Below are 41,156 nucleotides of genomic sequence, written 5' to 3'. Positions count from 1 at the left end.
AAAATCAAATAATTGATAAGTCGCATCGGGAGATTTCAATTTCTTTAAAAGAGGGAGACTAATATTAATTCCCCAATCACCCAGGATTGTATGTGCGGCTTCAAAAGAACTAGCTATGGCACCATATTTTGTAATATCTGACCAAACTAATGGGGTCAAACCTTCTGACATTCCTAACCATTTTAGCAAGGGACAGAATCCAACATTAGTAGATTTATTCTTCGCTTTCTTTTCTCTTTTTTGAACAACGTATGGTAATTTAAGATTTACTACAACATTACCTACTGTTAATATTTCCCTCTTCGTATAACCGTGTCTTTGTGTGTCGGTATGCCACCATCAAGAGAGTTTGATTAATTGCTGTTTGATGAGCCGACTCTGATTGAGAAAGCTTATGCAATAATATGGCGATACATTGACCCGCTAAAACTAAGGCAGCCTGTCTAATTTTTTCTTCTCTTTCTTTAACTATTTTTCCAGACCATTCCTCGATATTTTTCAAATCTAAAAGGTTAGTCACATCAAGATTGAAAATCTGATAATGAATCGGCAAAATTTAAATTTGCAGATATATTTTTTTCCATAAAGGTAGATACTTCCTATTTCAAAACTATTCCTGAAAGGAAATTTTACCTTTTTTTCTAGTAGCAACAATGTACAGAAACTTCGTTTTTGGTAGCAGGTTGTATCTTCTAAGCAATATTGCTGCAACTTTTGTATAAAATACTAAATATATACATAAGAGTTTATTAGCGATCGCTCTCCAGGTGGGGTCATCTCACAAAATCGCATTGCTCCCCTCAATTAGGTTTTCAAGGTTCTGTTCCTTGGCGTTCTCACCCTAAGTTATGTATTGGCTTAGGAACGAGTCACACATGCGTTTGCCCTGCCTAATGCACGAGTGTGGCCACGTCGGAACGATCAACTAAACGACCGTCTTCCATGTAAATAATCCGATCGGCGATATCCAGAATGCGGTTGTCGTGAGTGACTAACAAAATTGTACAGCCCTGTTCCTTTGCCAAACTTTGGAGAATTTCTACTATATCTCGTCCGGATTGTTTGTCTAATGCGGCCGTTGGTTCATCTGCAAGGATCAGTTTAGGTTGTCCAACTAAAGCCCGTGCGATCGCTACGCGTTGTTTTTGTCCACCAGACAAATCGCTAGGATAGTACTGAATGCGTTGCTCTAGCCCAACTGATGTCAGAATGTGTTTGATCCGAGTATCGGCTTCTTCTGCTGTAATATCGTGCATTTCTAAAGCCATTTCCACATTTTGATAGGCACTCAAAAAGCCTAATAGGTTATGTGCTTGAAAGATGTAACCTATATGGCGACGAAGCAGAGTCATCTGTTCTTTGTCAGCGTTCAGCAATTCATGTCCCAGAACTTTGAGACTCCCTTCTTGGGCGGAACGCAGACTACCCATTAATGTCAGCAATGTAGTTTTTCCAGAACCCGATGGGCCTGTCAAAATTACGATTTCACCGCGCTCAATTTGCAAATTGACATCAAATAATACCTGTTTGCGAAGAGAACCATGACCAAAGTAGTGATTAAGATTAGAAATTGAAATGGCTGATTCTGGGAAAGAATGTTCGCTTAAAACTGTCTTAAGTGAAAGTAATTCGGTCATTATCAACTCCTAAAAAATATCAGCAGGATCTGCTGTCTGTAACTTACGCACTGCTATGCCGGCAGAAAACGAACACATGATTGTTGTCAAAATGAGAACGAATACTACCCGTCCTATATTCATTGCCATTGGTAACAGGGTCGCAATATAAGTAATTTGATAAATTGTTAAAGCAATAAAGATGCCAGGAATAAAGCCTAATATTGCTAGAATGAGTGACTCTTGAAATACAACAACTAGTAAGTATTTATCGTTAAATCCTATAGCCTTGAGGGTAGCGTATTCTGGTAAATGCTCAGTGACATCGCTGTAGAGAATTTGATAAACAATGACGGCTCCAACGATAAAGGCAATGACCACTCCTAAATCAAAGGTATAGCCGATTGGTGTACTGGCATTCCAGAAAGCAACTTCAGCTTTGGCGTAATCTTCTCTGGTTAAAACTTTGACATCATCGGGTAAGCGCGATCGCAAATCTACCAAAACTTTTTGGACATCAGCACCAGGCTTAAGCTTAATTAACCCGATATCAATTAATCCTGATTGGCGGGATCTCGCCATGCGTAAGAAGTTGATATCGCTAGTTACTAAATAAGAATTTATACCAAAGGTGGGACTAAGTTTAAATAATCCCCGAACGCGAATTTGCCGTTGATTTATCTCGGTGGAAATTTGCTCACCTGCTTGAAAGTTTTGTCCAATCGGCCCAAACTCATGACGGGAACTTTCATTAAACAGAGCTGTATCCGGTGTTCTCAGTTGTTTACGGTAGGCTTCTACACCGGGTAAGTTCATTACCTGATGTTCTGGATTAATACCGATCGCAAAAATATTCCAGGTTTCTTTGTTGTAAGGATTGCGCCACTGAATAAAATCAAGATAAATTGGACTTACCGATTGCACTCCATCTACTCCTAGTGACTGATATAATCGTCTTTCCGTAAAGCGATCTAGGGAAATGAGCGAGCGATAGCGGCCACTCAGCATCACGATTTCGCCATTCAAACTATGGTGAAATTCTACTGCACTGCTAAACAACGCTCCTCTAAAACCCAATTGCAGAAACATCAGCACATTGGCAAAACTAATCCCCGCAATGGCAACCATCAAGCGCGATGGCTCTTTCCGCAACTGCAACCACGATAGAAAAAGTGGTTTTTTCTTTTTCTTGGCTTTATTAGATTCAGGCCGATCGTGGATAATTGTCGTCATCATGCCCCCTTTAAGATTGGACATTAATTTCCATTTGAACGCTTAAATTCGTTAAACCAGAAACCTTGCGGCTAGATTTTGGATCTAAATGTATTTTCACTTCCACAACTCGCGCATCAAATTGCGCTGCTGGATCGGTGTTTAACACATCCTTTTTACCGACTTCTAGCCCAACTTCAAACACCTTGCCGTATAACACATCTGCAAAGGCATTGTTCTTACTGGTGATCGTTGCAGATTGACCAACCCGGACTTGGCTAATATCTAGTTCATAGATTTCTGCTACCGCAACCATTTTTTGAGTCTGTCCCAGGCTAATGATGCCTTTATTACCTACTAGTTCTCCTGGTCGGGTGTGAATTTTCAAAACTTGCCCATTTTGGGGCGATCGCACAACTGCCAAATCCAGTTCTGCCTTGGCTCTAGCTACCCCAGCCTCTGCTTGGGCTACTTGCGCTCGCGCTACTTCTACATCCACCGGACGCACTTCAGCAATTTGGTTTAGTGTCGCCTTCGCTTCTGTAATCTGCTTTCGCCGTGACAGAATAATCTTGTTCAAAGCAGCACGGGCTTCGTTTAAGCTATCCCTAACAGTATCTGCCTTTAATTGCTTAGTATCACGCAAGGAAGCAGAGACAGCCCCCTCTATGTAAAGTTGCTGATAGCGTCGAGCTTCCAGTTCCCCATTCTCTAATTCTGCTTTCACACGAGCGATCGTCGCTTCTTGCGCTGCTGTTTCCGTGACCAACTCCGCTTGTAGCCGATCCACTACCTGTTCCTGCGCTTGAATTTGCCCCGACTTTGCACCAGCTTCAACCTGCTTTAAAAGAGTTTGAGCAACCACAACTTGCTGTTGTGCTTCTTGCAGGGCTGCTTGACGACGGGTATATGTATCTAGGATGGCAATTATCTGCCCCTTACGAATTAATTGACCGTGATTCACTTTCAGGGTATCTACTCTCGCACCATCAATGGATGTAGGCGCAAAAACATTCACAACTTCACCATCTGGCTCCAATCGTCCTAGAGCTGAAACTGTTCTGATAGTAGGTTTAGTAGCCGATACTATTTGCTGAGATGGACGACTTGTAATTTTGTGATAAACAACTACAGCCGCTATCACCATAACAAAGCCAGCAATGATAACGGTAATCCGACGCGGATGGCGCAACTTTATCCCTATTTCAGGAGCCACCATAATTAATAACCAGCGATTGAATTAAAGTTTTTGTATTCAAGTATTTGAATACAAAAACATGATAAACTTAAATTGTTGATTACGTCAAGTCTTTTTTATGGCTCTCAAGCACGCGATTCTAGCTTTTCTTTCCCGCCAACCTCTGAGTGGCTATGAAGTTGCCAAAGAATTTGATGAAGGCTTTGGGAGTTGTTTTTGGAAGGTTAGCCAACAGCAAGTCTATGCCGAACTAGGCAAACTGGAGCAACAGAACAATGTTACCTATGAAGCGATTCCGCAACCGGGACGGCTGGATAAGAAAATCTACTCCATAACCACACAAGGGCAGAAAGAACTAACTAACTGGTTAATGAAACCTACTGAACCAACCACAATCCGCGAAGACTTGGGTGTAATAGGACTTGCTGGGCATCTTATTGATCCAGAAGTGATTGTGCAAGAAATTGAACGACGGCGACAACTCCATTTTGAAAAAGGGCATCAGATACAAAAACTTGACGAACAGTTTGTCCAGAACTTAGAATCTTTGTCACCGAAGGATCTCTATATGCATCTGATTATTCGCCGTGCAATTCGCTATCAACAAGATTGGGTGGCATGGTGTGACGAAGCCCTTCAGTTAATTACTGGTCTTTCAAAGTAGAAGTAATTCGGCAGGGGGTAGTAGTAAATATGTAGTGATAATAAATTTAGGCACTCCGGTAAAAATTATAATAATGAATAAAATACCAAATAGCGCCAATATGGTTTTCTAGCTCTTTAGAGAAGGATAAAGTCTTTTGAACCAAAGGATAAATTCTTTAGTGCATTACATATTTACCATTACCATTGTAAAAAAAAATGACTCATTAACCAAGATACTATGGCCTTTGTAAGTTTTAGCAACACAAAGTTTGAAAACAGATAATTTAGCTTACGCTTTAATATTGGTTGCAACTAAGCGAGTTTTTAAAACAGATGCACTAGCTCTGTTAATAATAAATTTAAAACTCACAACTTTTTCAGGTTGAGCAGTGACTTCACGGATATAATCATACGCAGATTGAGAAGCACAAATCAGGTCAGCATGATTTAATAAATTAAAATCCAGTTGAATATTTTCAAGACCTAATGGCTGCAAAGACAAGTGAGAAATTCCACATTTTTCTAGCATCTGCTTCATATTTTTGCCCTCACCCAATTTTTGACCAATAACTAATACCTGCTTGCCAGGAGTTAAAGTTGAAATCCGTGTTAAAACCTGCAAATCTGGCTCAAAATTTACTCCTATTACTTTCTGTTTTGAAGCAGTTAGTTCAATCATATTCCATGCATACTGTGTATTTGTAATCACTAAATCGCAGGTATGCAATTCTCTCAAAGCTACTGCTTGACGAGTTTGCAAATCTTCTAAATATATTAATGATACAGAATTACTGATTTCTGCTTGGACAGACTGCAAATATAAATCAGCCTCAGATTGAAGAGATTCTACAAATCCTAGCTTCAAGGGAACAACTTGTTTACGCTCATTTGAACTTACAGCCACAGCATAAGCAGTCAATCCAAAATCAAATGGGCTTAACTCCATCTGATCTGCTATCAAAAAAGCTTGTTCTAGTACTTGATAGAGAGAGTCACGACCAATAGACTTTTGCACTAATTCACTTTCAGCCACAAAAGTTCCTCTGCCTCGTTTAGCTACTAGATACCCAGTTTCAATGAGTTCAGAATATACTAAGGCAATAGTGTTGTGATTGATGTTTAAGTATTCTGCTAGTTGAATAACTGTTGGCAAGCTATCTCCGGGTTTTAGATATTGTGTCTCAACCAACAGCTTAATCTGTCCAGAAACCTGAGAGGTAATTGGGAAAGGAGCATGGGTATCAATAGTAATAGGTAGTACTTTTGAAAGAGACATTAAACTAAATCAAATTACAAACTATAGCTATTCAACTTCAATTTAATTTTACCTTAATCTGATCTAATTTTACTGAAGCAACTTTTTCGTAAATACATTTATTTTTTTCCCTTCTTGGTAAATAACTTCAATTTCATTCACGCTTCCTACTAATTCCAATAGAGCATTATGAATGCATAATATCCACCTTCTGCGTCGTTTCAAATAAGAAAACAGTTGATAACTGGGACAATCAATCCTGAGAAAACTATTTTGATCCCATAAGTATAAATTAATACTACATGTTTTAAGGTTTTCTCTTGTTGAATTGTCTAAGTAAGCTAATATCTGCTGATTAAATGGAGATGATAAACTGCTAGTTCGTTCTAACTTTAGCAGTGCTAACTCTAACTCATCTTTTGCATTGTGCTTACTTACAATTTGCTGAATATGTATTTTAGGATCAAGTAGTTCTACTATCACACCTTGCCTCCTGATGTCTTGTTTTTAGCACTATTTTTTGAAGAAAAGGTAAATAAGCACTAGAAAATATAACTACGTTAGGACTTATCTAACTTAGGCTGATCTTAAATTTGGCATTATAAAACTTTTGTAATTGCTCAACTCCCTTTACAGAAGGTAAAGATAGAGGTTAGCTGAAGGAATGGAAAAATCTGACCTTAAGCAACTATTGAACAAGGCGAAACAACCCTTGATAGTGGAGCTGTGGAAAGAAATCGAAAATTTCACAAGTCTTTGAGCTAGATATATATTAGGATTTACGCACGAGTAACGGAAAACGTAGACGCATTAGCGTTCGCGCAGCGTCTCGTAGAGAAGCGGTAGCGACGTTCGCGTAGCGTCTCTAAGAGTTGGAGCGTTAGCGGCTTGCCACAGGCTATCACAGAGGGCGCAGAGGTCACGGAGGAATGAGAGTTTAGAGGGTTTTTGCGTAAGTCCTACTATATATCAGAAGGAGCGATCGCTAATTTATTTGAGACAGTCAAAACTCGTTTAGATAACCTCAAAATTAATTTGTTCAGACAAAACAGGTGCGTTTAGTTAACGGTCAAAATCAAATTGATACAGGTGACACTGTTTTTGCGGCAACTATGAAAAAGTTAGAGAATACCTACCTGCTTTGTACCGATTTTTGCAACATAACCAGGCTTTCTAGGTAAGGAGCGCAAGAAGATGATGTGAAGATACATCGCAAAGGGAGCCAGCAAGCCGGGAAGGAACGTAAATGGAAAAATGCCAATTCCTAAATTGGGAATTTCCGTTTTGATGATGCCAGTGAACGTCAGCAAAGACCTGATTATGACGTTCGTAAGCAATACGATTCCCATGATACTCCATAATCTCACGACAGAATCATTGATCCGTCTACTTGTATAAAGCCAAGCAACAAGAGGAGCAGACAGTCCAACGAAAATGTCAAAGTTTGATCCCTCGAATGTTAGCATTAGTGGAACAAGTCTGTTCTGGTAGAGTTCGTACAAGGCGATCTCAACGAACACTCTGAAACCTTGCAAGCCAATAAGCAACCATGCTGGAATCTTAGATGCAAACTCTTTAACACCCGGATATCGCACCAAGAATATAGCCAATAGAACCACCGGAATGAGCAGGAGTACAGGCCCAGGCGGGATTATCGAGGCGATGATTCCTTTGTACCCAAGAGTTCCCGCGTAAAGAAGCCAGGATATAAAGATTGCAATCAACGTTATTCGTACACGACCTTCGAGATAACGGGAAAAGATTCCAATGATGACGATTGCGATTAATCCGGAAAGGAGCAGGAAAAGATTAGAGAGCAATTCTATGCTCATACGCGTGCTTCGTAGATGTCATTTATGCCTTGAAAGCCAAACTTAGCAGCTCCACCCTTTAAACTATGCTCATTGCCCCAAACTTCGGAGTCGGTAGCAAATGTTGGATAAGCGGGCAATGGATACCGTTGTTCTTGCTCGTAGCGATCTAGATCGTAACCAGGTGTGAAGCCGATACGCATGAAATCAACTAAAGCACGAAGCTTATTTTCCATACTCATACGGGCTTTTGGCAAAGCGGCATAACGGCGGGCGATGGTTTCAAAATCCTCCGGCTGTTGGCCTGTGACATCATAAACGTCGTTTGTTGGAGCACCCATTTCAAAAGCCCCACGCTTGTGATCTTCAATGTAGTAGCGGAAGCCGCTCAGTTCAAAAGCACTCACACCTTCGGCTCGCGCAGCCTTTAAAAACATCGACATCGGCATGTCTATGGGAACAACCTTCCGCTTTAGCACTCGGCTCAAGATTTTAGTCATATCCTTCACCGAAAGGAGTGCAGGCCCGGTTGGACGATAAGTTTTACCGGCATGCTTTGCAGGATCGATCAATGCAGAAACAGCGACGCGTGCTATATCCTCATTTGAAGGCGGCGCATTGCGGCTGTTACCGGTCAGGTTAGGTAATATACCAAAATGAGCAGCAAAATTGATTAGGCGCAAATAGTTATCAGCAAAGTATCCTGGATTGACAATGGTGTGGGTTACACCTGGAATCATAGAGAACAGCTGGTCAATGAGCCAGTGTTGCCGTGTTAACAATGAAGGATGCGAGGGGCTTGCGAGCCATTGACTAAGGCCAACAATGGCTTCTAGTCTTGCCTTCTGAGCGGAAACTACAAAGGCGGCCGCGCTTTGGATCATATACGAGTTAAAAGGTGGACAGTAATAAGCACGAGAGGTTCCCTGCATGGCTCTAAAGAGCTGTTCTGGATCGAACAAATCTGCGGCGACCACCTCTACCCCATCTTTTTTCAATCTTTCGCTGCGCGCATCCAGTGTGCGGACAACGGCACGCACTGGCCAACCTAGCTTAACAAGCTCGGAAACAACAGCGCTTCCTGTTTTCCCAGTAGCGCCAGTTACAAGAATAATCGGTTTAGTCATAAGTTAGTTCCACATGAGATAAGTGATCTGACAGAAACATTTACACATTAGGTTCTAGACTGGATAAGCATTTCAGGTCTAATTTTGTGTAATTAGTTTTGCCTCATTGGTTATATGATGCTCATCATACTATAAAAATATTATGAAAGCAAGAAGAAATAACATAAAGCTGAATATCACTGACGAAAGCTGCATCGAGCAACCAGTCTAGCTGTGAAAACTGAACGAGGCTGTTGCAGGTAGCAACGCATTTGCAACGCCCAAATCTTTTTGGAACCACATAACCTTCCAATACTTTTCGGTTAAGGGGCAAAGGGTAAGGGGGAAAGGTTGGAATTCACCTTTCCCCCTTACCCTTTAACCTTTTCCCAGACCAAAAGAGAGATTGTTAGGCTTATCTGAAAAGTATTGCATAACCTTCTTGCCTGATCATCTAGCTATTTTTGGAACACAATTGTATTATATGATGACCATCATTTACTCATAGTGAACCTATGCGCTATAAAGACGAACACAAAATAGAAACCCATCAGAGGATCGTTGAATCCGCGTCGAAAGAATTTCGGACTCATGGATTTGAGAAAGTCGGAATTGCCAAGCTTATGGGCGCGTTAGACCTAACGCATGGTGGATTTTATGCACACTTTGCCGACAAGGAGGAGCTGATTGCGGAGTCGTTTGCGTTGGCACTGGATCAAAGTTTGGATGCCATGCTAGTTGCCCTGGAAGCAGGCGGTTTCCCAGCCCTGCTTGACTTTTATTTGAGCGAGAATCACTTAGATCACCCAGCATTGGGATGTCCCCTTCCTGCACTCTCCGCCGAAGTAGCGCGACGCTCCCCATCAACGCGAAAAGCTTTCACAGAAAAATTGTCTGAGGTCTTCGATGCTATTGCCGAAAATCTGTTTGAGACAACCTATTCGCAGAAACGAGCAAAGGTCAGCTTCATGTTCGCGGCCATGGCTGGAGCGGTGTCACTTGCACGAGCGAGTACAGATCCAAGCCTAAGCAAGACTATCCTTGAATCCACCCGCGAGTACCTGCTGAATCTTGTTAAGGAAGAACTCAGCTAACATCTGCGCTTAATACTGGTGAATTTAAGGCAATCTTACACAAGAATAAAGCAGTTAGAAGGAACAAGTTAGGAGTATAAATTAAAACTTAAGTTGTGGGTTTAAAGCCCACTTCAAAGAAATATTTATTTCGAGAAACGTAGTCCGATGAAATAATTACGTCCTTATGTGTCAACTCACGTTTTTAAACGTGGGTGTTTTTTCCATATTTCTTCTTGCTTCTGACTTCGTAAATTGCGAGAAATCCGGCATAAATATAATTCACTGGGCTTTTGAAAATTTCGTGAGTATTGTGATGGTAAAGCTTTGTTTAAAATTTGAAAAAATAATACATTCATATCTAATTAAATTCACTGTGTTCTTCTCTTTTTATGTTGCTTTCAAAGCTGTAACCAATTTTCTTAGAATTATTGATAAGTTACAAATTTTACCAGCTTATACTGTTTTAATGGTATTTTAATACCTTTATATTAGTATAAACAAATGAAAAGCACGAATTCATGTTTAGTATGAAGCAAATAACACTAGGTCTAAGGTATCTCAAAAGCTTATTTTGTAGTGCAGACTAGCTAAACTAATATGATTCCATCTACATACTATAGTCATAGCCAACGTAAAGGCTTTGATTGTTTTTGGAGGTGTCACTTCATAGATTCGCAAAAATATCGCTGTAAAAATATTTTTGAAATTTGCATAATTTACTGTTCAAACTCAGATAGATATGCATAGTAAGTAAGTCTGCAAAATAGAACCAAACTATGTAAATAAAGATGTAGCAAGGTTAAAACCCTGTTCCATCCTGCCTTCTGTTTTATCTGAACGAAAAATATCTACGTCCCAGAGTGACAGAAGCTGTTCATGAGCGATCGCCCACTATGGATGAAAGAAACCATTATGTTTTCTTAGAAGAGGGTTAATTAATTTAAGTTGACCAAAAAAAATCAATCTATGTGACAAAATGTAAAATCAGCAAATAGCTTATAAATCAGTAATCACTGAGTTTTTAGAAAACTAAACACAAGTAGATAGGTACAATCAAATTAATATATGTTTAGTTTTGTAAAAACTCTGAAAGAAGGAATTAGTCAAGTATGTGCCGAATTTACATTTTGTTATATACTCGTAAATTTTCTCGCCCACTTACTTGCATGAATTTTATCGTGCCGACCTACTTTGATCTGAAATCCTTATCTACTCTAAAATCTCATGTGTCAATATTTTTATAGTTTCTTGACCAACTTCTCTAAATACTGAAAACTCAGTCCTAGAAAAATGTTGAGCTTATTTGCATTAATCCTGGCTGAAAATAACTGTCGTTGTACCCATAGTACCCAAATTGAAGCTTGGAGGATTTAGAATTGTAGGTCGCTACAGTTAGGGATTGAAAAAATAAATATTAGGAGATAGAATGATTAATATTTTCATAATTGATGAATATCAGGAAACCAAAAATATTTTAATCAAATCCTTGGTGGCAGGAGGATTTGATGTTACTAGCATAGAAAATGGTTTTATTAGTATTAAATTAGTACATGACAAATTTCCTACTACTGTAAGTAGTAAATTAAATATCCAAAACTCAATATTTCCATCTATTCCTCGACTGCATAAAGTCTTTGAATTCATTGAATTAAATTATCATCAAAAGATTAGTCTCAAAGAAGTAGCTCAAGCAGTCGGTTATTCCTCAGCTTACTTAACCGACTTAGTGCGGCATATGACTACAAAAACGGTCAATGATTGGATTGTCGAGCGTCGGATAGTGCAAGCAAGCATCTTACTTTTAGAAACTAACGACTCCGTTGAAAAAATTGCTTTAAAAGTAGGATATCAAAACATAAATCATTTCTATTGTCAGTTTCGCTATTACTATAAGAATACTCCTTGTGCTTGGAGGAAAATGCAGCTTTCTAAAGTTTAGAGGGTGTATCCCAGTTTTTATTTAGAACAATGAAGATATCTGCTCTAAATGATTCAGGCGCTTCTGTTCTATACCACTTAATTTATCAGATTACGGTGGACTTTTTTGACGAATGCTCTCCTACACCCCTAAACGGTTACAAAAAATATGATCAATACCTAAAAATAATTAATTATTACTTCTGTAAAATTCTAAAAATAGTTAATTATCAATCTAATTAGAAAATAATAGTATTGGTATTAATAAAGAACGGAAGGGGTAGCAAAAAAGCTAAACCAACATTGAATAAATAAGGTAACAAGGAATGCATTTAATTAATGTCATATCTACTTTAAAGCTTAAGATGGTTTTCGCTTCAGCAGGCTAGTACCGCAAGGCGGAAGTCAAAAGTCAAAAGTCAAAAGTATTATGGAATAAGCTTTTTAGGGCTTTTCAATGGTCTGCTTATTTACGCCGCGTTGTACTAGTTAATATTTTCCGAACAAATTTAAAGCAACTACAGATATGCACAGCACAGCATCTCACCCTAGTGGAATTGCAGTCGTTGGAATGGGTTGTTGGTATCCTGGCGCAAATGATTTACAACAACTTTGGGAAAACATAGTAGCCAAGCGACAACAGTTTCGGCGATCGCCAGATCAGCGCTTACCTCTTGGCGACTATTACGATCCAGATCCAGCAGCGCCAGACAAAACCTACGGTAACCGTATGGCCGTTATCGATGGTTTTGAGTTTGACTGGGTTAAGTGGCGCATTCCTAAAACTGTAGTAGATTCCGCAGACATTGCTCAATGGTTAGCTTTGGAAGTTGCAATCAAAGCCGCAGAGAATGCCGGATACAAACGTACAACCATTCCGACTGAGCGGACTGGTGTGTTGCTTGGCAACACCCTGACAGGAGAATTTTCTCGCTCTACTAATATGCGAATGCGCTGGCCCTATGTCCGGCGGGCCTTAATTGCCACAGCGCAAGCACAAAAACTTCCCACACAAGTTATAAACTCCCTAGTAGAGACAATGGAGGTTTATTACAAGTCTGTATTCTCGCCAATTACAGAAGACACACTTGCAGGTAATCTTTCCAATACGATCGCAGGCAGAGTTTGCAACTTTTTTAACTTTCACGGTGGCGGTTACACAGTTGATGGAGCTTGTTCTTCTTCCTTAATTGCTGTGGCTAATGCTGCTACTGCTTTAACGAATGGCGACTTAGACCTCGCTTTTGCTGGTGGTGTAGATATTAGTCTAGACACCTTTGAACTGATTGGGTTTGCCAAGACTGGTGCTTTGACTAGTACAGATATGAAAGTTTATGACCGCCGAGCCAGTGGCTTCATCCCTGGTGAAGGATGCGGTTTTGTAGTTCTCAAGCGCTTAGAAGAAGCGCGTGCGGATGGCAACTATATCTATGCAGTATTAAATGGCTGGGGCATATCATCTGATGGCAAAGGTGGCATTACAGCACCTAACCGTGAAGGACAAGCTGGGGCTTTGCGCCGTGCTTACGAAAGAGCTGGTTACAGTCCACATACCCTCGATTTTATTGAAGGACACGGAACTGGGACAGTAGTAGGCGATCGCACAGAATTAGAAGGGATTGCCTTAGCCATGAATGCTTATGGCGAACCAAATCCCCGCTCCTGCGGGATCACTTCCTTTAAATCCTTAGTTGGTCACACCAAAGCCGCAGCCGGCATCGGCGCTTTCATTAAATCAGTTATGGCTGTCAACCGTCGAGTTGTACCACCAGTAGCTGATTGTCAAGAACCTAATGCCGTATTTGAGGGTTCTGCCCGTTCTCTTTATCCCATTTTGCAAGGAGAAGTCCGTCCTCAAACAAATATTCTCCGGGCTGGTGTGTCTGCTATGGGATTTGGGGGTATTAATTGCCATGTGACCCTTGAATCTGGCGATGCTCCAGCCGAGAGATTGCAACCATCTATTGAAGAACGGTCTTTACTAGTTTCTCACCAGGATACAGAGATTTTTGTACTGGGTGCTGAATCTATTCCGGCTTTAATCGATCAAACCAAGACTTTGAGCAGTCAAGTAGAAGGTTTGAGTATTGCTGAATTGGTTGACCTGGCTGCATACCTGACCCGCAACCTCAAACCCCAACTACCTATTCGGGCAGCTGTCATCGCTGGTAAGCCTGAAGAGCTAGTTAAACATCTCAGTCTCCTAGAAAAATTATTGCGTGAAACGCCCCCTGCTCAAGGAGAATTTGCTGTTAGCCCGCAAAAAGAAGTGTGGGTGGGGAATAAAGTCCGGCAAAATCGAGTTGGTTTTCTGTTCCCCGGACAGGGTTCGCAGAAATTGAATATGGCTCGTTTGCTTGTAGAGCGCTATTCCTGGGCTAGAGAACTCGTAGAGCAAGCAGATAGCTGGTTGCGTGCAGCTGGCTTTTCGGGTGTGCAAGACTCTATATTTTTGCCCTTAGACCGTGCCGTCAATCAAGAACAAGTTGAAGAGTGGTCAACAGCACTAGCGCAAACACAAATTGCCCAACCAGCAATTTCTCTGACCTCGTTGCTTTGGCTACGCTATCTCAAACATCTGGGAATCGAACCTGTTGCTGTGGGTGGTCATAGCTTGGGAGAACTAATTGCTTTTTACGGAGCCGGAGCCTTTGACGAAAAATCCCTTCTTTCTATAGCTGCAATTCGCGGACAGGCAATGTCTGCAACTGTGGAAGGTGAAACTGAAGGTGCAATGGCAAGTCTCGCTTGCTCTCAAGAGGTAGCAGAGAATATTCTTCAGCAAGTCAGTGGCTACGTCGTCCTGGCTAATATCAACACTCCGCAGCAGATGGTGATCTCCGGTGAATTGGCCAGTGTTGAGCAAGCGATCGCCCTAGCTCAAGCAGCAGAAATTCGCACCCGTCGGCTGTCAGTTTCTAATGCTTTCCATTCTCAATTAGTTGCAACCGCAGCTGAACATCTGAGACAGCAAGAACTCATCCCGGATCGATTAGAAAAAATTAACGTACCTCTATTTTCCAGTGTAGACGGTCAGCAAATCGAGCCAGGGCTACCGTTGCGTGACCACTTTGCCAATCAGATCCTGGCACAGGTGGATTTTATTTCGCTGGTGAAGACACTCTCACAAAACTGCGATTTACTCGTGGAAGTCGGGCCAGGGAAAGTCCTTTCTGGTCTAGTAAGTGATATTACTGGTTCCAATGGCATATCTTGCCTACCTGTTGAGTCAAAGCCTGGAGTGCAGCGAGATTTAAATGTCATGCTCGCTGCCATATTTGTCCGTGGTAGTGAAATTAAATGGGAAGCTCTTTACGAAAATCGTCTGATTCGTCCTTTTGTACCAGCATCAGAACGAGTGTTCATTGAAAATCCCCTAGAGCGAACATTCCAAATATCTACAGAGCAAATACCTCCTGCTTCGGCAGTGTCTTATGCTGCCCTGCATCCAATGCCTAATGAACAAAACCAAGTTCCTTGGGAAATGTTATCAAATTACATTTCTCAACGGGGAAGGTTTTTGACAGAGGTCATCCGAGCAGACTTGCAAAGTTTGCCCCATTCTCCCAACGGCACCAACGGTAACGGCTCTGCTACTTCCAATGGCTCCAATGGTTCCTCAAAGAATGGTTTTTCTACTCCCGGTAATGGCTCCAATGGCTCCTCAAAGAATGGTTTTTCTACCCCCAGCAATGGCACTTCTAACTTAGTAAACGGTTCCTCAAAGTCAATTTCTCACATCTCTCAACCAGAAATACCTCAGATTGCTCCCACACCTAGTCTTTCTACTAATGGCAAGAGAAACGTTAGTGTTGAAAGCTTTCTTGTGGACTTTATTGTTAAACAAACAGGTTTTCCTCAAGAGAGCGTCACACCAGAAATTAGACTGCTAGATGACCTCAACCTCGATTCGATTAAAGCCGGGGAAGTGATTGCTGCTGCCACACAAGAATTTGGTGTTGCAGGCAAGATTGACCCAGCATCTATGGCCAATGCCACAATCCAAGAGATTGCTGAGGCGATTGGGCTTGTGATGCCGGAAATACCTCAGATTGCTCCCACACCTAGTCTTTCTACTAATGGCAAGGGAAACGTTAGTGTTGAAAGCTTTCTTGTGAACTTTATTGTCAAACAAACAGGTTTTCCTCAAGAGAGCATCACACCAGAAATTAGACTACTAGATGACCTCAACCTCGATTCGATTAAAGCCGGGGAAGTGATTGCTGCTGCCACACAAGAATTTGGTGTTGCAGGCAAAATTGATCCAGCATCTATGGCCAATGCCACAATCCAAGAGATTGCTGAGGCGATTCAGGTTGTCATACCCCAAAGCAGTAATGGAGTTAAAGCCAATAGCAACGGCTCTCATCCAGAGGCTCGCAGCCAGACTCAACTATCAGTACAGATACCAGAGAGCGATCGCAAACCACGGGTGCGTGACTACATAGTTCAAACTGTTGCAGAGGCATCTACACCAGTTGCTTTTGGCAAGCATCCAGAGGAGAACTGGCAAACTGCCAACACCATCATTCTGTGTGAAACCAATGAAGCTCCAATAGCGGAAGCATTGTCTAAGAAACTGCGTAACCAAGGTGCTAAAGCTCAAACCTTATCTTTTACCGCAGCCCAAGCTCAGGGAGTCATTAATAGCAAAGATTTCACTCACTTTCTCGTTGTACTTCCCCAGCAACCGAGTTATGAGTCATCGCTAGATGCCCATTTACTCAGTATGATTAAGCGAGTACACAGCATTGCGACTCCACCCCCAGCCTCGCAAACAGCCCGCACCCATACAACAGTAGCGTACATTCAATTTGGTGGCGGGCATTTCGGTACACAGCCACCGCTTCCAGAGATCGATCAATGCTGTGCAATTGGTTTTGCATCTAGTTTGCATCTAGAACGCCCCGATCTCAAGGTAAGAGTCATTGATTTTTCTGCCAAGCTCAGTTTGACCAAGATCGCCAAATGCGTGATACAAGAACTTGCTACTCCTCATTTGTATCTAGCTGCGGGCTACGATGACAATCTGACTCGTTATGTTCCTCGGCCGCAAGTACAAGAACCAGTCGAGTATGAAGACCGAGGAATTACCTGGTCTTCTAAAGATGTCATCCTTGTCACTGGTGGAGCCAAGGGTATCACTGCGGAGTGTGCCTTAGCTTTGGCGAAGAAGACAGGGGTACGCATGGCCCTTGTTGGTCGTTCACCACTTCCAGACAAACATACTGTTGGTTCTGGAAATGCAGAAGTGATGCGGACTCTCGAACGCTTCAGTGCTGAAGGATTAACCTGTCTTTGCTACAGTTGTGATGTTTCCGACCCCGAATCTTTAAGGGCTGTCCTCCGGCAAATTCGTCAAGACTTGGGCGAAATTACTGGAGTCATTCATGGGGCTGCCCTAAATTGGCCGAGACTGATTGAACAAGTGTCTGTAGAAGCAGCATTTGATGAAACCAAGCCCAAGCTGAAAGGTATTCTCAATTTGTATCAGGAATTTGCCAATACACCACTGAAGTTGTTTGCTGGTTTCTCGTCAGTCATCGGTATTACCGGAATGCAGCGTAATGCTTGGTACGGTTTTTCTAATGAAGCTTTAGACCTGATTTTGCGCCGCTTCAAAGCTCAACATCCACAAACTGCTGTTGTTTCGATGGCATTTAGTGTTTGGGAAGAAGTCGGTATGGGAGCGCGGATGGGAAGCGTTCGCAGTCTGAATAAAATGGGAATCAAAGCGATTCCCAAAGATGCAGGTGTAGCCCGGTTCTTGCATCTGATTGAGAACGAGCCAGCCGATCTGCGAGTGGTAGTTGCTGCTCCGATGCAAGCTCTTTCTGCCTTTGAGACAGGTGGTTTTGATACTTGGTTCGCTGAACGGTGTTTACCGCCTCAAGAGTCAAAATTCTTAGAACGGGTGCTGTTGTGCGAACCTGGTGTGGAGATGGTTGCACGGGCACACCTGAGTCTAGAACGAGATTCTTATCTTCTAGATCACCTATATAAAGGTTCTTACCTGTTTCCCACAGTTTTCGGCTTAGAGGCTATGGCTCAAGCAGTTGCTTATGTGATGAGTAAGAATGCTTTGCCAACTCTTGACATTGCAGATATTCGCCTAGAGCGTCCAATTGTTGTCGATCCAGAAAAAGGGCTGGACATCGAAATTCATGCCGAGGTACTGGAGCGAGAGTCTAAAAATGATCCCCAGCAGGTATGCGTAACTATCAAAACAGAAAAAACTGGGTTCAATATTAACCATTTTTCTGCTATCTTTGTTCTCAGTAGCGCAAAAACTCCTGCTATCGAGTCGGTTGAACTTCCATCTACACCACTGGATATTCGACCTCAAGAGGATCTTTACAATTGGCTGCTGTTCCAAGGGCCGCGTTTCCAACGCTTACAACAAATTTACACGCTCAATTCTGACAAATGTGTATTTCGCACTCAGAGAAACTTTACTTCCTCTTCTAAGCAAGCAGGTAACTTAGACAGGTCAGAAGGGCCTTTCTTGCTCGGAGATCCTTACTACAGAGACTCGTTGCTCCAAGCTGGACAACTGTTGATCCCACAGGACAATTGCCTTCCTGTACTGATTGAGCGGATCGAAATCTACCAGCCAGACGATCAACAGAGTAATTCGTGTATTGGAATCACCGTACCTCAAGGTCAATCAGGTAAACAATTCCGCAATAATGTGCTTGTCGTAACTGAAGATGGGCAAGTTGTCGAAAGGCTGAGTGGATACGAGGCGCGGCTACTAGAACACCGTGCAGATTATCCGACAGTTGCAGAACTAGCCGATCCCCACCGCAGAGATGAAGTGCTGCTACACAAAAAAATTAGCGATCGCGCAGGTTTCTTTAAAGTTAGCACCCCAGAAGTTTCTTTAGCTTATCTGCCTGAAATGGGCATTTTATCACCCGTTGAACGTCATCTCCAAGAGTTGCCTTTGTTCTATCAGGCTCTCGGTAAACTACTTAACGGTAATGCTAACCTTGTTCCCCAGGTTGAAATTAACTGGACTGCATCTGGAAAACCGGTGGTTGATGGAGTAACTCAGAAGGGAGTGGAAGTTTCTCTTTCTCACGATCAACGTGTTTGTCTCTGTGTGGCGGGATGGGGATCTCAAGGTTGCGATATTGAACCTGTAAGCCATCGTACCCAGCAAGAGTGGAATGCATTGCTAAGTGATGCACGACAGCCATTAATGCAACAGTTGCTGCTGCGATCGGATGACTCAGGGGATTTCGCTGGTATACGGATTTGGACGGCTGTAGAAGCTCTGCGGAAAGCGACTGAGGCCAAGGACATCAGCTTCAGAATCGCTCATATCGAAGGAGACAGCGTACTGTTCCGTGATATGTCCACTGGTAGTCAACTCAAAGTCCTGACTTTCCCAGTACAGTTGACGCGAGGTTCACAAAGAATGGTTGCATTAGTTGTAAAAGATGCTCAACCTGAACAAGTAGCCATGATTCATACTTTTCACCCAGTCCCTAGTCCCCAGTCCCTTGCCATAACTTAAAGTTCATCAATTTTCACCAACAGTTATTTGACTAACCGCAACTTTTAACTACGAAAAAGCCAATGTTGACGAACAATATTCAATCTCAAACTTACGATGTTGTGATTATGGGTGCTGGAATGGCTGGAATCTGCCAAGCCCGACACCTACTGCTGAATATTCCCGACATTAAGATTGCTTTAGTCGATCCTCGTTCTGAAGAACGGGCTGACAAGGATATGAAGGTTGGTGAATCAACCGTCGAAATCTCCACTCTGATGATTTGTAAGGAGTTGGGACTTTATGATTATATGATTGAAAATCATCCACCCAAGTTTGGCTTGAATTTTCATTGGCCCAAAGACCCTGCTCAAACCGAAAACACAGATGACTATTATCATCTCTGGGCTACTCGCCAGCCGCCTCTAGCTTCTATTCTGATTCATCGCGCCAAATTTGAGCGGGATGTCCTGAAAATGAATCAGGAAATGGGGGTTGAATTTTACAACGGTCGAGTTGTAGATGTTGACTTTACCTCTGGCGATGAGCTAAATACTGTACAAGTCAAACTGGGCGATCGCCAGTTGGAACTAAAGACCAAACATGTCATTGATGCAGCTGGTCGCAAGTTCATCATCGGTCGCAAGACAGATAATTTGATTTTTGGTTCAGAAAACCTTTATGGAGTAAATAATGGTTCAGCATGGATGCGAGTCAGAAATGTCGATCGCACCATTTTCCATAGTGGTTATGACCCTGCAAATGCGACATGCAGCCATTATTATGCAACAAATCACTGGATGGGTCAGGGACATTGGGTCTGGATGATCCCGACGGATACCCAAAGCATGGAATTGTCTATTGGGCTAGTTCATCACCATGAGGTCATACCTGCTCAAAGCGTTAATACCAAAGAAAAGTTCTTTGCTTTTCTAGAGGCTAATCACAATGTTGTCTATCAATTACTCAAGAGCGGGGAGGAAGTTGATTTCCATTACCTACCAAGGCTAGCGCATAAGAGTAAGCAGATGTACTCCAGAGATAACTGGTATGTCATTGGTGATGCAGCAGCTATGTTTGATCCCTTTTACTCGATGGGGATGACAATGATGTCTTTTCAAATCGAGAACGTTACAGAAATCATCCGGGCAAAATTTGCAGGTGAGGCTGATGTCGAGAAGAAGCGGGTTGTTTACAACAACTTTGCGCTTAACATGATTGCTCGCAATAATCACCTCGTCAGCCACCATGAAAAACAACTCGGTAACGCTAGCATCATGAGTTGGCGCATATTCTTAGAGAATATGTGGTGGTTCGGGATACTGATTCCGATGTATATAGGCAAGTGGCATTTAGATTTGCCCTTCCTCCAAAAGTTTGGCAAACAAGGACGTGGTGCAGTCGTAGCCGAAACTTTGGAAGAAGCCTATAAGCTCTTTGACCAGCTAGTAGAGAAAAAGCAGAATTTGGGATTTATGTATACTCATCGTCTGGATGAATTGCCCTTTGGGTATTCCATCACTAAGGATGTTAGCAAGTACATAGGTCTGAGTAAATACGAGCCTAAACACTGCAACATCTATGCAGAGATGAGAAACACCTATTTCTTTGTTGCTTTATGGTATGTGAAGTTTTTGTGGAAGGGATTTGGTTTATCAGGTTTGTTAGCACCAAAGAATGTTAAACGAGTTTTAACTTTGCTGAAAGTATCTGTTCAGTCCTATGTAGATGAGTTGGTTTATGATTATCAAACAAGAAAAATTCCCACCAACACCGCAGTTGCGAAGCAAAGAGAAGAGTTCAAAACCTATGAAGCCCAAATTGAACTCCAGCCTTGGGAAAACCTGACAACTGTAGATGTCAATGATAATGGCAAGCAGGTGTTGATAGTTCCAGAATTAGCTGAAGTTGGTAGCTAATTTCTAATAGTCCGCCAAGTCAACAATGCTTGGTTTGTAGTGAGCTTTGAAGCACTCAAATTAAGGACTAAATTCCTTACTACAAACTTATTTACCCATCAAACAAAGTTACTGTGGTGGACTGCTAGCTTGCGATTTAACAATGTAAATAGCGTTAGGGATCGGGGATTCAGTTCCAAATACTCTACCTAGCTGAATCACCGTCCTTTTTCAACACAATTCCTTACCCAAATGAACCTTTTACTCAGAGTAAAATGTAATTAAAATATCAACCATCCCCGCAGTACTCGGATAAAAGTATCGGAGAAAAATTTTTAATTATTACCGCCAAGGTTCCATAAGATTAAATCAGGAGAACAAGGTTTTATGCTTGTACAAGAATCAGTAAGAATTAGCACTATTTTAGAAACACAAAAGCAGTTTTTTCGGACTAACAAAACTAAAAATATTGAGTTTCGGATTAAACAACTACAAAACTTAAAGCAAGCAATAAATGAGAATCAATCGAATATTTTTAAAGCTTTAAAGGCTGATTTAAATAAATCTGGTTTTGATGCTTACTTTGAATTTATTGGAATTATCAAGGAAATCGATTATGCTCTCAAGCATATTAAAAATTGGGTAAAACCGCAAAAAGTTGCTACTCCCTGGCATCAGTTTCCCGCTTCAACTCATATATATTCTGAACCTTTTGGTGTTACTTTAATTATCGGCCCTTGGAATTATCCATTTAACCTATTAATGACTCCTTTAATAGGAGCGATCGCATCTGGTAATTGTGCTGTTTTGAAGCCTTCTGAGATATCTGCTCAATCCTCCATTGTAATTGCTGAAATTATCAGTAAAACATTTGAATCTGGTTTTATTAAGGTTATTGAAGGTGGTGTAGAAGTCACTCAAGAACTTTTGACAGAGAAATTCGACCACATATTTTTTACTGGCGGTACAGAAGTTGGTAAAATTGTCATGTCGGCTGCTGCCAAACATCTAACTCCAGTTACTCTAGAACTAGGTGGCAAAAGCCCTTGTATTGTTGATGAAACTACTCATCTAGAATATACTGCTAAACGGATTGTCTGGGGAAAATTCATCAATGCTGGACAAACTTGCACTGCTCCTGATTATCTGCTTGTGCATAAAAATATTAAAGCAAGTTTGTTAAATAAGATTAAGAAATATATCAAAGAATTCTATGGTGATGTGCCATCAGACAGTCGAAATTATTCCAGAATAATTAACCAAAAACATTTTTTCAGGCTTGCTAATTTCCTAAAATATGGGACAATTATATTAGGAGGAGATACTCATCTCGAAGACCTCTACATTGCTCCCACTCTTATCGATCAGGTTTCTTGGGAAGACAAAATCATGCAGGAAGAAATTTTTGGGCCGATTCTTCCTGTGATTGAGTATACAGATATAGACGAAGCGATCGCCATTATTAACGAAAAACCTAAACCCTTAGCTCTTTACTTCTTTTCTAATAATAAACAACATCAAACTAAGGTATTGCAATCAACGGCATCAGGTGGCGTTTGTATTAATGATACAGTCATGCATTTAACTATTCCTTCCTTACCTTTTGGAGGAGTTGGTGAGAGTGGTATGGGTCGTTATCATGGTAAAGCTGGGTTTGAAAACTTTTCTTATCAAAGAAGTGTATTAAATAAATCTTTTCTCTGGGATTTGAAATGGAGATATTATCCTACTCCCAAAGGTGTGAAAAAAAGCTAGTTACAGAATAAAATCAATGGCAATCTTACACTTTTATTTTGCTAAATTACAAGTTTAAAACTAAATAATTCTCAAAATTTTACGATTGATTTAAGTTTGCAAAGAGAATAAAAATGGTCACAACAACAGTCAGTCCTTACCTACAAGAAAACTTTGCTCCAGTACAAAAAGAGATCGCCACTCATGAACTCGTAGTAATCGGTGAATTACCTGCTGATTTATCTGGAATGTTTGTCCGCAATGGCCCAAATCCCAAATTTGCTCCCATTGGCAATCATCAATGGTTTGATGGCGATGGAATGTTACATGGAGTGCAAATCGACAACGGCAAAGCCTCCTATCGCAATCGCTACGTGCAAACTAGAGCTTTGAAGATGGAAGTAAAAGCAGGGCGATCGCTTTGGAAAGGCCCAACTGAACCACCTAACTTCGATCTTCCTGATAATAATCTGTTTGGGCCTTTCAAAAATACCGCCAATACTGCTTTAGTCTGGCATGGCGGAAGACTTTTAGCTCTTTGGGAAGGAGCAGAACCATACGAAATTGCAGTACCTAACTTAGAGACAGTTGGGCCATACAACTATCAAGGTAAATTAGCATCTCGGTTTACAGCACATCCCAAAATTGATCCCGAAACTGGCGAAATGATGTTCTACGGTTACGCCGTCACTTCAGAACCATATTTGCAATATAGCGTTGTGTCACCCCAAGGAGAGCTAACAAAAACTGTTACCATTGACATCCCTGCACCAGTGATGATGCACGACTTTGCTATCACTGAAAACTATACTATTTTCATGTATCTGCCCCTAACTTTTAGCATGGAAAGAATCATGCGAGGGGAATCAGCTTACTTATTTGAGTCTGATGTTGCTAGCCGCTTTGGCATTCTGACTCGTCATGGAGATAACAGCGATATTCGTTGGTTTGAGGCTCTTTCTTGCTATATTTTTCATACTGTCAATGCCTATGAAGTGGGAGAAGAAATCGTCCTAATCGCCTCTCGAATGAGTGGGACAACATGCCTTGACATCCCTACTAAATTCAAGGATAGTAATGATGATCGACCAAGGCTATACCGCTTACGTTTTAATCTCCGCACAGGTGCAGTCAGAGAAGAAGCATTAGATGATGTAGCATCAGATTTTCCCAGTTTAAATCCGCAAAGATTGGGACGGCAATGCAGATACGCTTATACAGCAAAAATGGCAACTGGGCAAAGACCAGCATTTAGCTTTGATGGATTGCTGAAATACGACTTTATAAATAACTCCTCCCAAGTGTACGAGTTGGGAGGGGGTCGTTATGGTGGCGAAGCAGTTTTTGTCACTCGCCCTAATAGTAATGCTGAGGATGATGGCTGGTTAATCACCTTTGTTTATGACAGTACAATCCAAGCCTCGGAATTGTTAGTGTTAAACGCCCAGGATCTAACTGCTGAACCTATAGCTAGAGTACTGATCCCGCAGCGAGTTCCTTATGGTTTTCACGGTATTTGGATTCCAGAAGCATCTTTGAGCTAAACACAAGTATTTAGTAAAGCGATCGCACTCAGATACTTTCACAAAAGAAAGTCATGAAGGAAGAATATGGTGAACAAAGTATATGACGTTATTGTTGTAGGTGCTGGGCCAGCCGGAATAACTGCGGCGAATTTGCTAGCTAGGAAGGGATGGGAAACTCTGATCGTTGACCGAGGGCTTCAACAAAAGCTGCAACTCCCAGAAACTTTTTATGGTATTAGTCGTGACCTGTTGACACGGCTTGATATTGAGAAAGAAATCGGGATTGCGATCGCTGCACCCAAGCCGATCCGCCTCGTTTCAGCCATTGATAATTTTATCTACCATATTGGCATTGAACCGAACGAAGGCGCTAGTAGCCATTATGGCATGAGCCTAAATCGGGAAATTCTAGAAAAAGTTTTGATAGAACGTGCTGTGGGACAGGGTGCTACTTACCTACCAACTGCGATCGTCAAAGACTTTATCTTTGCAGATAACCAAGTTACAGGTATCAAGTGTCGCACCCCTAATGAAGATATTGAATATAGTGCCAGAGTAGTGATCGACACTAGAGGCCAGGAAACACCGCTAATACATCGCTTAGGATCAAACAGCAAAGAGAAAAACCACGATAACCATATCGCAGTTTTTTCCCAATTTACTGGATCTAGTTTCACTGAAGTTATTCCTGATAACGGTATTTTAGCCGTCACTTTAGATCGGGGTTATGTTCTAGCTATGCCCATTGCTGACAAGCGAGTTAGTATTATGGCTGTTCTAGAAGGAGAAAAAGACAGCCACAATCATAATAATTGGGACAAAATATTTCAGGAAGCTGTCAGCAATTGGAAACCTCTAGCCCAGGCTATTCAAACAGCCGAAAAAGTCACTCCCACATCGCCAGTCATAAATCATAACTGGGAATATGAAAGATTTTCTGGCAATGGATTTTTAGTAGTGGGAGATGCAGTGGCATTTCTCGATCCCTTCTCTTGCAATGGTATGGCAATTGGGATGAATGGCGGAGAAATTGCTGCTGATTTTGTTACTAAAAATCTGGCGCAGGGTAATGGATGTTGGGAAGCAGAAAATTTGTCTATTTACGATCAACGAATTCGCGCTCTTATTAACAAGTGGAAGCGAGTTTGGGGGATTGAAAACCTCAGCTTATCAAGTATGGGCTTATTGAAGCAGTCTCTTAAGCTGCTGAGTCAACTCCAATTTCTCAAACTAGGAGCGTTAAACGAAAACTGGAAGCAGAATAGCCCTGCTTTTGCTAGCAGAACTTGAGTTTTGGTTTGCTAATTTCTTCTTCACCAAAATCGATCGGCGTCAATAATTCAAGTCATCAAATTAGGAAAATGAAAGTGACCCAAGATATTATATCCGAAACAAGAAAACTACGTGGAGTTCCCCCTTTACCGTCCGAGGTAGCGCAACGTCTTAGCAAAATACATAGCACTTACAGTCAGGGCTACCAAGTAGCAACTACTACTGACGAACTAGAGGCAATTCTTCCTAAACTAAACACACTTTCAGCAGATTTGATCGGATTTGCCTTAGAGGGGGTAGGCACTGGTTTAGCGCAACTCGATGTCCTTGCACCTACCGAACAGAACCGAGTAGAAGCTTTTGTCAAAGGTTCTGGGGCCGCTTATGAGAACTTTGTGTATGTAGGTTTAGGTTTGATGCTGGGCAGAAAAAAGCTGCCTATCGAACCTTATTTAAAATCACTTAGCCTCACCCAGAGTTGGCTAGTACTCGACGGCTATGGCTTTCAGCATGGTTTTACCCACTGGCAAAATTATCTCCAAGGTCAACCCATACCTGAAGTACTTTCTGGCTATGCTTGCGAAGTTTTCGATCAAGGAATGGGACGGAGTATTTGGTTTATTGACGGTACTGATGTTACTCTTATTCCGCAAACGATCGCTACTTTTCCAATAGAAAGACAGAGCAACCTTTGGGGAGGAGTTGGTTACGCTTGTGCTTATGCTGGCGGTGTCGAACGGCCAACTTTGGAAGCTTTAAAAATAGCTGCGGGATCTTATCATCCGATTTTGGCTCAAGCAGCCGCAATAGCTGCCAAGTCTCGTCAACTAATTGGCAACCCAGCCGTTTATACAGAATTAGCTTGTGAAGTTATGTGCGGGATGGGAGCTGAAGCAGCAGCAAAGACTGTAGACAAAATGTTAGACAGTCTGTTCACCGCAATGGATACACCAGACCAAGAAAGCTGGCAATCTTACCGCATACATCTCTTACGTCAGAGCAGAATTGCCTTACTAGCTTAACCCTCCTTTGGTTTTGAGCTTATTCCTCAGCCCTTAGAAAATCTGGTTTCTTTTCCCGTGATTGACTGACTTGAAAATAAGCAAAAGCTAAAAGATTTAAACAGAAGAATCAAAATGGTACATACAGAACAGACAGTAGAGAAGACACAACAGGATCAAATGGACTCTTGGCTAGCTTCACTAATGGAGGCAAGAGAGAAACGAGGTATTGATGCGCTTGACCCGGCAAAGAAGAAGCGATTTGTCAGAGTCAGGCGAACTATAATGGGCATAAATGAGCTAATCGCTGCTGGTGAGGAACCAAAGGCAAATTTAGCCAAATTGCAGACAACAGAGCCAGAATTACTCGGATTTGCCCTAGAGGGCGTTGGCATGGCACTTGCTAAACAGGATCTATGCACACCTGGAGAATTCAATCGAGTAGAGGCTTTTGCCGCAGACACCAGTGTAGCTTACCAAACTATGGTGTTTTTGGGAGTAGGTGTGTTGTTGGCGACGGATCGCTTACCCCTAGAGCCATTCATCACATCCTATTTAGAGCCATTTAATCCTTTACGGGTGTGGGCGATCGCTGATGGCTATGGCTTTCAATCTGGTATGCTTCACTGGCAAGACTTTCTCTATGGTCAACCAAGACCCGAACATTTCTCTGGCTACATTGGTCGTATTTTTGACCAAGGATTAGGCCGGAGTATTTGGTTGATAGACGCTGGTGATGTCACCCATATTCCAACAACAATTGCTAATTTTTCTCCCAATAGACAGCCAGATATGTGGTGTGGTATTGGCTATGCGTGCAGTTCTATTGGTGGTGTGGAAAGTGAAACTCTAGAAGCTTTAGGAGCCGCCGCCGGAGCTTATCTACCAGCCTTAGCGCAAGGAGCAGCTTGTGCTGCAAAGTTCCGCAGAATACTAGGTACACCAGCAGCCCACGTAGAATTGGCTAATGCAATTCTATCGAAATTAGTTACTAATGCGGTAGAGAGTACAGACTTACCTTGGAAAAGACTATCGAATATTGGAGCAACACCAGTCGAGTCTCTATGGTGCAACTATCGCTCGTATCTCATCTGTAATTAGATTTTTGATTTAATAATTACTCAACTTTTAAGCTACTAAGAGGACAGCAATGAAAACTATTGACCGCACACTTGAATACGATGTCGTGATTATGGGAGCAGGATATGCAGGCGTCTGCCAAGCTCGTCATTTATTGCTCAAAGTCCCTAATATCCGGATTGCTATCATTGATCCCCGTTCTGAAGATCCATCTGAAGTCAAGCACAGGCCAGGTGAATCAACCTTAGAAGCGGCGTCTATGTTTCTCTTTAGTGAGTTAGGTCTCCATGATTATCTACTAGAACAGCATACCCATAAAGCAGGTCTTAACTGGCATTGGCCAAAAGATGTAGACAAAACAGAATCATTGGATGACTATTACAACATCTGGGTTAACCGACAACTAACAATTCCATCTTTTCATTTGAATCGCTTGAAGTTTGATCTAGATTTGCTAGAAATGAACAAGCAGATGGGAGCGCATTTTTATAATGGTCGTGTTGTCGATCTAGACTTAACTCCAGGAGATGAACTCAATAGTGTTAAGGTTAAACTCCACGATGATTATATACAGTTAAAAGCAAAACACTTAATTGATGCAGCAGGTCGCAAGTTTATCATTGGACGCAAAACTGATAACCTCTTATTGAATCCGAAAGAGCTACCTGTTAATATTAAACCAAGTTCGGGATGGGTGTTAGTCAAGAATGTAGACCGCAGTATTTTTGACAACAGTGTGTATTCCACAGAGACCTTGGAAAGTCGTTATTATGCTACCAATCATTGGATGGGCAAAGGTCACTGGTTATGGATGATTCCCGTTGACACCCAAACAAAAGAGTTATCAGTTGGACTGATTCATCATCCAGATGTTATTCCATCTGAATTGGTCAATACGAAAGACAAGTTTTATGCATTTATAGAGGCCAACCATAATTTACTTTACCAACTCCTCAAGAGTGGTGAGCATATTGAGTTTAACTACTGGCCTAAGATCGCTCATACAAGCAAAAAGATGTTTTCTGCTGACAATTGGTATGTCATAGGGGATGCAGCCAGTAACTTTGACGCGCTCTATAGTACTGGAACAACCATGTCTTGCATAGCAATTGAGTCTGTAACTGAGATTATTCGTGCCAAGCTGGGAAATGAAAAAGATGCTGAAAAGAAACGTGAAGCTTACCATGACTTTAATCTTGCCGTTGCTCGCTTTATGAACCTTGCTGTCAGCAATCAAGAAAGCCAGATTGGTAACGCTAGCATCATGAGTTGGCGTCTTTATGGCAACTATATGGTATGGTTTAATACATTTGTACCATTGTACGTTGGTAAGTGGCACTTAGACTTACGTTTTTCCAGGTTGGCTCTGATATTTTTCAAAATTAATAGTAGCTTTTGGGCGCATACGTTCAAACAACTTACCTGTTTGGCTGAACGCGGGACAAACATCGGATTTATGGATCAGCTGCGAGCTGACCAGTTGATCTGGGGTTATCATCCAGATAAATTCTTTGATAACTTTCTGGAAAATGCGAAATTAGAGCCTGGAAAACTTAATGTTTTTGCAGGACTCAGAGCCTACTGTTTCTATATAGTAATTTGGTTTATTATGTTGCAATGGAAAGGATTTGGTCTAATAGGCTTGCTCAAACCCAGCAACATTTCCCAAATTGTACGTCTGCTGTTGACAGGGGTAGTAATGTTGATTGCAGAATTAATGCACAAACTTCGGTTGCTTGGTAAGCCTAGTAATAGTTCAGTTGATCGGACACGCAACGAATTCAAGAGCTATCGGTATCAATCAAGGCTACACAATTGGGTTGGTACAAGCGAGATTTCAACCGCTCGGCATAATTAATCCTAACTCGTTAGTAAGGTGGGCAATACCCAATGCCCTTTTCAGTTGTTCAAATACTGGTAGCGTTGCAAGAATTCTCTCAGGTACTGCCTGCACGGTTGTAATACACTTTTTGCAACACTACCAAAATAGTAATCTCTGCAAAAGCTGAGTAAACATTCTTAAACAGAAATTATGTTAGTTGATTTTAATCGTCTGAGCAAAACAGTGTCTATTGCAGCACTAACCGTTGGTGTGACATTGACCGTTGGTGTTGCATTTGCTGCACATACTAATCCTGCAATCGTTGGTGCGGGTTCAGGTTTAGTTTCCAGCATTTTTGATGACAACAATCCCATAAGTAATCCAGGTTTTGGTTACGATAGTGAACTTTGGAAGTATACCAACCGTTTGCACACCCCTTACAGATATATAATTACTGGAAGTGGTTTTGGTCGTGGAGCGTTCCTTAATGGAAATATCGCCTTAGGTCAACGTGTTGATTTTGCAGTTACCGACGGCATAGGTACAACCTTTGGTGCTAATACAACTGTCCGCAACAATACCATTATCAACACAGCTACCAACCAGCCAGTTATCGACCCAATCACTGGTTTACACTATGTTGTTGTCAATGGAGTCAACCTTAACATTGTATTAGCTACCAATGTCAAATTTGCCAACGGTACTTATTACGAACCTAGCATGAGTACAGAAGTAGCTTGCCGGATGTTGAGAGGAAACCCAGCCTTAGGCGATCCTGTCAACTGGAAACAAGTCAAAAATGCCAAGGGTCATTTTGGTCCAGACGTACCTATCATACGCGTTATTCCGGGTGATGTTAGCGGAGAGGCTGCTACCCTTTCTAATGGTAATGAACCCTCACAAAACAAAACCCCCGCTACCATATTTACTGATAGCACAGTTAGTGTACGTGCAAGATACGGTATGGCACAAGGGTGTAACAACGGGGCTCAACTCTATCCAGGTGGACCTACACGGCCTCCTCTTGATACTTTCGTCAAGAACCCAATTCCTGATCTCAGCGCCGCTGACTATACACAAACAGCATTTAACAATGGAGCAATAGTCCCTAACCCAAGAATAACCGATATCGTCGTTAACGCTGCGGCTACAAAGAGCGCCCCAACTACAACAGATCCTTTTAAAGCAGCTGTTGAAGCTGGTGACGATAACAACTCCAATTCTTATAGTCTTGGTGTTATCAAAGCCATTCGGGCTCACAATGGAGCTATTGGTCCCAGCGAGCTTACCCTTGTTGAAAGATCAATAGCAAACAACAAGTCATTTCCACTAGCACAGCAAATTAATAAAGCCATACTAGTGATTCCACCAGATAGTCTGTTAGCTCCTCAGACCGGTACCGTCATCTCTGCAGGCCCGAACTATGTAATCTTTAGAGAAGACTACCTCACTAGTGGTCCTGGGAGTTATTCAGATGCAAACAAAGTGATAGCTGCTCGGAATGTATGCTACGGTTACCTCTACTCTGGCTTCTTGGGTAATCAAGCTGCCGCATTATACCCTAAACAAGCAGACTTTGACATCAATAATGCTGCTGCACCATTCCCTTACAACCGATTTGGCAGTACTCAACAAGGTGCTGACACCGATCGCTTTGCTCCTTGCAATCGAATCGGTTCTAAACGCAGCACAAAGCCGGTAAGTAAGCGAAAGACTCAGATGATTGAGCAGAAGCATTTGGGACTGAGAACGCGCATCATCAAGATTAGTGCGTAAGATAATTTGCTTTTCCAAGGCGTAGGAAATACACGACATAGTGATTGGCTTGTTTATTAATCGCTTGATTGTAATCTTAGTAGAGGATGTAACCTAAAATGTTAAAGACTAACAAACGTATCATTTTGTCAGATGAAAATTTGATGATTGATTGTGGTGAGAATCGTTTACCAATAGAGATTTTTGTAGTAGCAAAGCTTCCATCTGGAGTAGGAAAAGAGATTGTTTATAATGGTTTAGAACGGCAAAAAAAGCACAAAAATTTTCTTGAAGAATATAACGAACCAAGCGCAAAAATTGCAAATACAGATTGGGAAAAAGATGATTTAACAACAATATATACTTTTGGGGTTGAGAAAGATTTAGTTTTTCATCGGCATGTAGGACATAGAGTAATCATTGCTGTTACTGGTGAGTTTGGTGCTGTGCTTAAGTTCAGTAGTGCAAATCCTGATGAAATTAAGCGAGATGCCCAAATATTCGTTGATAAAATGACTATTGTTGAACTTCCTCCAGATGTAATATTTGTTCTTCGGTTTCATGGCGAAGTTTATCATCAGTTTGGCCCTAAGGATAAGAATTTTCAAGGTTTTTTTGCTGTATCAGTTCATACGAATGAATTAGGTGGATTAGACGACAAAATTTTGCTCCAAAAAGTTATCCAAGGTCATGCTTCGATCCCTTTGCTAACTGAGTGCATCCCTAAAGAGGTGGAATCTCTCTTAGAGCTTGTTTGAAAAGGGTCAGCTTCAGCCTCAAGTGGAACTCAGGGGCACGATCTCAAATCCCAAAACTTCGCTCCTCTTGTAGCACTTTCTCGGTAGCTAGGGTAGTGAAACACACGCTAGAAAAATTTTCAAATATTCTCTAAACGCAACGAAAAATAATTAATCTGCAAACTGCAAAAATGCTCGATTTTTTCATTGCAAGTATGCAACCTGCTCAATTCAAAGCTCTCTACTAGGAAAATTCAGGAGAAATGTATGACAACTATTGATGTAAAAATTCAAAACGAACGCGTACAGACTATTAATTATACAGTTACACGCGTGATTGTATCCTCAGAAAAGCCATTTCAAGAAGTGATAGATGCGCTCGAGTCTGTAGTTGGTGATGGGAAATACAGCGTCTTTGAAGAGCTTGTTGCTGCTGAAGCTCCTTTTGAACAGGTTAAAAATGTTGTTGAATCAATGTTAGGTGAAAACGGTTTCATGAGAATGGCTACGCTTAATTTAGGTGGGCTTTTATCTCTTATGGGTAAACCCAAGAAGATCAGACTCTACTTAATTGGTAATCCACTGATAGCAAACCAAATGATTGAACAAAATCCTGGAGTTGGTCTTTACGTTCCACCAAGATTGCTGGTGTATGAAGATTATGAAGGTAAAACTCATATTGCTTACGACAAACCATCGTCGATGTTATCTCAATTCGACAACGGATTTATTTTGAAAGTCTCGCAAATGCTCGATCAGCGTTTTCAAGAACTTGCTGTAGGCATTGCATAACTTATTCTTTTGATTTGAAGCCGTCTACCCACTGGTATTTAAGCGATCGCAACAGCCAAAAGCTAGCAAAATAATGATTTTAGTTTAGGTTGAAGGTGAGAGCGATCGCTTTTCTTTTTGCTTGCGTCCAAAGTAGCTCAATATTAAATCACTTTTAGATGAGAGGATTACCCTAAATGTTTATCAACACTAAAAATTTGATTTTCTATAAACAGGTTAAGCATATTTTCCCACCTGTTTTTGGGATTACAATTCTGTTAATTGGATGGCATCTACTCAGCTTAAATGCTGGAACATCGTTGCCTTCTCCTTTGCAGGTGATAACTGAGAACTGGGACTTGATTAGAGATCCCTTTTTCAACAAGGGAGGCAATAATAAAGGCTTCTTCTGGATGATTCTTGCTAGCATTGAAAGAGTGGCTTTTGGTTACTCATTAGCTATAATAGTAGGCATTTCTGTTGGTTTTATCATTAGTCTGAATAAATTTAGCAGAGAAGCAATCGACCCGATTATTCAGCTATTGCGTCCGGTTGCCCCTCTTGCTTGGCTACCTCTGGCTCAGGCTATTTTCCTCAAACCCGATCCCTCTGCCATCTTTGTCATCTTTATCACGGCAATTTGGCCAATTATCCTTAATACTGCTTTGGGTGTGCAGCTGATTCCTAGAGATTACAGCAACGTCTCCAAGATTTTGGGACTTACAATTTTTGAGAACTTTTTTAAAATCCTATTACCTGCTACACTTCCTTACATTTTTACAGGATTAAGGATTGCACTCGGTCTATCTTGGTTAGCCGTTGTTGCAGCAGAGATGTTGCTTTCTTATGACGGAATTGGCTTTTTTATCATAGATGCATACAACAACTCAGATATTAGTGAAATCATCTTGGCAATTATTTACTTGGGTGGAGTTGGTCTAATTCTAGACAAGATGATGGCTTATCTATCCTTTAAATTTACTCCACAAGAATAACCTGCTTGCAGAGAAAACTTCCAAGCTAGAGTAGACAACAACTTTGAGAAAACATAGTAGCCAAGCGACAACAGTTTCGGCGATCGCTAGATCAGCGCTTACCTCTTGGCGATTATTACGATCCAGATCCGGCTACGCTAGACAAAACCTACGGTAGGGTAGCTGTATGGCTGTGATTGATGGTTTTGAGTTTGACTAGATTAAGTGGCAGATTCCGCGGACATCTTATGGAGCATAAATTGTTATGTGTCAAATAACTGTTAGACATGCAAATTTTAATTTTCCTGAACAAATTGATAGATATTGGTATAGTAATAGCCCCTTCAAAACCCACTTTTTCAACAGTATTACATTGCTGTTTCCCGATGGCGAACAATTCATGCTACGAACTATCAAACGACAGATCAAGCAGATTGAAAATGTCCAATTAAAACAAGAAGCTTCAGCTTTTATTGGTCAGGAAGCACAACATGCTGTTCAGCATGAGAAATTTTGGCATAACCTCTGGCAACAAGGTTATAAATTCGATACATATCTTCGCTTCTTACGCTTTATTCTTTTTAATGTCTGTGAACATCACTTGAGTATAAAATTCAAGCTAGCGATGATTGCAGGCGTTGAGCATTTTACAAATGTTATAGCAGAACTTACCTTGAAAGAAGAATTATTTGCAGAAGCAGAACCTATAATGAAGGAATTATTTGAGTGGCATGCTGCTGAAGAGATTGAACATAAAACAGTTGCATATGATGTTTTTCAAAGTATAACCAAGAATTACCTAATTCGTCTACTAGGTATGATCATAGCTTATACCTTTATTTTGAGTTTCGTCAGCCTTGGTTTAGTTACAATGTTGTATCATGACAAAAAACTTTTGGATGTTAAGGTTTGGCAGGAAATGTTGCAATTATTCTTTACCAAGGAGAAAATTTTTTTAAAAGTATTCTCACACTCAATTGAATATTTGAAAATTAACTTTCATCCTTCTCAAAGGGATAACTTGTTTCTAATTAAAAGGGTTATTAGCTAATAAATGTTGACTGATGAGTGATGAAGGCAGCCCATTTACCTTGGTGTGTGTAGCCCTAATTCTGCCCCACAATGGACACATTGTATTAACGAACATTTTCAAATTATTCGTTTGGCATTATTGAATTTTCATTGTGGGCGATGGTGCGGCAACTTTACTATCATTAGCTTTTAACTGCTGGTAGGTGCTTTCTTCAGCTTACCTGCTTTGTCTGCCAATTAGATAGCTAGGGATTTTATAGTACATACTAGCTAATTTACGATGATTGCATTTACATCCTAGTCATACCAATGCTTTGATTTTTTTCGGAGATGTCTAGTACATAAGGTGAATATAAACATGTCTACTTTTGTTGAAATCCAAGGGATCGAAAAGGAATTTAAACTGTCAGATGGTAGCAAAAATATTGTCCTCCAAGACATTAATCTAACAATCACGACAGGAGATTTTGTTTCTCTGATCGGTCATTCTGGTTGTGGTAAGTCTACTTTACTGAATATTGTGGCTGGATTAGAAAAAGCAACACAAGGTTATGTAAAAGTTGATGGTCAATTAGTACGCAGACCTGGTTCTGATCGGATGATGGTGTTTCAGAACTATTCTCTCTTACCTTGGTTAACTGCTTGGGAAAATGTTGCCTTAGCTGTTAATAAGGTAATGCACTACAAATCCAAGAAAGAACGCCATCAGCTAATTGCTCATTCTCTAGAAATGGTGGGGCTGAAAGATGCCATTCGCAAAAAACCAACACAACTATCTGGGGGAATGAAGCAACGAGTGGCGCTAGCACGAGCCTTAGCGATTAAGCCCAAGCTGCTACTTTTAGATGAACCGTTTGGAGCTTTGGATGCTCTAACTCGTAGTTCTCTACAAACTGAGTTAATGCATATTTGTAATACAAACGATATCACTGCAATGATGGTTACTCATGATGTGGATGAGGCACTATTGCTCTCTAATCGTGTGGTGATGTTAAAAAATGGCCCTGGTGCAACCATCGATCAAGTTTTGGAAGTGCCCTTTGAACATCCTCGGTTCCCAACGGAGATTATGGATAGTACTAAATATCATTCACTCCGTCATGAAATAATGCAATTCCTGTACAGACAGCAGCAAGTTAAATATATAGAAAGTCAAGTTGCCAGCATTTTGCCTAAAGCCGTTCAGACTCTGTGACACAATCTTGGCTGTAGACACGCATAAGGGCGCTATAGATGCATAGCAGTGAGCCGTGCGATATTGTTCCCACTAGGATAACGCTCAAAAAGAACGCATCAAAGTGTATATATCTTTCAAGAGATAAATCAATATGGCAAAACTTTCCAGACGCAAATTTTTAGCAACGACAGGTGCAGCAGCACTACTGACTCAAACCATCACCCATCGTGCTACTTTTAGCTCCACTGTTAACCAGTTGAGTTCAGGTGTGTATGCTGGTTATAGCGATACTCCTGAAGTTAAAACTGCTACATTGGGCTTCATCTCTGTGAGTAGCTGCTGTCCTTTGGTCATTGCCAAAGCCAAGGGCTTTTTTGCTAAGTATGGTATGCCTGATGTTCAGGTAAATAAGCAGCCTTCTTGGGCTGTTGTCCGCGACAAACTAATGTTAGGTTCAGCCGATGGTGGCTTGGATGGTGCCCATTTACTCTTTCCTATGACATACCTGATCGCTACGGGAGAGATTACATACGGTCGTAAAATCCCGATGTACATCCTGGCTCGGATGAATCTGAATGGACAAGGTATTTCACTTGCTAATACGTATAAAAAGTTAAACCTTGGTTTAGACAGCTTTACTCTCAAATCAGCTTTGGCTCAGAAGGCGTTGAATGGAGAAATCTCGCGCTTTGCTATTCCCTATCGACGGGTAACAGGAGATTTTTTCATGCGCTGGTGGCTAGCTTACGGTGGTATCGATCCGGAACGAGATGTATCGCTGACTGTTGTCCCACCGCCGCAAATGGTAGCTAATATGCGCGGTGGAACGATGGATGGTTTTTGTGTGGTCGATCCCTGGCATCATCGTTTGATTAAACAGAAGCTTGGTTACTCGACTGTGACTAGTGGGGAGTTGTGGAACAATCACCCTGAAAAAGCCTTTTCCATGCGTGGTGATTGGGTGGATAAGCATCCCAAGGCGGCTAAGGCAATGCTGGCTGCTGTCTTAGAAGCTCAGATGTGGTGCGATCGCCCTGAAAATAAGGAGGAAATGTTTCAGATTCTCTCACAGCGCCAGTGGATGGGAATCAAAAGTGATTTACTTGGCGATCGCTTACTAGGCAAATTTGATTATGGAAACGGCCGCGTCGTGGAAAATAGTCCTCATGCGATTAAGTTTTGGCGTGAAAATGCTTCCTATCCTTACAAAAGCCACGATCTGTGGTTTTTGATTGAAGATATGCGATGGGGGTATCGTTCCCCAGAATTTCAGACTAAACCTTTAATTGAGGCTGTAAATCGGGAAGATTTGTGGCGAGAAGCCGCAAAATTGATCGGTCAGGAGAAAGCGATTCCACCAAGTACATCACGAGGTGTAGAGAAGTTTTTTAATGGTTTGGAATTTGATCCTGAAAATCCTCAAGCTTATTTAAATGCTCCTATGCTTAGAAAAGTTTAATGAGATATTCACAATACAACAACATTATTATCTTTCACTGCTGCTAATTACTACTTCAAGGAAAGTTACAGAATGACGCATAGGAACATTCTAAGACAATACATATCGAGCTTATTTGATCATCAATTAATGCCAACTGCTTTTAAAGTAGCGCTATTTATAGGATCTCTCCTGTTCACAATCAATCATGGTTGGGCACTTTTGACTGGTCACATGACATCTGAGCGTTGGATTTCTGGAAGTTTGACTTATTTTGTTCCTTATATGGTCAGTATTCACGGTCAATACATTGGTAGAAAAAGATAGGTCTAGTTTTGTCAAGAAGACCTATCTATTGATAATATTACCTAAATTTTACCAAACACATCTCAGCTCGACTTTATCCAAAATTCAGAGCTTGGTTCTCTTGATACGGCAAAAATCCTAGCTTTTTAGCAAAAGCTTTTTCGATGTCACTTATTCTCGGTGAAATCAAAAAAGTAAAACTACCGCCCCACAAAGATTTCAGCGTCAGCTTGAGTGTTGCCAAAAAATGGATAAAGTCGAGCTAAGAGCTTACTGCAACTGAGTAACTTGTTCCGAAGTTAAAAAGTTTTTGGCTGGTGGTGGCATAGTTATTTTCAATCGGTTCTGCATTTATATTATGCAGCTTAAATGCCGATTAGCTTATCTGTATCCTAGCCTTTTTTGTCGCCCCGTTAGCTAACCAAATAATTACAATGATTAGATTAATTGAGAAGCAAATTCAAACATGGTGTGAGAACAACGGTTGGACAGACTATTTTATCCACGATGGGGAATTTTATGCCTTCCCCCCAAAAGCTGTTATTCCTGTACCTATACCAATGCAATTAATTAAGGGGGCTAGACTCTACAATATCTTCAGGTATCTATGGGTGCTTTTGCTGTGTATGAGTGGTTGAGGTAAGCAGAGCTATGAGCAATGACTTGAGGGACATTTGCTCGTTTCCATTGTGTCCCAGAAATCTTGTTCGACCATCAATACCTTAGCCAAAATAAGAGGATGAAGAGAGAGCCGATGTAGTAGAGTTATTCCCGGATTTCTCACAAACTCAGAAAAAAGCGTAGTTTAGAACTGCTAAAATGTATATATGATAAGCATTTCAGCAATTTCAACCGATGAACCGACCCGCAACGCGATCGCTCTCAAAACAGTTCAGATTTGAACAGCCAAAATCACCTTCAGTCGTAGTTAATTTCAATGGGGGGCTGGTAATATCCGATGCTGGGTTAAACTTAATTGCTGAAATAGATAGAAAACTGCAAATCACATCACAGTTGGCACAGTGTTTCCAAGATTACCGCCAGCTAAATCGAATTGACCATTCAATAGAAAACTTAATTAGACAACGAATATACGGGTTAGTCATGGGATACGAAGACTTAAATGACCATGAAGAATTACGTCATGATCCGATGTTTGCTCTAGCATTAGGAAAAAGAATTGGAGTACAGGATACAATACGGTTCAGTTAAGGCTGAAAGTCGTGTAAATTAAGCATTGTCCCAAGAATGAAAATGAGCGTGTGGTGCATCTCAAAGATTTCTTATTGGTGTCTCCAGATATACAAAGTAGTGACGTACTGAAAGCAATCGAGACAGCGATTCCAGCTTTTGCCATCGAACAGGCGATCGCTACCAGCACAATTAGTGGTTAGTCTGCTAATAGCAATGAGTCTTTGGTCTAAAGACTCGATGCGTGATGTACTGAAAAACTTAATTGATGGACTAAGTGAATCATGGGTTAAGGTTGGTAAATATTGGCGAGTACCTTGTAAGTCAGCCATTACACAAGCCCGACAGCGATTAGGTGCAAGGGTAATGAGCCAATTATTTCATCAGTTAATACGACCAATGGCGACACAAGAGACATTAGGAGCATTTCTCAATGGGCTAAGAATTGTAGTCATTGATGGTACTTGTTTCGATGTCCCAGACAGCGATGAAAATGCAAGAGTTTTTGGTCGCCCCAGTAGTCGTCCAGGTACACAAGCAGCATTTCCCAAAGTTAGATTAGTCATATTAGTAGAAGCAGGAACGCACTTAATCTTTGATGCAATAAGAGTGTCCATATCGCATCGGAGAACGAGTGCGGGCATTGAAATTATTACGCTCTGTACAATCAGGGATGTTATTGATGTGGGATAGGGGATTGCATTCATATGCAATGGTGAAGACAACAGTGTCTAAGGGATGTGACTATTTAGGAAGAATTCCTGCCAATGTGAAATTTCTCGCAGAACAACCTTTAGAAGACGGCTCTTACCTGTCATATATTTATCCATCGGGCAAGCTTAGAAAAAAAGGTTGTCAACCAATACTCCTACGAGTGATTGAATACACAATTGAACATCCAGAAAACCCTACTGAACAACTTACATATCGCTTGATTACAAGCCTATTAGATATTGAAAAATTCCCCGCCGAGTTGTTAGCCAGAGAGTATCATCAGCGTTGGGAAGTAGAAAATACAATTGATGAATTGAAAATACACCTTTTAGGACGAAAAACTCACGTTCGTTCCCAAAAACCACGGGAAGTCGTGCAAGAGGTATACGGCTGGTTGTTGGGGCATTGGTCAGTCAGGGTATTAATGTTTCAAGCTGCAACCAGTGCCTCTGTTCCACCATTACGTCTGGGTTTTACAGGAACATTACGAGTCATCCGTCGTGCCCTTCCTAAGTTTCAACGCTTACAACCAGAAGAATTCCCTTTTTTTTCGATTGGCTAACCCTAGAGATTTTAGATACTTTATTACCTGAACGAGTTTCACGTAATAACCCCAGAGTTGTGAAAAAACCTGTATCAAAGTTTCGTTCTAAAAAGCCAACACACAGAGGTACTGGACAACCAGTTAAAGCTCTTAAATTTCATATCACTAATCAGTCTTTCAGCCTTAACTGAACCGTATTGCTGTAAAGTCTGTTGCCTTTAATCCAGATGGGAGAACTTTAGCTAGTGGCGACAATGATGGCACTGTTAAAATTTGGCAGCTAGACACTCAATCAGGAAAAGAAAGTGCAGTGCTAACACACACTTTCGTAGGTCATTCTCAAGGAGTATTATCTGTTGCTTTTAGCCCAAATGGGCAGATCCTAGCCAGTGGCAGTGCGGACAAGACGATCGAGCTTTGGCGGCTTAACGATCGCATATTGTTACGCACACTGGTAGGACATTCTGCAAAAGTGTAGAGAGTTGTGATTGCTGTAGATGGTGGCAGGAGTAGAATTAGGATTAATAAAAAAGGTAGAAAAAATCTCAAAACAAACAAGCACGGCTTTACAGGGGAATGGGTTGAGCCAAAATTATTAACAATTTATGTGGTTGATGAACAGGGTAAAAAAGTTAGAAATGGCGAAATAAACATTGTAAATGATGGCACTTATGAAGACTATAAAGGCTTTTTGCCAATTTTAGAAATGCATCTGATTAGTTTGGGAATTAGTCAAGCAAAACAAGTTTTATTAGTTGCTGACGGTGCTGAATGGATTTGGAAGCATATTCCCCCTCTTTTAAAGAAATTGAAATCTCCCGATGCGACTTATCAATTATTTGATTTT

General features: G+C 41.2%; 30 protein-coding genes and 6 pseudogenes. 26 read left to right on the top strand and 10 right to left on the bottom strand.

Going from position 1 to position 41,156, the window contains the following annotated elements; all coding sequences use genetic code 11:
- The 4 genes and pseudogenes from ACM0OX_RS23880 to ACM0OX_RS23865 all read right to left on the bottom strand — a co-directional run.
- Positions 1–584: pseudogene (locus ACM0OX_RS23880) on the bottom strand (ISLre2 family transposase); the annotation flags it as partial.
- Between the two features lie 306 nt (positions 585–890).
- On the bottom strand, positions 891–1,637 hold the full coding sequence (locus ACM0OX_RS23875) for a DevA family ABC transporter ATP-binding protein (RefSeq protein ID WP_414517456.1): 747 nt from the start codon (positions 1,635–1,637) through the stop codon (positions 891–893).
- 9 nt (positions 1,638–1,646) lie between these two features.
- Positions 1,647–2,849, bottom strand: a complete 1,203-nt coding sequence (gene devC / locus ACM0OX_RS23870) for an ABC transporter permease DevC (RefSeq protein ID WP_414517457.1) — start codon at positions 2,847–2,849, stop codon at positions 1,647–1,649.
- Positions 2,850–2,859: 10 nt separating this feature from the next.
- Positions 2,860–4,047, bottom strand: a complete 1,188-nt coding sequence (locus ACM0OX_RS23865; protein ID WP_414517455.1) for an ABC exporter membrane fusion protein — start codon at positions 4,045–4,047, stop codon at positions 2,860–2,862.
- Positions 4,048–4,144: 97 nt separating this feature from the next.
- Here ACM0OX_RS23865 and ACM0OX_RS23860 point away from each other — a divergent pair, with 97 nt between their 5' ends.
- Entirely contained in the window at positions 4,145–4,690 is a 546-nt protein-coding gene (locus ACM0OX_RS23860; RefSeq protein ID WP_414517454.1) for a PadR family transcriptional regulator, read from the top strand.
- Between the two features lie 46 nt (positions 4,691–4,736).
- Here ACM0OX_RS23860 and ACM0OX_RS23855 read toward each other — a convergent pair.
- From ACM0OX_RS23855 to ACM0OX_RS23830, 6 genes and pseudogenes are all read right to left on the bottom strand, one after another.
- A pseudogene (locus ACM0OX_RS23855) lies at positions 4,737–4,847 on the bottom strand (IS1 family transposase); the annotation flags it as partial.
- Positions 4,848–4,960: 113 nt separating this feature from the next.
- A complete protein-coding gene (locus tag ACM0OX_RS23850) occupies positions 4,961–5,704 on the bottom strand; it encodes a GntR family transcriptional regulator (RefSeq protein WP_414517458.1) in 744 nt (247 codons plus the stop codon).
- 9 nt (positions 5,705–5,713) lie between these two features.
- Positions 5,714–5,947 (bottom strand): annotated as a pseudogene (locus ACM0OX_RS23845) (GntR family transcriptional regulator); the annotation flags it as partial.
- Between the two features lie 69 nt (positions 5,948–6,016).
- Positions 6,017–6,409 (bottom strand): hypothetical protein, encoded by a 393-nt coding sequence (locus tag ACM0OX_RS23840; protein ID WP_414517453.1) that lies wholly within the window; start codon positions 6,407–6,409, stop codon positions 6,017–6,019.
- A gap of 638 nt (positions 6,410–7,047) precedes the next feature.
- Positions 7,048–7,758, bottom strand: coding sequence for a hypothetical protein (locus ACM0OX_RS23835; protein WP_414517452.1), 711 nt, complete (start codon positions 7,756–7,758; stop codon positions 7,048–7,050).
- Positions 7,755–8,864, bottom strand: a complete 1,110-nt coding sequence (locus tag ACM0OX_RS23830; protein WP_414517451.1) for an NmrA family NAD(P)-binding protein — start codon at positions 8,862–8,864, stop codon at positions 7,755–7,757. The genes ACM0OX_RS23835 and ACM0OX_RS23830 overlap by 4 nt, the downstream gene beginning before the upstream one ends.
- A 494-nt stretch (positions 8,865–9,358) precedes the next feature.
- Between ACM0OX_RS23830 and ACM0OX_RS23825 the strand changes: the two genes are divergently transcribed.
- The 25 genes and pseudogenes from ACM0OX_RS23825 to ACM0OX_RS23705 all read left to right on the top strand — a co-directional run.
- Positions 9,359–9,937, top strand: coding sequence for a TetR/AcrR family transcriptional regulator (locus ACM0OX_RS23825; protein WP_414517450.1), 579 nt, complete (start codon positions 9,359–9,361; stop codon positions 9,935–9,937).
- Positions 9,938–11,345: 1,408 nt separating this feature from the next.
- Entirely contained in the window at positions 11,346–11,858 is a 513-nt protein-coding gene (locus ACM0OX_RS23820; protein WP_414517449.1) for a helix-turn-helix domain-containing protein, read from the top strand.
- Between the two features lie 504 nt (positions 11,859–12,362).
- The gene (locus ACM0OX_RS23815) at positions 12,363–19,358 is read left to right on the top strand and encodes an SDR family NAD(P)-dependent oxidoreductase (RefSeq protein ID WP_414517448.1); all 6,996 of its coding nucleotides are present in this window, start codon (positions 12,363–12,365) and stop codon (positions 19,356–19,358) included.
- 62 nt (positions 19,359–19,420) lie between these two features.
- Positions 19,421–21,256 carry an NAD(P)/FAD-dependent oxidoreductase gene (locus ACM0OX_RS23810; RefSeq protein ID WP_414517447.1) on the top strand — a complete coding sequence of 612 codons (1,836 nt, stop codon included), beginning with the start codon at positions 19,421–19,423 and terminating at the stop codon, positions 21,254–21,256.
- Positions 21,257–21,622: 366 nt separating this feature from the next.
- A complete protein-coding gene (locus tag ACM0OX_RS23805) occupies positions 21,623–22,990 on the top strand; it encodes an aldehyde dehydrogenase (RefSeq protein WP_414517446.1) in 1,368 nt (455 codons plus the stop codon).
- 113 nt (positions 22,991–23,103) lie between these two features.
- The gene (locus ACM0OX_RS23800; RefSeq protein WP_414517445.1) at positions 23,104–24,513 is read left to right on the top strand and encodes a carotenoid oxygenase family protein; all 1,410 of its coding nucleotides are present in this window, start codon (positions 23,104–23,106) and stop codon (positions 24,511–24,513) included.
- 66 nt (positions 24,514–24,579) lie between these two features.
- The gene (locus ACM0OX_RS23795; RefSeq protein WP_414517444.1) at positions 24,580–25,785 is read left to right on the top strand and encodes an NAD(P)/FAD-dependent oxidoreductase; all 1,206 of its coding nucleotides are present in this window, start codon (positions 24,580–24,582) and stop codon (positions 25,783–25,785) included.
- A 71-nt stretch (positions 25,786–25,856) separates the two neighbouring features.
- Positions 25,857–26,789 carry a DUF1702 family protein gene (locus ACM0OX_RS23790; protein WP_414517443.1) on the top strand — a complete coding sequence of 311 codons (933 nt, stop codon included), beginning with the start codon at positions 25,857–25,859 and terminating at the stop codon, positions 26,787–26,789.
- A gap of 114 nt (positions 26,790–26,903) precedes the next feature.
- A complete protein-coding gene (locus ACM0OX_RS23785) occupies positions 26,904–27,869 on the top strand; it encodes a DUF1702 family protein (RefSeq protein ID WP_414517442.1) in 966 nt (321 codons plus the stop codon).
- Between the two features lie 49 nt (positions 27,870–27,918).
- Positions 27,919–29,706, top strand: coding sequence for an NAD(P)/FAD-dependent oxidoreductase (locus tag ACM0OX_RS23780; RefSeq protein WP_414517441.1), 1,788 nt, complete (start codon positions 27,919–27,921; stop codon positions 29,704–29,706).
- A gap of 174 nt (positions 29,707–29,880) precedes the next feature.
- Complete coding sequence (locus ACM0OX_RS23775; protein ID WP_414517440.1) at positions 29,881–31,446, top strand: hypothetical protein; 1,566 nt, start codon at positions 29,881–29,883, stop codon at positions 31,444–31,446.
- A gap of 98 nt (positions 31,447–31,544) precedes the next feature.
- Positions 31,545–32,183: a hypothetical protein gene (locus ACM0OX_RS23770; protein ID WP_414517439.1), complete on the top strand. Its 639-nt coding sequence runs from the start codon at positions 31,545–31,547 to the stop codon at positions 32,181–32,183.
- Positions 32,184–32,429: 246 nt separating this feature from the next.
- Positions 32,430–32,954: a DUF302 domain-containing protein gene (locus ACM0OX_RS23765; RefSeq protein ID WP_414517438.1), complete on the top strand. Its 525-nt coding sequence runs from the start codon at positions 32,430–32,432 to the stop codon at positions 32,952–32,954.
- 176 nt (positions 32,955–33,130) lie between these two features.
- Positions 33,131–33,928 (top strand): nitrate ABC transporter permease, encoded by a 798-nt coding sequence (gene ntrB, locus ACM0OX_RS23760; RefSeq protein ID WP_414517437.1) that lies wholly within the window; start codon positions 33,131–33,133, stop codon positions 33,926–33,928.
- Between the two features lie 244 nt (positions 33,929–34,172).
- Entirely contained in the window at positions 34,173–34,958 is a 786-nt protein-coding gene (locus ACM0OX_RS23755) for a metal-dependent hydrolase (RefSeq protein WP_414517436.1), read from the top strand.
- 339 nt (positions 34,959–35,297) lie between these two features.
- Positions 35,298–36,134 (top strand): ABC transporter ATP-binding protein, encoded by an 837-nt coding sequence (locus tag ACM0OX_RS23750; protein WP_414517435.1) that lies wholly within the window; start codon positions 35,298–35,300, stop codon positions 36,132–36,134.
- A gap of 133 nt (positions 36,135–36,267) precedes the next feature.
- Positions 36,268–37,575: a CmpA/NrtA family ABC transporter substrate-binding protein gene (locus ACM0OX_RS23745; RefSeq protein WP_414517434.1), complete on the top strand. Its 1,308-nt coding sequence runs from the start codon at positions 36,268–36,270 to the stop codon at positions 37,573–37,575.
- 72 nt (positions 37,576–37,647) lie between these two features.
- Complete coding sequence (gene nrtS / locus ACM0OX_RS23740) at positions 37,648–37,881, top strand: nitrate/nitrite transporter NrtS (RefSeq protein WP_414517433.1); 234 nt, start codon at positions 37,648–37,650, stop codon at positions 37,879–37,881.
- A 413-nt stretch (positions 37,882–38,294) separates the two neighbouring features.
- Positions 38,295–38,498: a hypothetical protein gene (locus ACM0OX_RS23735; protein ID WP_414517432.1), complete on the top strand. Its 204-nt coding sequence runs from the start codon at positions 38,295–38,297 to the stop codon at positions 38,496–38,498.
- A 217-nt stretch (positions 38,499–38,715) separates the two neighbouring features.
- Complete coding sequence (locus ACM0OX_RS23730; protein ID WP_414517431.1) at positions 38,716–39,072, top strand: transposase; 357 nt, start codon at positions 38,716–38,718, stop codon at positions 39,070–39,072.
- 50 nt (positions 39,073–39,122) lie between these two features.
- Entirely contained in the window at positions 39,123–39,254 is a 132-nt protein-coding gene (locus tag ACM0OX_RS23725) for a hypothetical protein (protein WP_414517430.1), read from the top strand.
- Positions 39,211–40,327, top strand: a pseudogene (locus tag ACM0OX_RS23720) (IS4 family transposase). The gene ACM0OX_RS23725 and the pseudogene ACM0OX_RS23720 overlap by 44 nt, the downstream one beginning before the upstream one ends.
- A 169-nt stretch (positions 40,328–40,496) precedes the next feature.
- Positions 40,497–40,577, top strand: a pseudogene (locus ACM0OX_RS23715) (hypothetical protein); the annotation flags it as partial.
- A gap of 42 nt (positions 40,578–40,619) precedes the next feature.
- Positions 40,620–40,787, top strand: a complete 168-nt coding sequence (locus ACM0OX_RS23710; protein ID WP_414517429.1) for a WD40 repeat domain-containing protein — start codon at positions 40,620–40,622, stop codon at positions 40,785–40,787.
- Positions 40,788–41,156 (top strand): annotated as a pseudogene (locus ACM0OX_RS23705) (ISLre2 family transposase); the annotation flags it as partial.

This window comes from Nostoc sp. PCC 9305 (assembly GCF_963920915.1).
GTDB lineage: Bacteria > Cyanobacteriota > Cyanobacteriia > Cyanobacteriales > Nostocaceae > Nostoc.
This window is presented reverse-complemented; position numbering and strand designations above follow the sequence as displayed.

Coding starts and splice junctions, on each gene's coding strand:
- ACM0OX_RS23835 (WP_414517452.1), bottom strand. CDS start 7,758: ATGAGCATAGAATTGCTCTCTAATCTTTTCCTGCTCCTTTCCGGATTA.
- ACM0OX_RS23810 (WP_414517447.1), top strand. CDS start 19,421: ATGTTGACGAACAATATTCAATCTCAAACTTACGATGTTGTGATTATG.
- ACM0OX_RS23775 (WP_414517440.1), top strand. CDS start 29,881: ATGTTAGTTGATTTTAATCGTCTGAGCAAAACAGTGTCTATTGCAGCA.
- ACM0OX_RS23750 (WP_414517435.1), top strand. CDS start 35,298: ATGTCTACTTTTGTTGAAATCCAAGGGATCGAAAAGGAATTTAAACTG.
- ACM0OX_RS23825 (WP_414517450.1), top strand. CDS start 9,359: ATGCGCTATAAAGACGAACACAAAATAGAAACCCATCAGAGGATCGTT.
- ACM0OX_RS23780 (WP_414517441.1), top strand. CDS start 27,919: ATGAAAACTATTGACCGCACACTTGAATACGATGTCGTGATTATGGGA.
- devC (WP_414517457.1), bottom strand. CDS start 2,849: ATGACGACAATTATCCACGATCGGCCTGAATCTAATAAAGCCAAGAAA.
- ACM0OX_RS23860 (WP_414517454.1), top strand. CDS start 4,145: ATGGCTCTCAAGCACGCGATTCTAGCTTTTCTTTCCCGCCAACCTCTG.
- ACM0OX_RS23770 (WP_414517439.1), top strand. CDS start 31,545: ATGTTAAAGACTAACAAACGTATCATTTTGTCAGATGAAAATTTGATG.
- ACM0OX_RS23820 (WP_414517449.1), top strand. CDS start 11,346: ATGATTAATATTTTCATAATTGATGAATATCAGGAAACCAAAAATATT.
- nrtS (WP_414517433.1), top strand. CDS start 37,648: ATGACGCATAGGAACATTCTAAGACAATACATATCGAGCTTATTTGAT.
- ACM0OX_RS23745 (WP_414517434.1), top strand. CDS start 36,268: ATGGCAAAACTTTCCAGACGCAAATTTTTAGCAACGACAGGTGCAGCA.
- ACM0OX_RS23805 (WP_414517446.1), top strand. CDS start 21,623: ATGCTTGTACAAGAATCAGTAAGAATTAGCACTATTTTAGAAACACAA.
- ACM0OX_RS23875 (WP_414517456.1), bottom strand. CDS start 1,637: ATGACCGAATTACTTTCACTTAAGACAGTTTTAAGCGAACATTCTTTC.
- ACM0OX_RS23830 (WP_414517451.1), bottom strand. CDS start 8,864: ATGACTAAACCGATTATTCTTGTAACTGGCGCTACTGGGAAAACAGGA.
- ACM0OX_RS23800 (WP_414517445.1), top strand. CDS start 23,104: ATGGTCACAACAACAGTCAGTCCTTACCTACAAGAAAACTTTGCTCCA.
- ACM0OX_RS23790 (WP_414517443.1), top strand. CDS start 25,857: ATGAAAGTGACCCAAGATATTATATCCGAAACAAGAAAACTACGTGGA.
- ACM0OX_RS23730 (WP_414517431.1), top strand. CDS start 38,716: ATGAACCGACCCGCAACGCGATCGCTCTCAAAACAGTTCAGATTTGAA.
- ACM0OX_RS23755 (WP_414517436.1), top strand. CDS start 34,173: ATGTGTCAAATAACTGTTAGACATGCAAATTTTAATTTTCCTGAACAA.
- ACM0OX_RS23735 (WP_414517432.1), top strand. CDS start 38,295: ATGATTAGATTAATTGAGAAGCAAATTCAAACATGGTGTGAGAACAAC.
- ntrB (WP_414517437.1), top strand. CDS start 33,131: ATGTTTATCAACACTAAAAATTTGATTTTCTATAAACAGGTTAAGCAT.
- ACM0OX_RS23815 (WP_414517448.1), top strand. CDS start 12,363: ATGCACAGCACAGCATCTCACCCTAGTGGAATTGCAGTCGTTGGAATG.
- ACM0OX_RS23795 (WP_414517444.1), top strand. CDS start 24,580: ATGGTGAACAAAGTATATGACGTTATTGTTGTAGGTGCTGGGCCAGCC.
- ACM0OX_RS23765 (WP_414517438.1), top strand. CDS start 32,430: ATGACAACTATTGATGTAAAAATTCAAAACGAACGCGTACAGACTATT.
- ACM0OX_RS23865 (WP_414517455.1), bottom strand. CDS start 4,047: ATGGTGGCTCCTGAAATAGGGATAAAGTTGCGCCATCCGCGTCGGATT.
- ACM0OX_RS23785 (WP_414517442.1), top strand. CDS start 26,904: ATGGTACATACAGAACAGACAGTAGAGAAGACACAACAGGATCAAATG.